Origin of the sequence: Pseudomonas sp. Irchel s3h17, assembly GCF_900187505.1 — a bacterium.
Classification (GTDB): domain Bacteria; phylum Pseudomonadota; class Gammaproteobacteria; order Pseudomonadales; family Pseudomonadaceae; genus Aquipseudomonas.
In genome coordinates this window covers 73,060-113,820 of record NZ_FYDL01000017.1, presented here as the reverse complement: position 1 = coordinate 113,820, position 40,761 = coordinate 73,060, and the positions used below count along the sequence as shown (strand labels likewise).

Sequence of the window (40,761 nt, the reverse complement as noted above, 5' to 3'; positions counted from 1 at the left end):
CAAGGCCTTTGGGAGTGACCATAGGATCGAAGGCAGCACGTTCGATCCCGGTCTCACTGTCAGGTATCAAGGCCGTCACCTTGTGGGTCATGTAGCCGGAGGTGATACGAGGTTGATAGGCAACCCAACGCTTGGAGCCTTTGCGGCGAAAGATCCAACGATGCTGCTCAAGCCAGGAGAACAATTTGGCCGGTGGGATGTGCAGTTGCTTCGCGGTGTCAGTGATACAGATCGCCCCGCCAGACGCAGCCAAGCGTTTGATGGCCGCAATTTTTGGCGCCTGATCGAGAATGACCAAGCGCAGTGATTGGTTGTCCTTGGCCTGATCGGCAGCAGCCTGTAATGCCTCGGCGTAAGTCGCTGGAATCTGGAACTGCCCTGCCTGGGCCTCTAGTTCCTGCCAGCGGTCAATGATCCGCGCGCGCAGCTCGACGCTGTAACCCGAGACCACCACCAGGGTGTCGCGCTGAGACAACAGGAACTCGCGATAGACCTGACCGTTTTGTGGGTGGACATAGGGGGTGTCGTTTGAAGAAACGACACCCTTCGCAACCAGCACCCGGACGGTTTTCAGACCGGCGAGCAGACAGGCCCGAAAGCCTGCCCACGACAGGAACAACCTGGACGGCTGCTCGATGGTGAAACGCCAGAACCGCGTGAATTATCCGGCAAGCAATGCGCCCCGCTCCTCCAGCGGCAATAGGACAGACAGCATCACTGCTGCACCTTGGCGACAGGGTGCATCGGGATGTAACCACCCTGAGGAAACACCATGTTCGGAATGAAAAAGCTCTTCGGTAAACAAGTCGGCAACGCTCAGGCCGAAATGAAGAAAGTCGTTAACCGCGACTTGATGCAGGCCATTGTCGGTGGCGGCTTACTGGTCGCCGCGGCTGATGGTGAGATTGAAGCCAGTGAGGTTTCCAAGCTGGACGAGCTGATTTGCTCCAACCCAAATTTGACGCACTTCGGCAGCGAGATCACCGAGACCATCAATCGCTTCACCGGTCAGTTGAACGCCAACTTCCAGGTAGGTCGGCTGGCGATCAAGCGCGAACTGGCCGACATCAAAAACGTTCCGGCCGACGCGGAGGAAGCCTTCGTTAACATTCTGGCCGTAGCTCAGGCCGACGGAGAGATCGAGGCCGCAGAGATGGTGGTGCTGAAAGAAATAGGCATGCACTTCGGTCTGCGCCTAGCTGACTACGGTATCGAGGCGTGAAGTACGCAACAAAGGTTCTGCTGATCCTGCTTGTACTGATCGTGGGCGGCATGCTGCTAAGCAGTCTCGCTTCACGGGCCACTTGCTCCTACTACGGCTTCCAGACTGACCGAGAGACCCGCTACGCCGCCTTTGTCGGCTGCATGGTCAAGGTTGACGGCGCGTGGTTCCCGCGCAATGAAATCCGCGTAATGCAATGACGTTTCACTGATGCCGCTTCTTGCAAGGCGGCATTGGGAAACCAACTAACGCAAGGAAATGGACAATGCTGATTTTGACTCGCAAAGAAGGCGAAAGCATCAACATAGGTAACGACATCACGATCACTGTGCTGGGTGTGAGTGGCAAACAGGTACGCATCGGAACAAGCGCACCCAAGGATGTCCCGGTGCATCGAGACGAGATCACGCAGCGTATTCAGGCGGGCTTGTCGAAGCCCCAATAACGAATCAACCATCGCCAAAACGACAGCCTGTCGCTAACTGCCCGAGCACCTGGTCCTCCCCAGCACCAGGCTGTATCGGAGTGTGATCTGTCTGCATGGCCTCAGTTCGGCGAGGCGTGAAGATGGGAGGGGAAGCCCAGTAATCCGGGCAGCCCAGACCGGACGGCAGATCACACCCCAATGCGGACGAACACCCGGCCCGGCGCCGGCCACCTGCATCGCTCAACCCAAACGGCAAGGAGGATTTGCGATGAAATAGCCCACTTAGAAGCCCGCCCAATGGCGGACCAGCGCTCACATAGGGAGGTCTGTGTGACGTACCACAAAAGCCCGGGATCCCTCGGGCTTTTTTATGTCTACCTTTATCCGTCATGCGCCCAATGGCAGCCAGCAGGCCGCCAGATTGCTAGCGAATACACGCAACCAACATTGAGGACTTTCCATGCATCCATCATTCCAAGAGCGCTTCGATGAACTCTGTGCGCTACTGCAAAAAACAAAAGCGGCGCAAACCGGACTCTTCGGGCGCACTGATCGGCAAGAGCCACCCAAACCTGTGCGCTTCCAAGTCAACGTGAAAGGCATCGGCCTGCTCCAGATCGTCGACCGGACAAGCGGCAAGGCCCACGCCTTCCGCCAGGACTACAAGGCCGCCCATGACTTGGCCATGCAGTACGAAGAAAAGGTCAACCGTCTTACCGGAGGTGCGCAGTGATCGACACTCCGATGGCCCAGCCGCATGACGCGATCATTCTCGCCGATCACTCATGAGACTAATCAAGAAACCGGTGCGCCAGCGCCTTCGCCAGTCGCAATTCAACCTTCCCCCAGAGGCCTGTTGGCCATCAACAACTGCGCCGATCTGGGCGATGCCGAAGACAGCACAGTTGAACGAGGTCGCCACCTGACACTACGGTTCTGCCCGCCAGCGCCTTCCCCTCTTATACGATGAGCGTCAGGCCTGACGACTAAACGCTTCTAAGCCCCCAAGCGTAACCATTACTTACCAACACCATGGCTCTAGTTTTAACCCCAGCGGACTTGAGAGGCTCATAAACCAATTGAGTAACATCATCTCGAATCTTCCCAGCAGTTGCGCCTTCAAACTTACCGCAGAAAACCATGTCAGGCAGGGGAAGTTTCTTATCTTTGTCACTCACGACATAAGTATCAAAACCCAATTCGCGAATAATGTTTCTTACCTCTTCCTTTTTAGGAAGATCCAGTTTATCCGCAGACAATATCAACGTGACAAGAGAAATCACAGAGTTTCCTCCTCAGTCGCGCTACCTGCACCATCGCCAGCTGTACCTTTCTGCTTCAGTGGACGGGTGGTTAAAGATTTAGAACCAAATGGGTTAAAGACGATCGCGAGAATAATACCAAAAATCCCTAGCGCTATACCGCCAACCCATTGAATTGTAGATATCTGAGAATCAACAACATCCTTGACAGCATATTTTCCTTGATCACTAATCAAGCTTTTATAATTCCCTTGCAGCTCTTTAAGCTCAAAAAAGGACGAAGGATCTTTGACCACAAAATCTTTCAACCCCTTAACCTCCTCATTCAACTGAACTAATGAGCGAATATCATCAACGTTCAATTTTCCACCCGCCACAGCCACTTCTATTTTTTTGAGGCGCGCATCAACAGACTCAGAAGTAAGTAAAGCCTGTCTTTTTTCCATCCTTCCAATCGCTTCTTCAATGCGAGGAATTCTCTGCAGGCCGTCCAATTGAGCCGACATAATTTCTTCTTTTTTAATTAAAATACCCTTAATCGGCGGTATTACAGAGAAAGCGCAGTAGAACAACAGGCCAATGACCATATTGATCCAAAGCAGCGTATAAGTTCTAGAAACCGAGACATCCCTACTTCCCGACCACCACTTACTCGCCTGGTTTTTTGCTACCGAGTCATCTGTTGCCATTTACAATCCCTGTTTTAATTGCTGGCTTCCATAATTTTCGTTCGATAGCAAACGACAACTTTCTGAAAGCAGAGCCTTCTTGTGAAAAATATTTGACAGAAAATTATGCCTATAAATAACCGGTCATGCAATATCGAAAAGATGATCAGCGCGCCGCGTGAGCGGCTGGGGGTTTTCGTCAGCACCTTATGGATAGTTATGAAGTCCACGACTTCGGCGAATAGTTGTTCCTGCTGTTGAACGTTGACAAGCCCGCCGCGCCCCCCCCCCTAGGGCAATCCGGTAGCGTGGGAGAGACAGCGCTGGGAGAAGCACTATGAGCACAAGGGTGACCATGCAGGCTGGAAATATTCAAGAGACACCGTGGCGCCGGCTGAGCTCGTGGAAAGCGTACTTAAAGCCCGGGACAGTGATGTTGGCAACACCTTCGACAATGGCGTGAATTGGGCAATCGACGAAACGATCAAGCTCAACACCAAATAACTCCTTCCCCTTCAAAGTCAGCCGCCATAGCGGCAAGGACGGCCTATGCCTTTTTTTGCCCTCGCCTACATCGCCTGGCTCATCTACACAGGGCAACGGCGATGACCGCCGCTGCAAGAGTTCTCGACCCCTGCAGCGCCAGCCGAATGATGTGGTTCGACAAGAAAGACCAGCGCGCCTTGTTCGGCGACATCCGTGATGAGCAGCACCTGCTCTGCGACGGACGGGTGCTGAAAGTGGAACCCGACGTCCTCATGGATTTTCGTCAGCTGCCCTTCGATACCGACACCTTTCGCCTCGTGGTGTTCGATCCACCGCATCTTACCCGCGCCGGCATCAACAGCTGGATGCGCGCTAAGTACGGAATGCTCACAGCCGACTGGCGCGAGGACATCCGCCAGGGCTTCGCTGAGTGCTTCCGGGTGCTGGAGCCCGAAGGCATATTGATCTTCAAGTGGAACGAAACACAGGTGCTGGTTAGCGAACTGCTCGCCCTCACTGATGAAAAGCCCCTGTTTGGCCACAAGTCCGGCAAGCGTGAAAAAACGCACTGGATCACGTTCATGAAACGGCAAAAGAGCTCGCCCCACCAGCCACCTCAGGAAGGGGGCTGAATGGCCAGCAACTGGTGAGGCGAGCGCATCAACAGTAGCTCACCCGCAAGACCTGCCTAACTCCCTTTATCAGATTTCGACAAACCACTACCAGCCTGCCGGTGAACGGCCGGCGAGGAATTCTCATGACCAAAGAAAACGTGTACGACGAACAAATCAACCCTCTGGTCCACAAGATCATCGCTATCTGCAGAGAGCATGAGATTGCCTTGCTGCTTTCTGCCCAGCTTGAGGACGAGGATGAGCGAGAGCTGTTCTGCACCACCATCCTGCCTGGCACGGATGAGGTGTCGTGCGAGAGGTTTGTCCAGGCGCTGAATCTCATCCGGCCGCCCAGCCACTCCGTAATGCACATGACCACCACCCATGCCGACGGCAGTAAGACGCTGACCGCCATCATCTGACCCCCCCCCTCCTTCTACCGCCACGCGTGGCATGGAGCATCAAATGAATACTGAAAAAAATGAAGACTTCATCGAGTACATCCGCCTGCCAGAAGTACGCCGCATCTCCGGGCTCAGCACGGCATCCATTTACCGTATGGCGACCAGCGGAAAATTCCCGCGTCAGGCCAAGATTGGTGACAAGGCAGTCGCCTGGATTCGTTCGGAAGTCACGCAATGGGCAGCCAGTCGTGCAGCTGCCCGCGAGCAGAATGGTTACCTCCCCTCTAGCTTGTCCAGATAATCGGCCCAGTCCTGCATCATCCCCCGTCGCTGCTCGACGTATTCCGCGTGGTTGTACGTCTTCCGTACTTTGCTCGAGCTCGCATGCGACAACTGCGCCTCGATCCAGTCCTCGTTGTAACCCATCTCGTTCAAGGCCGTTGAGATTGTGGCGCGGATACCGTGCCCGGTCAGTCTGCCTTCATACCCCATGCGCTTCAGGGCCATATTGACTGTACCGTCGCTGATCGGCTTGCCCGGGTCACTCCGACCCGGGATCAGCAGTTTGTAACGGCCAGTCATCTCATGGACCTGACGTACCTCTTCAGCCGCCTGCCGCGACAGTGGCACCAGATAGGCCGGCACCTTATCCCCCCCTTTTGCCCTGATCACCTTTTGTAGCTGCTTTACGCCTTCGGCCGGAATAGTCCAGAGCGCGTCATCGAGATTGAACTGACTCCAGGTTGCATTGCGCAGTTCACCGGTGCGCACCCCGGTCAGAAGCAGAATACGGATCGCGCTCTTCGTGTAGGCAGCCCCATTGAATTGACGAAGCGCCACAAGGAAGTCTTTCAGCTCTGCCTGTCGAAGCATCGGATTGTGCTTCTCCGGTGGCTCTTTGACCGCAACGATATCCAGGTCGGAGGCAGGATTGGTTTCAATGTAGTCGGAAGCGATGGCGAACCTGAAAATCTCGTTGAGCCATGAACGACACTTTCGTGCCACGTTCAGTGCACCGCGTGCCTCGACTCGACGCATGGCACTTAGTACATCAGCGCGTTTCACATCGGCCACCGGGATTTTGCCAAGCACCGGGATCAGATCCTTGTCCAGATACATGCGCGACTGAGTAGCGCCACCTTTTTTGGCAGTCAGCATGCGTGGCGCCTTGAAGGCGTACCATTCGTTGGCCACAACCTCGAAGGTCTTCACCGCGCCGGTAATGGCTGCACGCTTCTCTTCACGGCGCTGCGAACGAGGGTCAACTCCCTTTGCAATAAGAGCGCGGGCCTGGTCCCGGCGTTCGCGGGCTTCTTTCAGGGATATTTCGGGGTAGGTGCCCAGGGATATGCGCGGCTGCTGTCCATGCCATGAGAATCGGAAGTGCCACGCTTTCGAGCCTTTGACAGCTACAAATAAGGACAATCCAGCGGTATCGCTGACGCTGTAATCCTTCTCTTTGGGCTTTGCTTGCCTGACAGCTGTATCAGTGAGGGGCATTAGTACATAACCATGGCAGTCGAATTCAGATGTGCTGAGCAATGTACTAAAAAAATTGAGAAGACGTGCTAAATGATGGAGGGGAGCAATAACGAAAAAGCCCCGCCAGGCCAATGCCTGCGGGGCTTTTGAGAAGGTCTGGTATAACCTTGGAAGCGTAAATGGTGCCCGAAGCCGGAATCGAACCGGCACGCCCTTACGAGCGGGGGATTTTAAGTCCCATGCGTCTACCAGTTTCGCCATTCGGGCGGTAGCGCGGTGATGCGTTCACGACGATCTGCTGCAAACCCGTCGTTTTTGCCACTGTCGCGGCAGGGGGAGAAATATATACAGCCATCCCCTGCTAAGCAAGTTCGTCGAGGTTAATTTCAAGACAAAACCTTGCAACGCAATCGAAACAAAAAAGCTCTGTAGATCATGGATCTACAGAGCTTTCTACAGGGTCGGCCGAGGTCGCGAACGATCCAGCCATAACGCCCTTAGATTCATTAGGTTAGCACGCGCACTGTTGTCCAAGCCACTGATTTTTAAAGGCCTTCCCCCCTTGGCGTGCAAGGGTCGGGGTTGCCGAACGTGGCTCTTGCCCTCTTCCGGTCAAACCGGAGAAATGGTGGCGAGTGCACCAATCAGGATGGTTAACGCCAGAAATCCACCCAGAAACACGGCCATCTTCAACATGTGGTCTCCACCCTCTTCAGTCTGCGGTCGTGGCGTTATTGTGCGGCGCGGGCGGTGTTCGTTACAGCAGCAGAAAGCAACGAAAAATACGGATCAGAATCACCCCTTGAGCGAGCCGGGCAGGCGCCCTCCTGCCCCGGCCTGGCGCGGGGCATCCGGCGCCAGATCGGGGATCAGTGGGTACAGAAGCCTCCAGGCCGTGGGATTACGTGAGTTCGAAGCGATCGGGGTTCGTCACCTCACCCTTGACCGGAATGAGTGGTATCGGCCCTTCCCGCTAGCGGGGAAAAGGACAAAAATCCCCCTCGGATGCCTGCGAAAGCAGGGGTGATAGATCAATCAACATCATGACTAAAGTCATCACGTTGCTTGCCGAGGGCAGGCAAAATCCTACGCGACAGGAAAAGAAAATAGGCTTTTAGCCCGAGTCGCGACAATGCGAGACCGCCTGTTGATCGTACACCGGTAGATCAACCTCAACAGATGAGCCTATGAAAGACCCCATTCGCTACGCCGACTACATGCACATGATCGGAGCCGGTCGCCGCGAAATACCCATGCGTGAACTGGTATCCGCACCGGTTCGCGATGTCGATGGCCGCTGGCAGGCCGCGCCCCACAAAGCTGCGAAATTGCGCGGAGACGAGATCGCCGCCATCCTCAAGCCCTATATCAATGTCCGGCTGATGGCGCAGCTTCGCGCCGTGGTGCCGCTGGCCCTGTACCTGGTGTTGTTTCAGATCATCATCCTGCGCCAGTTGGTGGAGGACTCGCTGCTTGTCACGGGCGGCCTGTTCGCCGTGATCGTCGGCCTGATGCTGTTCATGGAAGGGCTGAAACTCGGCCTGATGCCATTCGGCGAAATCATCGGCAGCAACCTTCCGCGCAAGTTATCCCTGCCTGTGGTGTTGCTGGTTACCCTGCTGCTGGGCATCGGGGTGACGTTCGCCGAGCCCGCTATCGGCGCGCTGCGCGCCGCTGGGCAGAACGTTTCTGCGCAGCACGCGCCCTACCTCTGGGCGATACTCAATCAGTGGACCAGCGAACTGGTCCTGGTTGTAGGGGCCAGCGTCGGCCTGGCCGCTGTAGCCGGCACGCTCCGCTTCCTCTACGGCTGGAGCCTGAAGCCGTTGATCTATTTATCGCTGGCGCCCGTTCTGCTGCTGACGGTGTATATGAGCAGTGACCCTGAGCTGGCAAAGGTTATTGGCCTGGCCTGGGATGCTGGCGCGGTCACCACCGGGCCGGTCACTGTACCGCTGGTCCTGGCGCTAGGCATCGGCATCGCGGCTGCCGCAGGCAAGGGCGGTTCCGGGCTGTCCGGGTTCGGTATTGTCACCCTGGCCTCGCTGTTTCCCGTCATCGGGGTAATGGCACTGGGCCTGTACGTGGCGGCTATCTCCTCGCCGGCGGAAATCATCGCCGCGGCGCAGGCCGCTACCGACGCCGGACAACAGGCTGCGCACTGGCACAAGGTCAGCCCCGGACTGGAGATTGTTTCGGGGCTACGGGCCATCGTGCCTTTGGTGGTATTCCTACTAATCATACTGAAACTGCTGCTGCGCCAGAGCCTGCCGCGGCGCGGTGAGATCTTCCTCGGTATCGCCCTGACCGTGGTGGGCATGTGCGTGTTCAATCTCGGGCTGACCTACGGTCTGTCGAAGCTGGGAGGGAGTGCCGGTTCGCTGATTCCGACGGCCTTCATGCAGACTCCCGGCTCGGACGACTCCCCGCTCTACAGGTATCAGGTGGGGCTGGTGCTGGCCCTGGCCTTCGCCTGGGTGCTCGGGTACGGCGCGACCGTCGCCGAACCCGCGCTGAATGCGCTCGGAGTCACCGCAGAGACCCTGACCAACGGCTTTATCCGCAAGCGCAGCCTGATACGTGCGGTATCGATAGGCGTCGCCTGCGGTATTGCCGTGGGTGTGGCCAAGCTGGTGTTCGGCCTGCCACTGGTCTGGCTGGTGGTGCCGTCCTATCTATTCGCTGTGGTGCTGACGGTCTTTTCGACCGAAGAGTTTGTCAATGTGGCTTGGGACAGTGCGGGTGTCACCACGGGGCCAATCACCGTGCCGCTCGTTCTGGCCATGGGGCTGGGACTGGGCAATGCCACCAACGCAGTCGAGGGTTTCGGAATTCTGTGTATGGCATCCGTCGGCCCCGTGATCACCGTCATGCTCCTCGGACAGTGGGCGCGTTTCCAGTTGTGGAGACAGGCAAAGGCCGTCACGAAACAGCCTGCGAATCAATTATTGGGCACGGGAGAAGCGGGATGAAAGCTGAAGGAATTACCTACCTTACTGACGTTGCACTGATCACCTGCATTGTCCCCGTCGGGCGCGCAGACCTGGTGATCCGTGCGGCCCAGGGCATGGGCGCGCCAGGCGCCATTGTCTACCACGCCAACGGGCTTGGCCCCCGTGAGCGGCACGGCCTGCTCAGCATCGCCATCGATGCGGAGAAAGAAGTGGTCAGCCTGCTGGTCGCTGCCGACTACCAGGACGCGGTACTCGAGGCCATCTATCACGCGGCCAACCTGGATGTTCCCGGTGCAGGCATGATCTATGCGACACCGGTGGAAAAAGTGGCCACCTACATCCCCCGGGAAATGCTGGAACAGGGGAATGCCTCGTGAGCGTCGCGGTTGCAGGTATACCGGGCGGGGCTGCAAAACTCATTACCTGCGTGTTGCCCGACGATGGCACGGAGCGCAGGCTGTTGCTGCTGTTGCGAGAGGCGCATGGCATTACGCGCGCGGACAGCGTCAGTTGCCGCGGTGTAGCCGTACTGCAGGCCGCCAAGGCGCCCCGCAACGAAGTGCCGGAAGCGGTTCTCTCCCGTGTGGTCAACGTGGTGGTGGATGAAGCCCAGGCCGAAGCGGTGTTCGACTTCATCTGTGCAAACGCCGGGCTGACCGGGCCGGGCAGAGGTTTGGTGTACATGGTTGCGTTGAATTTCGCGACGCCACTGGTGATGCCTGCGGGCGTAACGCAAGAGCCCGGCGCGAAGGTAGAGGGCTTTTGAAAGCACTAGATTACGAAGCGTCCGCTGATAGATTGAGCCAATCTGTTGCGTCGACGCCCGCAAGTCCAATGCACCATTTGACGACACCTTTGCCGGCAAGCCGTTCTTAGAATCGAAGCGGTTATTTCGTATTCAATTTTGCCTACCGTCAAACTTCCAACTACAAATGATACGTGGGATGGAGAGTGTCCAAATACTGACAGTGATTGTCATGGGGCGGGCCATCCGATTGATGGCAAGAGCTTTCGGGATGGTCAGGCACATGACTCAACGCAAGTATCGCTCCGACATTGATGGGCTGCGGGCGGTGGCGGTGATAGCGGTACTTCTGCATCACCTCGACACCCGCCTGCTACCCGGAGGGTTTGTTGGCGTTGACATCTTCTTTGTCATCTCTGGCTTTTTGATCACCTCCCAGGTTTTTTCCGAGGTCAAGCGCAACGCTTTCTCGCTGAAGGGTTTTTATCAGCGACGCATCAATCGCATTGTTCCTGCACTGGTAACGGTACTGCTGGCAACCGTGTTCGTTGGGGCTTTTATCCTATCTCCGGTCGACCTGATCCGGCTCAACGTTAGCGCCCTGCTCTCTCTGTTGGGCGTTTCGAACATCTATATCTGGGTCAAGTACGGCAACTACTTCGCCGCCGACGCCGGTGAAGCCCCCCTGCTGCATACGTGGTCACTGGGTATTGAAGAACAGTTCTACGTTATCTGGCCGCTGTTCATCGTGTTGCTCTATCGCTTGGCGCCGCGTTACGTGCTGCCGGTATTGGCCATTGGCGTGGTAGTCGCGGTTGGCGTTTCAGAATATGCGACCGGCGTCTTTGCGACAGCCGCCTACTATCTACTGCCTACACGTTTTTTCGAGTTGATGCTGGGTGGGCTGCTGGGGATCTACCTGCATCAACCGCGCATCATCGGGAAGCTGACGGCCCATGGCATTGCCATGGTGGGCTACCTGCTGATCGGTTTTTCTCTGTTTGCCTTGAACCCCAACTCGACCTTCCCCGGGATCAACGCCCTAATCCCGGCCCTGGGAGCAGCACTGTTGATCCTGGCCGGCAGCGGCGACATGCGCTCGCGCTTGCTCACCTGCCGGCCCATGGTGTTTATCGGCTTGATCTCCTACTCGCTGTATTTGTGGCATTGGCCGCTGATTGCCTATCTGAATTATCTGGAAATCCCTATCGATTTGCCTGTCGGGGCGATGCTGAGCGCGACTTCGATCATCCTCTCGTGGCTCTCCTGGCGTTATGTCGAGGTGCCCTTTCGGCGCAACGGGGCGACGTTGCACTTTTCCCGGATCTTCGCCCGTCGATTCGCCGTCCCGGCATTGGGACTGGCCGCATTGGCGGTGTTGAGCCTGCAATTCAACGGGTTCCCGCAACGTTTTAGCCCTGAAGTTTCGCTACTTGAAGCGATGACCCAGAAAAAGCCGAGCGAGATTCGTAGCGGATGCCACGTCACCAATGCGCTGTATGGCACCGAACCTAATGACGCGTGTCGTCTGGGGGTCAAAAAAGAACAGTTGGACGGCATCATGATCGGTGATTCGTTTGCCAACCACTTCACCGGCATGGTCGACATACTGGCCAAACCAGACAACCTCTCGATCATGGATTACACCATGGACTCGTGCCCGCCGATCATCGGCTACACCGTCGACATGTCCGAGGTCTATGCCGCCCATTGTGCAAAGCGCAACGAACGGGTGTTCAGCTTGATCGAGCAGAAAAAATTCCACTACGTGGTACTGGCGGCGGTTTGGCCCACAGACGCGATTGCCAAAGACATCGTCGAAGCGAGTATCAAGCGGGTGGTGGAGCATAGCGACGAGGTCATTGTGATCTTGAGGAATCAGAGCATCGCAAAGGCCGCAAGCTGCCCGATTCGCCGCTTGATGTTCGGTATCGACCGCAATTGCTCGGTGCCTCAAAGTACCCTGGCGCCCTATTGGGCGGACGTGCGGGCGAAGTTCCCGAAGGTGCACTTTATCAATCCCAATGACGTGATATGCCCGGCAGGCGTGTGCAGCCCAATCATTCAGGGCCAGTTGCTGTACCTGGATGATTCGCACTTGAATGAAGTGGGCTCGCGTTTTATCGGCCGCACGTTACTCGATCGAGGCTACTCACTGCTGCGCAAACCGGTGGCTACCCCACGTACTGCCGAGGCGAAGTTTGATGCCAGCGCTCACCGATAACCCCCCTGAAAAAAGTACTCGTATCAAAACCACCCTCCCAACGTCGTCGGCTCCCAGTTCAAGATCACCAATTCTCCGCCGACCTCTGCCTTGCCCTGTCGCTGGTTGGTCGTGGGCCATGAAGACTGGACAACGATAGCCAGAATTCATGGCCGCTGGATGCCTTCTGCAGATGTTGGAGCCGGCAACCGCGCCGAGGCGCTGTTTGCCGGAACTGCCAACGTTACGACAACCTCTGCGCTATACCCCGCTATTCAAGTCGAATCGATCAAGGTTCATCACTTTGCTCCAGGCCGCGACAAAGTCACGCACGAACATCGGCTGGGCGTCGCTGCTGGCATAGACTTCGGCGAGTGCCCGGAGTTGGGAGTTGGAGCCGAAGACCAGGTCGACCACCGTGCCCGTCCACTTGAGCGTGCCCGTGGCCCGGTCGCGCCCCTCCAGTACGCCTTCAGCGGTGGCGGATTTCGCCCACTGGGTGTTCATGTCGAGCAGGTTCACAAAGAAATCATTGCTCAGTGTTCCCGGCTGTTGGGTGAACACACCGTGGTGGGACTGCCCGAAGTTGGCGTTGAGCGCACGCAGGCCGCCAATGAGCACCGTCATCTCGGGTGCGGTAAGCGTCAGCAACTGTGCCTTGTCCACCAGCACCTCGGCGGCACAGTCCTCCAGTCCCTTGCTGGCGTAGTTGCGGAAACCATCTGCAATCGGCTCCAGGACAGCGAACGAGTCCACGTCGGTCTGGTCCTGCAACGCGTCCATGCGCCCTGGCGAGAACGGTACCTTCACGTCGTGACCGGCTTTTTTCGCGGCGGCCTCGATGGCGGCGCAACCGCCCAGCACGATCAGGTCGGCGAGCGACACCTTCTTGCCGCCGGACTGCGCGTTGTTGAAGTCGTTCTGGACCGCCTCCAGTTGCCCCAGGACTTTGACCAGCTCAGCCGGTTCGTTGACCGCCCAGTCCTTCTGCGGCGCCAGGCGAATACGTGCGCCATTGGCACCACCGCGCTTGTCGCTGCCGCGGAACGTGACCGCGGACGCCCAGGCCGTGGTGACCAACCGGGGTGCGGACAAGCCGCAAGAAAGAAGCCTGGCCTTGAGGGCGGCGATGTCCTGCTCGTCGATCAAGGGGTGGTCCACGGCGGGAATCGGGTCTTGCCACAGCAACTGCTCGGCCGGCACCAGCGAGCCAAGGTAGCGGGCAATCGGCCCCATGTCGCGGTGGGTGAGTTTGTACCAGGCCCGCGCGAAGGCGTCCGCCAACTGATCCGGGTGGTCGTGGAAACGCCGGGCAATCTTTTCGTAGGCTGGGTCGAACCGCAACGACAGATCGGTGGTCAGCATCGACGGTGCGTGTCGTTTCGAGGGGTCGTGGGCGTCCGGTACGGTACCGTCACCGGCGCCATTCTTGGGCTTCCACTGGTGCGCCCCGGCCGGGCTCTGGGTCAGTTCCCATTCGTAGCCGAACAGGTTGGACAGGAAATTGTTGCTCCACGACGTTGGGGTGCTGGTCCAGGTGACTTCCAGGCCGCTGGTGATCGCATCTCCCGCGATCCCGGTACCAAAGGCGCTCTTCCAGCCCAGGCCTTGCTGCGCGATGTCGGCCGCCTCCGGGTCGGGCCCCACCAGTTGGGCATCGCCAGCACCGTGGGTTTTACCGAAGCTGTGGCCGCCGGCGATCAGCGCAACCGTTTCCTCGTCGTTCATGGCCATGCGGGCGAAGGTTTCACGGATATCCCGCGCTGCCGCAATCGGGTCCGGGTTAGCGTTCGGGCCTTGCGGGTTGACGTAGATCAGCCCCATCTGCACGGCCCCCAGGGGGTTTTCCAGGTCCCGGTCGCCGGTGTAGCGGTTGTCGCCCAGCCAGGTGGTCTCGGACCCCCAATAGATGTCGTCTTCCGGCTCCCAGATGTCCGCGCGCCCGCCAGCAAAGCCGAAGGTCTTGAAGCCCATCGACTCCAGTGCAACGTTACCGGTCAGGATCATCAGGTCGGCCCAGGAGAGGTTGCGGCCGTATTTTTGCTTGATCGGCCACAGCAGCCTGCGTGCCTTGTCGAGGTTGGCGTTGTCTGGCCAGCTGTTGAGCGGGGCAAACCGTTGGTTGCCGGTCCCGCCGCCGCCGCGACCATCCGCGATGCGGTACGTGCCGGCACTGTGCCAGGCCATACGGATGAACAAGGGGCCGTAGTGCCCGAAGTCCGCTGGCCACCAGTCCTGCGAATCGGTCATCAAGGCATGCAGGTCCTTGATCACGGCATCCAGATCCAGTTGCTTGAAGGCCTCGGCGTAATTGAATTCCTCCCCCATGGGGTCGGACTTGGAAGAGTGCTGGTGCAGGATGCTCAGTTTCAGTTGATCTGGCCACCAGTCGGCATTCGACGGGGCTTGTGCTACCACATGTTTACGAGCGTCACCCGCGAACGGGCACTTCGATTCGGTTGACATGGCTAACTCCAACTGTTGTTTTCAGACTAATCCACTGTGCAGTGTGGAACGCGGTTCCCACCCCATCCAATAGGTTTTGGGAATGGTATTGATAGCCTCTATGGATGTGCCCCCTTGTCGCCGCTGGGTCATCGCCCATGAAGGACCTGCGCAGACCACCAGGCTCGGCTCAAGGCATTCACAAACCTTTCGCCCATGATCCACAATCAGACGTTTACAGAACCACAAGTGTGGACCCGTCCATGGATCTCGCCACCCTCACCCTCTTTCTCCCCGCCTGCTTCGCCCTGAACATGGCGCCCGGGCCCAACAACCTGCTGTCGGTCAGCAATGCAACCCGCTACGGCTATCGCACCTCCTGCCTGGCCGGTGTCGGGCGTTTGCTGGCGTTGGCCCGGCAGGAGTTTCTGGTGGCGGCGGACAAGCCTGCCAATGCCCAATATACATCTAGGTGACAGGCAACTATCGGCCAAGAGCAGGCCTTACTCGTGCCTATAACCGAGGTTCCATTCACTGAGGTGGTCGTACCCGAAAAATGAATCGCATGCACCCACGCCCGCTCAACCGGCCTATGTACGCGGCGCGTGACGCCCCTGTTTGGGACGGTTCTGACGTAACAAAGTACCAGAATGCCGTACGCAGTTCAGTTCACACCGTCCCGAGAAACTCGCCTAACCAGCCTGCGGATGTAACGAATTAATTCACGGATATTTACCTATAGAGCAGATCCTTATACGATGAGCCGCATCGACTGCTCTCAATCAGGCCTGAGTAAAACATGATTATTCAGCGCATAACAAAACGACTTGATAAATTACGCTTTATAATCAACAAAAACTTCGCACGGACAAATAAGCAAAACCGGACACAGATTCAATTATCTCTACATCTACACACAATAATATTGAGTGCCTGAACGATGAACAACACTAGCGTTCCGACTGAAAACTCTAAAACCTTCAGCATAGCCATAGTAAATTACAAGACACCAGAAATCACCAAGATATGTTTAGATTTATTGCGCCAGCACGTGGACATCAACAACACTCCAATATGGGTAGTTGACAACTATTCCGCCGATGAAAGCACTAAATACTTGCGTACGCTTGACTGGATCAATTTAATCGAGCGTTCTGTTTCTGAACCAGAGCCGGGGCACATCGCGCATGGCAAAGCACTTGACCTGGTTTTAGAGCGAATTGACACTGATTATTTATTCCTGATGCACACAGACACATTTGTTTTCGATAAGAATGTTTTCCAGATGATGCTGAATAAATGCATTAAAAACCAAAAAGTCGTAGCCGTCGGTTGTGTAGAGCAAATAAATCGCGGCACCGTCAGAACGCTTTGGCGCTTTAGCTCACGGCTATTCAAACATCATTTCAGACGCCTGAAAATCTCCGTTGGACTACGCTCCAGAGAACCAAAACCGTACAGAGAAATCTACCTGAAGAGCTTCTGTACATTGTGGAACTGCAAACTTATCAAACAGCACGGCATGCATTTTTCAATGGATGATCGCGTTCCTGGCTATACCCTCCAAGACCGCATGACCGAGTTTGGCTATGTCATTGAAATGTTATCACCGCGTAAAATCTTCAGTTACCTGGATCATATCCAGTCCGGCACTGTCGCAGCGGCTGGCGGCTATGAAAAGACTCATAGACGAACCAAAATGTACAACGACATCCTTAAGCGTCTGAACAAGGTCGACAGCAAAAATTAAGCGACGAAAACACACAGCGAGCAGTGCGTTCGACTCTATTTGAAGTCACCCACAGGTCTTTATATTAAGTTATTGGAGCGGCAATGGCACCCATCACTCAAGTACTACCTATCACTCTGTCCCCGGAGCTTGATTTCGACCAGAACGCCGCCAACGCTTTTGGTTGCTCATTGGCCAGTCACTATATTCAGGCTACGCCATTTCCGCACATCGTCATCGACAACTTCTTAAACGAAGACCTGATTGCGAGTATCTGCTCACACTTCCCAGTCGAGCCAACCAACAACGAAATGCTCTACGAGCGCGGCTATAAAGGTCAACGAAAACGTCAAATTAGCCCGAACGAATGCGCCCCGCATTTGAAGACTGTTTTCAACGCCTTCAACTCGGCGCCCATGCTGCAGTTTCTTGAAAAGCTCACAGGCATCGAGGGTTTGATACCCGACCCCTACTTTTCCGGTGGCGGGCTGCATGAAACGAAAAGTGGTGGTTTCCTGGGGGTGCACTCAGACTTCAGGCTCAACAAAAAGCTTAATGTCGAGCGCAGACTGAATGTCATCATTTATCTGAATCCAGACTGGCAAGAGGAATACGGCGGCAACCTGGAACTTTGGGATGTCGACATGAAGACCTGCCTTAAAAAAGTCCTGCCCATTTACAATCGCTGCGTCATTTTCAACACAGACAAAGACAGCAATCATGGGCACCCAGAGCCTTTAACGACTCCAGAGCACATCACGCGCAGGTCTATAGCGCTTTATTACTACACTGCAGGAACCATGGCGATCGATCCCGCACAACGAAACAAAACCCACTACAAGCCAAGGCCCAAAGATCGTTTAAGCCTCAAGTACTACATGAGCAAACTCATCAAGAAGAAAAACTAAACCATATAGCCAGGCGATCGAGCTCGTGCATTTCAAGCGTTAGCTTGCACATCCGGATGCGCCCCCACGCTCGGTCGCAGCTCTAAAATAGTTTTTTGATCTCTTCACCCTTTCCAGAGTCGCGGCACTACCGACTGTCGGTTTTGGGTTGTGGATTCAACCGATCGATGCAACACCTCGTTCAGCCCAGGCACCCCCAAGGCGATCCTGATTTTCACCGGCTTCCTGCCGCGGTTTCAGGAGTGGATTGCCATCGCGGCGTACGCCTACATGGGCCTGCACATGCGTCGATGGTTTGCCCGGCCCCAGGGCAAGGAGATGTTCAATCGCTGCTGCGCCGGATTGTTGTCCGCGGCGACCGTACTGTTGATGGCGCGCCGCGCCTGAGGCGAACCAGAAAAATGACTGAAGCCTTTGCAAGGATTGCGTTGGGGCCCCTTCTGCTGATTCAGGGCCTGTACACCCGCTGGATTACTCCAAAGTTGCCGGAAGCCGAGGGCGAGCGCCAGGGCGTGGCCGGTCGTGGCGTGGCGCTGCGCCTGTTGATTCTGGGCGACTCCGCAGCCGCTGGTGTCGGCGCAGCGACCCAGGACGAAGCCATCACCGGGAAACTGGTCGCACGGCTGGCCAACGACTATCGGATTACCTGGACACTCTGGGCGCAATCGGGCCTGGATTCCCGGGCGCTGTTGAACGTGCTCGAACGCAATTCGCCGGAACCCTTTGATGTGGTGCTGCTGTGCGTAGGCGTGAACGATGTCACCAGCCGCATCACCGCTGATCAATGGCTGGCTCAACAGGACCGCTTGATGGAGTTGTTGAGCGGCAAATACGCCGTGAAGCAGATTGTGGTGTCCCCGCTGCCGCCCATGCACCTGTTCCCGGCGCTGCCGCAACCGCTACGCTGGTACCTGGGCAGCCGGGCCAGTCGTTTCAACCACCGGCTGGCCGGCCTGGCCGAGCGCAAGGACCACTGCACATTACTGACCATCAGCCTGGCCCCGGTGGCCGGCCTGATGGCGGCGGACGGGTTCCATCCGGGCCCGGCGATCTACAGCCTTTGGGCAGACCATGCGGCCCGGGCAATCCAGCAACGTTTCCAGCCCAACAAAAACACAGGAAGTTGACTATGTCCGCGCTGAAACTGCATCCCAACGCCGCAGCATCGCTGCAACAGTGGCACGCCATGCTCCGCAGCCATGACTTGCGGGCGCTGCCCGACTTGCTGGCCCCTCAAGCAGTGTTCCGCTCGCCAATGGCCCACTCGCCTTACCCGGGGGCGCCCGCGGTATCGATGATCCTCAATACGGTGATCGACGTACTTGAGGAATTTACCTATTACCGTGAGCTGGCGACCGCCGACGGACTGAACGTTGTCCTCGAATTCAGCGCCAAGGTCGGCGACAAGACGCTCAAAGGCATCGACATGATCCGCTTCGACGAACAGGGAAAAATCGTCGAGTTTGAAGTGATGGTCCGTCCCATGAGCGGTTTGCAGGCGCTGGCCGAAGAAATGGGACGCCGCCTGGGCGCCTACCTGGCCGCCAGCAAGGCCTGATGGCGCAGCCACGACGAATGTGGCCGCAAGACTCCGGGTGCGGCACTCTGGACGCAGGGCTAATCTGTCCAGGGTGTGCCCCACTGCTTATCCGGATCCGCCATGCCCTATGACCACGCCAGCCAGTTCCTGTCCGCCCTCGACGCTGACTGGGCGCGCCTGGTCGCCACCGTTGGCCCTTGCCTGCACGAGCCCAAGCCGACTCGCGATCCGTATGAAGCGCTGGTGCGGGCTATCGCCTATCAACAACTGCATGTGCGCGCCGGCGATGCGATTGTCGGCCGGTTGCTCGCGTTGTTCCCCGACCAGTCATTTCCCAGTGCCGAACAACTGGCGGCCAGTGAAGTTGCCCTGCTGCGCGGTTGCGGCTTTTCGGCCAGTAAGGTCGCGACCATCCAGGGGATCGCCCAAGCGACCCTGAATGGCGTGGTGCCCGACTACGCGACCGCACTGGCCCTGGACGACGAAACCCTGATCGAGCGCCTGACCCCGCTGCGTGGCATTGGTCGCTGGACCGTGGAGATGCTGCTGATCTACACCCTCGAACGCCCGGACATCCTGCCCGCCGACGACTTCGGGGTACGGGATGGCTATCGACGTCTCAAAGGCCTGGCGACCACGCCGAGCCGCAAGCAGATGATCGACCTTGGCCAATCCTTGCGCCCTTACCGCACAGTGGCGTCGTGGTACCTGTGGCGAGTGCCGAAGGCATGAAAACCTACAGCTTGCTGAACGCCCGCCGCGAGACGGTGCCAAGCACGGAACCGGGGCTGCTGGGTGGCCATCGTCGCTCAAGGATCTATGGCCGCCTGGATTGCCCCGGCGCCTTGCGCGCCATCGCACGAGGCGGCTACGTCAAGCATCGGGTGTTCTTTGCCGACGAAGCCACCGCCCGCGCCGCCGGTTACCGCCCGTGCGCGGTGTGCATGCCCCAGGCGTATGCACAGTGGAAAGAAGCGGCTGGGCGTTCAGGTTAAACAGCCTGAAACACTTAATCCCCTGACCGCCCGCAGGCACGCCCCGGCACCCTGATGCGCTCTATCGTTGGCCTGCAGCCCAGCCGCCCGGCCAGTGCCAGGCGCGTTCCGTGCCCCAACCCGCCTGGCCGGGCGATCCCACAGCCAATATCCCGGTCATTCCTGGCATCACTTGGTACCATTGCGCACACTTATGTGAAGAATTCGTGTCTGGAAGTATTTTTTGTGAATCTTTTTCGCCATTGGTTACAGCACCCCCACGCCAGCCTCAGTGCCCTCATCACCCTGGTGCTGATCGTCCCCCTGTGCCTGCGCACCGCACTGGGCTGGTTCAATCCACTCGGCTACCTGTCCGACCTCGCCATCGGCAGCCTGCTGGTGGTGCTCCTGCATCGCCGTGCCTGGTGGCTGGCGCTCCCGGTGTTGCTGGTCTGGGGCCTGATGTCCGTGGCCACCGCCGAACTGGTCAGCGCCGTCGGGCGACTGCCCAATGCCGGCGATCTCAACTACCTGATCGATCCGCAGTTCGTGGAAAAGTCCACCAGTGGCAGTTTCGCCCAACCCTGGCTGGCCGCGGCCCTCGGGCTCGGTCTGCTGGCTTGGCTGATCACCCAGTGGGCCGGCCGCTCGACGCCCCGGCCAGCGCTACCGCGAAAGGCCTGGGCAGTACCATTGCTGCTGTTGCTCGGGCACTGGGGCGCACAGAACCTGGCACCGTCCGATGCCGATCAATGGCGCCTGTTCAACCTGCCCCACCAGTTGCTGGCCGCCGGCGTCGGCGAGGTGCAGATGCGCACGGAAGAATGGCTTGAGGGCGACGTGGTCGAGACGGCTCCGCAGATGGCCGGGCTCACCCAACTGGACTTGAACGGGCAGAAGATCCTTGCCGAACCCGGCCGCGCGCGCAACGTCTTGATCATCGCGCTGGAAGGCATTCCCGGTGCCTATATCCAAGCCAACCGCCAGGCCCTGCACAGCAGCTATCAAGAAAACCTCATGCCCAACCTCAGCCGCTGGGCCGAGCGCGGCATGAACACGCCGGACTACGTGCTGCACAGCCACCAGACCATCCGTGGCCTGTACGCCATGCTCTGTGGCGATTACGACAAGCTGGACAACGGCACGCCCAAGGGCGTCGAGATGCTGACCCAGAGCGAGCGTAACCAGGCATGCCTGCCGGCCCAGCTACGCAAGCACGGCTTTGCCACCCACTACCTCCAGGGTGCCGGCCTGCGCTTCATGGCCAAAGACAAGATCATGCCGCACATCGGCTTCGACACCACCCTGGGCCTGGACTGGTTCACCAATGCGTCGTACCTGGACTTCCCCTGGGGCAAGGATGACAAGGCCTTCTTCGAAGGGGCGCTGGACTATGTCGGCCAGCTCAAGACGCAGCAGCAACCCTGGATGCTCACCCTGCTGACCGTCGGCACACACCAGCCCTACTCGGCGCCCGAAGACTACCTGCAGCGCTACGACACGCCCAAGCAGGCGGCCGTTGCCTATCTGGACGATGCCTTGGGCAACTTCCTCAGTGGCCTGGAGCAACAAGGCATTCTGCAGGACACCCTGGTGATGATCACCTCCGACGAGTCCCACGGCATTGACGGCGTGCGCCTGGCCTCCTCCTGGGGCTTCAACCTGACCCTGGCACCCGAGCAGGCGCAACTGCCCCGCATCCATCCCGGGGTCTACGGCCATGTCGACCTGAGCACCTCGGTCCTCGACTACTTCGCCCTGCCGGTACCGCCGAGCCTGAGCGGTCGTTCGCTGTTTCGAGACTATGAAACCGGTCGCGAGATCATGTCGTACACCAACGGCAACCTGCGCTATCACGATGGCCAGGGCACGTTCACCGAGTGCGACTTCCAGCAGCGTTGCCGCTATTACGCCAGCGAGGGCTTCATTGCCGATCGCGCGGTGTATGGCGGGCAATATGGCGGCCAGCGGGCACGGCAAATCACCGCCCGGGCCGAGGCCCTGGATCGCACCCTGCTGCGCACGCCCCTGAACCAGCACTACCAGTTCGGCAGCCCGGCGATCATCCCGCTGCAGGCGCAAATCAAGGACGACTGGGCGGACAACCTGATCGGCGCGCAATACCTGGAAATGCCCAAGGGCTCACAGACCCGCGTGCGCCTGACCGTGCGCGCAGTCGACCCGCAGCAGACGGCGTACATCCTGCTCAAGGCCAAGGAACTGGAACAGGATGTGCCACTGGGCTTGCCGGAAGAAATGATGGTCACCGCCGACCAGCCGCTGGAGATGGATTTCAGCTTCGATAACCCGGAGTCGCGCAAGGCGTTCTCCTTCCACCTGCTGGGCTATGGGCTGGGCGCGGTCGAGGTCAGTGACTTCACGGTGATCACCGAAGAGCCGGGGCAAGCACAACCGCAGGATGAGGCGGTGGACGAAGAAATCGCCCACTCCAGCTAGCGCGCCGACCCGCTCAGGAACGCCCTTCGTCCACTGCCTTGTCGGTGGCGACGGGCGGCTCGATGCCCCAGTCGCCATGCAGGTACCAATCGTCGCCGATCATCTCGGCCGGATGCATCGTCCGGTCGGCACCATTGCCGCACGCCAGGGCACTGGCGGCACAGTAGCGGTCGCACCCCCAGCAAATACGCTCAGGATGTTTGGGACTGATGGGAAAGGTCTTGGCCATGTCGATCCCCGGATGATCGATGGGTAGGCGTCCAACCTACCGTGCCGGGACGACAATGCCCTTGATGCAGGTCAATTCCGGCATCCCTGCTTGCATGACACGCCTGGACAGGCGCACCGGCGTCCCCGGTTGATCGCTGCGAAAATTGACCATAATCATTATTATTCTCAGTAATGCTTCCTAGACTTGGGCTCCTACTCGTCAGCCCCCAGGAAGCCATCATGCGTACTCCCCTCTCGCTGTCACTCGCCCTGCTGCTGTTTGCGCCACTGGTACACGCCAAGGAATACCCGATCGGAGAGCCCCAGTTGTGCCCGGGCCTGGAGGTCGGCGCGGTGTACTTGCAACCGATCGAGATGGCGCCTGCGGGCATGATGCGCGCCACGGCCGACTCCGACATCCACCTGGAAGCCGATGTCCGCGCCACGGCGGACAATCGCCAGGGCTTTCAGGAAGGCAGTTTCGTGCCCTACCTGAACGTTGCCTTCAGCCTGCAGAAATCCGGCAGCGAGCCACCGGTCAAAGGGATTTTTCACGCCATGGTCGCCAACGACGGCCCTCATTACGGCGACAACGTGAAGCTGCAGGGTCCCGGCAAATACCAGCTGACCTTCACCCTCCTGCCGCCCGGCGGCCATGGCTCCCTGGGCCGCCATACCGACAAGGAAACCGGTGTCGAACCCTGGTTCGAACAGTGCGAGCTGCGCTACGAGTTCATCTATGCCGGGATCGGCAAAAAAGGCGGCTACTAAAATGCCCCCCCTGCCACCCGAGCCACCGGCACCGGGACGCCTGGCCCCGGTTCACCGACGCCTCGCCTGGCTGATACTGGCCTGGGCGGTCATACCCCAGATGGCCCACGCCCAATTGCCCAGCTTCGAGCTGAGCCTGCGCGACGGCCATTTCACCCCCGCCCTGCTGGAAGTCCCGGCCGGGCAGCGCTTCAAGATCATCCTGAAGAACGTCGGCGAGGGGCCGGCGGAATTCGAAAGCACCCCGTTGCGGGTCGAGAAGGTGCTGTCACCAGGGGTCACGACCTTCGTCGTGATTCACCCCCTGCGGCCCGGCCACTACCCGTTCTTCGACGAGCTCAACCCGCAGTTGCCCGAGGGCGCCATCCTCGCGAAATAACCGGCTCAACCACGCAATGCTGTCCAGTCAGGGATAGGGTTGCCAAATACACACTCCGTGGCGAGAGAGCTTGCTCGCGCTGGGTTGCGCAGCAGTCCCAAAAGCGGTCGCCGAGTGGTTATGAAAGACCGCAGTAACTGTTTTGGGGGGCGTATCGCCCCCCAGCGCGAGCACGCTCCCTCGCCACGGGACTCACACTCGCCTCAAGCTTTTCTTGAATGAACAGCATTGCGGCTAATGCACGGAGTTTCCATGAATCAATCAATGTTCATCGTCTGGCGCGAAAGCGTCGAGGCGCTGCTGGTGATCGGCATTCTCCAGGCCTGGGCCAGCCAGCAAAGCCAGGCGGCTCGGCTGGTCAATTACCTATGGGCGGGCGTGGTCCTGGGGTTGATGCTCTCGGGCCTGCTGGCGCTGCTGATTCTGTTCGCCGGTGACGCCATGAGCGGTTCCGCCAACGAATGGTTCCAGGCTTCCCTGGCGCTGGTGGCCAGCTTGCTGATGGTGCAGATGGTCGGCTGGATGCACCGCAACGCACGCAGCCTCAAGACTGATTTGCAACGCCAGGCCGACAGCCAGCTGGCTCGCCAGGGCGGCGTTGGCCTGATGCTCCTGGCCATGCTCGCGGTCAGCCGCGAAGGCAGCGAAACCGTAGTCTTTCTGTATGGCGCCGGGGCCCGCCTGCAAGGTCCGGCACTGGGCCTGTTTGCCGTCGGCGCAGGTGCGGGGCTGGTACTGTCGGGGTTGACCATCGGCTTGCTGCACAGCACCCGTCGACTCATTTCATGGCAGCGCTTCTTTGCCGCCAGCGAAGTCATTCTGCTGCTGCTCGGCGCGGCGCTACTGGTCAGTGGCACCGAACGAATCAGCGGCCAACTGCTTGCCCTGGACTTGCCGGACTGGGCCTATGGCCTGATCGGCGAAGCGCTGTGGGACAGCCGTGCCGTACTCAATGACAGCCATGGCCCGGGCGGTTTCCTGGCGAGTATGACCGGTTACCGGGCGGCGCCCAGCGGCTTGACCCTGCTGGTGCTGAGCGGTTACTGGCTGACGGTCGGCGGCTGGTTGCGCCAGCGCACCCCGAGGGCTGTCCCATGCCCGGGCTGAGTCGGCACAACCGCTGGTTGCAGCGCCTGGGCGACGGCATGCGCCGCCACGCGACGGCGATTCGCGTGGTGCAGTGGCTGGTCGTACTGTTCTATGGCGGGCTGCTGGTGCTGCCGGCCCTGTTGCCGCTGCCGGACAGCCAGGCCCGGATACTCGATAACCTGACCCTGCTCGCGCAGTTTCTGTTCTGGGGTATCTGGTGGCCGTTCGTGCTGCTGTCGATGCTGCTGTTCGGCCGACTCTGGTGCGGTGTGCTGTGCCCGGAAGGCTCACTCAGCGAGTGGGCCAGCCAGTACGGCAAAGGCCTCGGCGTGCCACGCTGGGTGCGCTGGGGCGGCTGGCCGACCCTGGCGTTCTGCCTGACCACCCTCTACGGGCAGTTGATCAGCGTGTATGACTACGCCCAGGCCGCCCTGCTGATTCTGGGCGGTTCCACGGTCGTGGCGGTCGGCGTCGGCCTGCTGTTCGCCAGGGGCAAGCGCGTCTGGTGTCGTTACCTGTGCCCGGTCAGCGGGGTCTTTTCCCTGCTCGCGCGCCTGGCCCCGGTGCACTTCCAGGTCGACGAACAGCGCTGGAAAGACAATGCTGGCCCCCGCTTGCCCCCGCCCAATTGCGCGCCCTTGCTGGACATTCGTCGCCTGCGGGGCGCCAGCGACTGCCATGCCTGCGGGCGTTGCAGCGGGCAACGTGGCGCAGTGCAACTGATCGCCCGTTCCAGCAACCAGGAGATCCTCCACGCGACAGAAGATAACCTGTCGCCGTGGGACGCCCGCTTGTTGCTGTTTGGCGTGATTGGCCTGGCCATGGGCGCGTTTCAATGGACGGTCAGCCCCTGGTTCATTGCCCTCAAGCAGTCCCTCGCGCAATGGCTGGTCGGGCACGAGGTGTTCTGGCCCTTGCAGGACAACGCGCCCTGGTGGCTGCTGACTCACTACCCCGCACTCAACGACAGTTTCAGCTGGCTCGACGGTTTGAGCATCGTCCTGTACCTGACGGCCAGCGCCCTGCTGCTGGGTGGCGGCTTGCTGATCCTGCTGCGCGCGGCGGCGCGACTGGCCGGTGACCCTGCGCTGTACGTGCCCCTGAGCCTGACACTCACCCCCCTGGGCGCCGCCGGACTGTTTCTCGGGCTGTCGGCGACCACCGTGAAGTTGCTGCGCTATGAAGGGCTGTTGCTGGAATGGGTACAACCGGCCCGGGCCTGGCTGTTGCTGGGCGCCATCGTCTGGAGCCTGTTGCTGGGCTGGAAACGGATGGCCTTCCAGGGCATTCCCCTGCCCCGGCGCAGCGCCGCGGGTGTTTGCCTGTTACTGGCCAACGCACTGGTGGGGTATGGCTGGTGGTTGCAATTCTGGGGGTGGAACTGAGGCGCAAGGCAGCGCCATTCACCTCACCCTATCTGTTGTCAGGCGCGAGGATGCACATACCTCGTGGCGAGCGAGCTTGCTCGCGCTGGGGCGCGAAGCGGCCCCAACCAGTCGATTGCAGTCTTTCAGATAAAACCGGGCGACCCGTTTTGGGGCTGCTGCGCAACCCAGCGCGAGCAAGCTCGCTCGCCACGGAGGGGCAACCGTCGTCACCGGCCACTGGTCCGCGCAATCGCGAGCAAGTTCGCCCCTACATCTGGCCCTACCCACGCAACACGAACTCTGGAAACAGCTCACGCAGGGCCGCCCACAGTTCAACCTGGTCAAACTGCAATGAGACACTCGACAAGTGCGGATCGAGCATCCGTTCGGTCCTGACCAGTTGCACGGCAAAACGCTTGACCCCGCGCTCGCTCAAACGTCGGGCGAGGGTCAATAGCCGGGCAGGATCGAGCAGGTGCCAATGCACCGTGGTGCGACACTCATAGTCGACGCCGCTGGCCAGCAGATGCTCCAGACTCTGCCAGTTGGCCACGCCACTGCCCCGGACACCGGTGATCGCCTGGCAATCCTCGGCCAACGCCTTGACGTCGAAGCCGACCCAATCGGCACCGGCCACGGCCCTGGCAAAGGCGTCCGGTTTGATCCCGGCGCTGTGCAAGCCGATACGAAAACCCATCGCGCGCACTTCATCCATGGCCGCCAGCAAGCTGTCCTGCAAGGTCGGCTCACCGCCGCTGAACACCACGGCATCGAGCAAGTCCTCACGGCGTTGCAGGAACGCCAGCACCCGGCACCAGTCCACCTCTTCACTGCCGCGAGGCGGGATCAACTGCGGGTTATGGCAGTAACGACAACGCCAGGCACACCCCTGGCAGAACAGCACGCAGGCCAGCATGCCTGGATAGTCGAGTGTGGTCAGGGGCACCATGCCCCCGACCCTGAGCGTTCGACTCATTGGCGCCCGGCCGATGCCGCGCATTCAGTGAAATGGACCCGCTCGCGGTGCTCGGACTGTTTACCCGGGTTGAATGCCGAGACCGGGCGGTGATAGCCCATCACCCGGGTCCAGACTTCGCAACGTTGACGCTTGGCCTGGGGCAATGTGTGCAGTGCATTCATGGTGTAGCTCCTTGCGGTTGAGTAAAACGAAATCAATGGGCCGTGCCCGGGTGCTGCTCGCGCAACAAGGCCTCGTCGCATTTGGGGCAGAACTCGTGTTCGCCATCGAGGTAGCCGTGGACCGGGCAGATGGAAAAGGTCGGGGTCACGGTCAGGTACGGCAGACGGAAGCGCCCGAGCGCCTTGCGCACCAGTTGCTTGCAGGCCCGGGTCGAGGAAATCCGCTCGGCCATGTACAGGTGCAGCACCGTGCCGCCGGTGTATTTGCATTGCAGCTCGTCCTGCAACTCCAGGGCTTCGAAGGGGTCGTCGGTAAAGCCTGCCGGCAGTTGCGAGGAGTTGGTGTAGTACGGCGCCTCGCGGCTGCCGGCCTGGAGAATGTCGGGATAACGCTTGAGGTCTTCCTTGGCAAAGCGGTAAGTGGTGCCCTCGGCCGGGGTCGCTTCGAGGTTGTAGAGATGGCCGGTTTCTTCCTGGAACCGCACCAGGGTGGCGCGCACATGGTCCAGCAACTGCAGGGCAAACGTACGTCCCTGTTCAGTGTGCATGCCCTGCTCGTCACCACTGAAGTTACGCAGCATTTCGTGCAGGCCATTAAGGCCGATGGTTGAAAAATGATTGCGCAGGGTGCCCAGGTACCGTTTGGTGTAAGGGTACAAACCGGCGTCCATATGGTGCTGGATCACCTTGCGCTTGACCTCCAGGCTCTCCATCGCCAGCTCCATCAAGGCGTCCAGCCGCTGCAGCAGGCCGCTGGCGTTGCCTTTGAACAGGTAACCCAGGCGCGCGCAATTGAGGGTCACCACGCCCAGCGATCCGGTCTGCTCGGCCGAGCCGAACAGGCCGCCCCCGCGCTTGAGCAACTCGCGGACATCCAGTTGCAACCGACAACACATCGAACGCACCTGGTTGGGCTGCATGTCCGAATTGAGGAAGTTCTGGAAATACGGCAACCCGTAACGGGCGGTCATCTCGAACAATCGGTCAGCGTTCTCGCTGTCCCAGGGAAAATCGTGGGTGATGTTGTAGGTCGGGATCGGAAAGGTGAACACCCGCCCCTTGGCATCGCCGGCCTGCATCACCTCGATGTAGGCACGGTTGAGCAGGTCCATTTCCACCTGCAGATCACCGTAGGCAAAGGGCATTTCCTCGCCGCCGATCACCGGGATCTGCTCGCGCAGATCCTCCGGGCACACCCAGTCGAAGGTCAGGTTGGTAAAGGGCGTCTGGGTGCCCCAGCGCGATGGCACGTTGAGGTTGTAGATGAACTCCTGGATCGCCTGGCGCACCTGCTGAAAACTCAACTGGTCCTGGCGCACGTAGGGCGCCAGGTAGGTGTCGAACGAACTGAATGCCTGGGCCCCGGCCCATTCGTTCTGCAGGGTGCCGAGAAAGTTCACCATCTGCCCCAGGGCACTGCTCAGGTGTTTCGGCGGGCCGGCCTCGACCCGGCCGGGCACGCCATTGAGCCCTTCGTGCAACAGCGTACGCAACGACCAGCCCGCACAGTAGCCGGCCAGCATGTCGAGGTCGTGCACGTGCAGATCCGCCTCGCGATGGGCCCGGCCGATAGCCTCGCTGTACACCTCGTCCAGCCAATAGTTGGCGGTGACCTTGCCCGATACGTTGAGCACCAGCCCGCCCAGGGAATAGCCCTGGTTGGCATTGGCCTGCACCCGCCAGTCTTCTCGGTCCAGGTACTCGTTCATCGACGCCGCCACCTCGACCATGGTCTTGCGGTCGCGGCGCAAGCGTCCGTGCTGCTCGCGATAGACGATGTAGGCGCGCATGGCGAAGAAAAACCCGGCGTCCATCAATACCCGTTCGACCCGGTCCTGGATCTGCTCGACATGCAGTCGCGCGTGTCCTTCGAGCTGGGCCAGAACCGCCTCGAGCAACCCTTCGACCTCGACCTCGGTGTACTCGCCGGTGGCCTTGCCCGCAGCGATCAACGCTTGGCGAATCTTGTCCGCATCGAAGGCAACCAGACTGCCATCGCGTTTGTGCAGCCGGTTGCGTCCTACACTGATCAGCGTGCTATGCATTTGAGCTCCAGACACTACATATAGGTTTTATTTAACTTGAAACCACAATATGCAGTGCAGGCTACGGACAAAGGACGCGCCTGCAATTGACCAACATCAAGATTTACCAGCAAAAAAATCGCCCGGAGGCGATCGAAAAAGACCATTGGATCGCCGATGACAACCCTGTGACGAGGCCTCCGTACGCCCCCCACTCCTTGACTGCATACCCTCTCCGTGGCGAGGGAGCTTGCTCCCGCTGGGTTGCGCAGCGACCCTGACCGAACCATTGCGGTCTTTCAGGTACAACCCGGTGACTGGTTTTGGGGCTGCGGTGCAGCCCAGCGCGAGCAAGCTCGCTCGCCACGAGGCCTGCGTACGACAACCCACTCCTTGACTGCATACCCTCTCCGTGGCGAGGGAGCTTGCTCCCGCTGGGTTGCGTAGCGACCCTGAGCAGACCATCGCAGTCTTTCAGGTACAACCCGGTGACTGGCCTTGGGGCTGCGGTGCAGCCCAGCGCGAGCAAGCTCGCTCGCCACGAGGCCTGCGCACGACACCCCACTCCTTGACTGCACACCCTCTCCGTGGCGAGGGAGCTTGCTCCCGCTGGGTTGCGCAGCGACCCTGACCGAACCATTGCGGTCTTTCAGGTACAACCCGGTGACTGGTTTTGGGGCTGCGGTGCAGCCCAGCGCGAGCAAGCTCGCTCGCCACTAGGCCTGCGTACGACACCCCACTCCTTGACTGCATACCCTCTCCGTGGCGAGGGAGCTTGCTCCCGCTGGGTTGCGCAGCGACCCTGACCAGACCATTCGTTTCTTGACGGTTCGGTTCACCCCCCACTCATGTTCATGAATCGCACCAACTGCACGGTCCCTTCGGGATTGAAGTCGTGGCGCAACGGCTTGTGGCGCAATGCCTGTTGCACGGCGTTGATCAGCGGCTGGTCGTCCAGCGGGTAACGCCGCAGCAAGCCACGCAGGTCCAGGGCATCCTCCTGTCCCAGGCAGAGCAGCAGCCGCCCTTCAACGGTCATTCGCACCCGGTTGCAGCTGCCACAGAAGTTATGGCTATTGGGCGAAATGAAACCGATCCGGGTCTCGGGATGCTGCGCCAGGCGCACATAGCGTGCGGGGCCACCGCTGTTTTCGGTGCTGTCGAGCAACGGATGGCGACTGGCGATCAGCGCCCGGACCTCGTCGCTGGAACAGAACGACTCGCCCCGGGCACGGCCGACATCGCCCAAGGGCATTTCCTCGATGAAACTGATATCGATGCGCTGGTCGATGGCGTATTGCACCAGCGCCAGCACTTCATCGAAGTTGCGCCCTTTCATCACCACGCAGTTGAGCTTGATCCGCTCGAACCCCGCCCCCCGCGCCGCTTCGATGCCGCCCAGGACCTGATCGAGATTACCGTTGCGGGTGATCGCGAGAAACTTCTCTGGGTCCAGGCTATCGAGGCTGATGTTCATCCGCTTGACCCCGGCCTCTACCAGCGGCCGGGCCAGGCGTTGCAGTTGTGAGCCATTGCTGGTCATCACCAGCTCGCGCAAGCCCGGCAAGGCAGCGATGTGACGACAGAGGTCGACAATGCCGGGGCGAATCAATGGCTCGCCCCCCGTCAGGCGGATCTTGCGCACACCCAGGCCGACGAACAGCGTCGCCAGGCGCTGCAACTCCTCCAGGGTGAGCACCTGCTGGCGCGGCAGAAACGTCATGTTCTTGGCCATGCAGTACACACAGCGAAAATCACAACGGTCCGTCACCGACATCCGCAGGTAGTCGATCTGCCGTCCATATCCATCCTGCATCAGCGTGCTCATCACATTCCCCTTGGCCTCGTGGTTACTGCACCAGCGGTGAGTCGGCGCCCTGTAGATGGATGCCGCGAACATCCGCGGCGCCAATCAGGGTTTGCAGGTACTGCACCAGCGCCTTTTGCCAGACACCCTGTTGCAACTGGGTGCGGATCGCCGTCGAGACCACCTCATAGGGCAACGCCTTGCCTTCGATCCGCTGGTCGACACTGACCACATGCCAGCCAAACCGGCTTTCCAGTGGCTTGCTCGCCAACCCCGGCGCCAGGGTGAACAACTGCCGCTCCAGCTCCGGCACGGTCTGGCCTTTGCTGATCTGCCCCAGCGATCCGCCCTGGGCCTTCGACGGGCAGGCCGAGTACTTTTGCGCGAGCTCGGCGAAGCTGCCGGGGAATTCCTCCAGGCGCTGCACCAGGATCTCGGCCTGAATGTGCGCCAGGCTGCGCGCCTCGGCATCGTCCGGGGCACATTCGAGCAGAATGTGTCGCACCGCCAGCAACGGCGCACTGTGGAAGCGCGCGCGGTTGCTGTCGTAGTAACGCTCACAGGTGGCCTCGTCACACTCGGGCACCTGCACCTCGCGTTCGAGCAGCAAACGCGTGGCGGCCTCCTCTTCGTTTTCGCCGGCGCCCAGTTGCAGCGACAGGCCAAGCTCGGCGATGCGCTGCTGCAACAGTTCGCGGATCACCAGCGCCCTGGCTGCCTGGTACACCGCCTCCTCACGGCTGGGCGCCGGGTGATATTGCAGCTCCCGGGCCATCGCTTCCGGGGTGATCGGCACCTGATTGACGCTGATGATCGGCCACTCCTGCTCACTGCTGGCGATCAGTTGTGCGGGGGCTTGCTCAGCCGCCGCCGGTTCAGGGTGCGGCGGTTCAAATGCCACCGCCCCGCCCGCTACGCTTTCGGTCGCCAGTGGCTGCGGGGCACTGGAAGCCCCACAACCACCGCTGCCGCCTTTACCGCCGCCACATCCACATCCACCTGACATGATTGCCTCCTCAGATTTTCTGCCGAACGATTTGATAGCGCCGTCCCAGATACCAGACCGGTGCGCTGACGATGTGCACCAGACGGGTGAACGGGAACAGCACGAACAGGGTCAAGCCGAGCAACACGTGCAACTTGTAGATCAGGCCGACCGGCGCCATCGCCGCCGCTGCCTCCACCGGCCGCAGGAGCACGGTGTTCTGCGCCCAGTCGGCGAGCAGCACCATCACCGAGCCGTCCATGTGTTCGGTGGACGCCACAATCGTCAGCAGACCGAGCACCAACTGCGCCAGCAGCACCAGCAGCACCAGGATGTCCGATGTGCTGGAAGTGGCGCGCACACGCGGGTCGCTCAGGCGCCGGTTCACCAGCATCAGCAGGCCGATCAGGCACAACAGGCCGAAAAAGCCCCCCGAGACCATCGCCAGCAATTGCTTGTGCTCGGTGCTGATCACATGGTGATAGACCGACGCCGGGGTCAGCAGGCCGACGAAGTGGCCGGCCAGCACGAACAGCACGCCGACATGGAACAGATTGCTCGCCACGCGCATCCCGCGATTGTTGAGCATCTGGCTGGAGCCAGCCTTCCAGGTGTACTGCGAGAGATCGAAGCGGGCCCAACTGCCCAGCAGACAGATCGCCAGCGCGATATAGGGATACACCCCGAACAACAACAGGTTCCACTTAGACATTGCCCACCTCCCCGGCGGGCACGCTGGCCACGCCTTCATGCTGAAAATCGACCCAGTGCAGCGGTACCGCGCTTTCTTCCCGGGCCTTGCCCGGCGCACTCGGCTGCGCGCCACAACGGTCCTGCTGCTCGGCCTGGAGGAAGTCCACCGCCTCTTCTTCCCAGACCTTGTCCAGGGCCTCCAGCGAGTCGTCCCTGGATTCGGCGGCGACCTGCGCGCGCAATTGCGCCACCGCCTCCTGCGGCTCGGCACCGGCAATCTGCAACAGCGCCCGGAAGCAGCTGGCGTAGGCGCTCTCGCGCTCCTCCAGACGTGCCGCCAACAAGGCCAGCAAGTGCGAAACATCGGCCAGCCCTTCGCGGGCCTCGAGGTCTTCGCGGGTGGACAGGAACTCCAGGTACAGCGGGATATAGTCCGGCAGCTCCTTGACGCCGATGGCGAAACCGGCGGCCTCGTACTGCGCCATCATGTCGACCATCGCCTGGCCACGGTCACGGGACTCACCGTGTACATGCTCGAACAACAGCAGCGACAGCGAGCGACCGCGACCGAACAAGGCACCGTAGTGCTCCTGCCCATCCATCAGGTCGTTACCGCAGATCAGTTCCAGCAACTCGAACAGCGCCCCCCGTTGCCGGGGGCTGATTTCCCGGGAGTGGATGATTGCCTGCTCCAGTTCGTCTCGAGCCGCTATCAGGGTGTCGGTCGGGTAATCGAGCAACAGTGAAATCACTTTGAGAATGCGCATGCTCAGTCCTCCCACAACTGCACGGTTTTCAGGATGTCGCGGCGGTTGGCCTTCTTCGCCCCGAACATATTGGTGTCGGAGCTGCCGCTGCAGCCGCTGCCAAAACTGAAACCGCAGCCGGAACGCTCGGCGAACGCGTCGCTCATGGCCTCCTCACGGTGTGCGCTGGGCACCACGAAACGGTCTTCATAGTTGGCGATCGCCAGGTAGCGGTACATCTCCTCGACCTGGCTCACGCTCAGTCCGACATCCTTGAGCACTTGCAGGTCCTGGACTCCGTCCACCTGTTCGGAACGCTTGTAGGCGCGCATCGCCAGCAGGCGCTTGAGGGCACGCTTGACCGGTTTCTCGTCGCCGGCGGTCAGCAGGTTGGCCAGGTAACGCAGGGGAATGCGCAGGCTGTCGACATCCGGGATGACCCCGTTCATGCCCACGGTGCCGGCGGCGGCCGCGTTCTGGATCGGCGACAGCGGCGGTACGTACCAGACCATCGGCAGGGTGCGGTATTCCGGGTGCAGCGGCAGCGCGAGCTTCCAGTCCACGGCCATCTTGTAGACCGGCGAGCGTTGTGCCGAGTCGATCACCGACTGCGGTACACCGTCTTCCAGCGCCTGGCGAATCACCGCCGGATCGTTGGGATCGAGGAAGATCTCAAGCTGCTTCTCGTACAGGTCCTGCTCATTGGCGGTGCTCGCCACTTCGCTGATCCGGTCGGCGTCATACAGCAGCACACCGAGGTAGCGAATGCGCCCGACGCAGGTTTCGGCACACACCGTCGGCATCCCGGCTTCGATACGCGGGTAGCAGAAAATGCACTTCTCGGACTTGCCGCTCTTCCAGTTGAAATAGATTTTCTTGTACGGGCAGCCACTGATGCACATCCGCCAGCCGCGGCACTTCTCCTGGTCGATCAGGACAATCCCGTCTTCCTCACGCTTGTAGATCGCCCCGCTCGGGCAGGACGCCGCGCACGCCGGGTTCAGGCAGTGCTCGCACAGGCGCGGCAAATACATCATGAAGGTGTTTTCGTACTCGCCGTAAATGTCCGCCTGGATCTTGTCGAAGTTCTTGTCCTTGCGCCGCTTGGCAAACTCGGTACCGAGGATTTCCTCCCAGTTCGGGCCCCATTCGATTTTCTCCATGCGCTTGCCGGAGACCAGCGAACGCGGGCGCGCAGTGGGCTGGTGCTCGCCCAGCGGCGCGGTGTGCAGGTGCTGATAATCGAAGTCAAAGGGTTCGTAGTAGTCGTCGAGGCTCGGCAGGTCCGGGTTGGCGAAAATGTTCGCCAACACCCGGAACTTGCCGCCGATGCGCGGGTTGATCGAACCGTTGGCGTGGCGAACCCAGCCGCCCTTCCACTTGTCCTGGTTTTCCCACTCTTTCGGGTAACCGATCCCGGGTTTGCTTTCGACGTTGTTGAACCAGGCGTATTCCATGCCTTCGCGGCTGGTCCAGACGTTTTTGCAGGTGATCGAACAGGTGTGGCACCCGATGCACTTGTCCAGGTTCAGCACCATGCCGATTTGTGAACGAATCTTCATGACAACTCCTCAATCCATCTCGGTCGGCAGGGGGCGCGGCAGGTCATCGCCCGTCGAACCATCGAGCCAATCGACCTTGGCCATCTTGCGCACCACGACGAACTCGTCGCGGTTGCAACCGACCGTGCCGTAATAGTTGAAACCGTAGGCTTGCTGGGCATAGCCACCGATCATGTGGGTCGGCTTGAGCACCACCCGGGTGACCGAGTTGTGATGGCCGCCACGGGTCTTGGTGGTTTCGGCGCCTGGCACGTTCACGATCCGTTCCTGGGCGTGGTACATCATCACCATGCCTTCCTTGACCCGCTGGCTGACCACCGCCCGCGCCGTCAGGGCACCGTTGACGTTGAAGCATTCGATCCAGTCGTTGTCCTCGATACCGGCACGCTTGGCGTCGATTTCCGAGAGCCAGACAATCGGTCCGCCACGGCTCAGCGTGAGCATCAGCAGGTTGTCGCTGTAGGTACTGTGGATGCCCCATTTCTGGTGCGGAGTGATCCAGTTCAGGACGATTTCGGTTTCGCCGTTGCTGCGCTTGCCCTTCACCCCTTCGATGGTCCGGGTGTTGACTGGCGGCCGGTAACTCATCAGCTGCTCGCCAAAGGCCTGCATCCACGGGTGATCCTGGTAGAACTGCTGGCGACCGGTGATGGTGCGCCATGGAATCGCTTCATGAACGTTGGTGTAGCCGGCGTTATAGCTGACGTGATCGTCTTCCAGGCCTGACCAGGTCGGGCTGGAAATGATCTTGCGCGGCTGCGCCTGGATATCGCGGAAACGAATCGCCTCGTGAGCCTTGGACAGGGCCAGGTGGCTGTGGTCGATACCGGTGAACTCCGACAACGCGGCCCAGGCCTTGACGGCAACATGGCCGTTGGTTTCCGGGGCCAAGGACAGAATCACCTCGGCGGCATCGATGGCCGTGTCGATCTTCGGCCGCCCCTGGCTGATCCCCGCCTCGCTTTCGCGGTAATTGAGCTCGCCAAGGAATTTCACTTCCTCCTCGGTGTTCCAGTTGATGCCCTTGCCGCCGTTGCCATGCTTCTCCAGCAACGGCCCCAGGGAGGTGAACTGCTTGTAGATGTTCGGGTAGTCGCGCTCCACCACCTGCAGGTTCGGTGCGTTCTTGCCCGGTTGCGGCGCCACGCCGGCGCTTTTCCAGTCGGTGCCGCCAAAGGGCTGGGCCAGTTCGCCGACGCTGTCATGCATCAACGGCACGGTGACCAGGTCCTGCTCAACGCCCAGGTGACCGACCGCCATGCTGGAAAACGCCTTGGCGATGCCCTTGTAGATTTCCCAGTCGGAACGCGATTCCCAGGCCGGGTCGATGGCCGCCGATAACGGGTGAATGAAGGGGTGCATGTCCGAGGTGTTCATGTCGTCTTTTTCGTACCAGGTGGCCGTCGGCAACACGATGTCGGAATAGACGCAGGTCGAGGACATGCGGAAGTCCAGGGTGGTGACCAGGTCGAGCTTGCCGATGGCGCCCTCGTCCACCCACTCGGCTTCGGTAGGCTTGCAGTCGCCGACCTGGCCGATGTCCTCGTTCATCACCCCGTTCTTGGTGCCCAGCAGGTACTTGAGCATGTACTCGTGGCCCTTGCCGGAAGAGCCCAGCAGGTTGGAGCGCCAGATGAACATGTTGCGCGGGAAGTTGACCGGGCTGTCCGGCTGTTCGCAGGCAAAGCGCAGCGAGCCTTCATGCAGCGACTTGACCACATAGTCCTTGGGCGCCATGCCGGCTGCGGCGGCGTCACGGCAGATGTGCAGCGGGTTGGTGTTCAGTTGTGGCGCGCTGGGCAGCCAGCCGGCGCGTTCGGCGCGGATGTTGTAGTCCAGTGCGTGTTCGGGAAACTGGCTCTTGTCCGCCAGCGGCGAGAGCACGTCGTGCATGCTCATCTTCTCGTGGCGCCACTGGGAACTGTGGGCATAGAAGAAGCTGGTGCCGTTCATCTGCCGTGGCGGACGGCTCCAGTCCAGGCCGAATGCCAGGGGCAGCCAGCCGCATTGCGGACGGAGTTTTTCCTGGCCCACGTAGTGCGCCCAGCCACCACCGGTCTGGCCGACGCAACCGCAGAGCATGAGCATGTTGATCAGCCCGCGGTAGTTCATGTCCATGTGGTACCAGTGGTTCATCGCCGCGCCGACGATGATCATCGAGCGCCCACGGGTCTTGTCGGCGTTGTCGGCAAACTCACGGGCGATCTGGATCGCCTTCTCGCGGCTGACGCCGGTGATCTGCTCCTGCCAGGCCGGGGTGCCGGGCACAGTGGCGTCGTTGTAGTCCTTGGCCACGTTGGCACCGCCCAGGCCACGATCGATGGCCAGGTTGGCCGCCGACAGGTCGAACACGGTGGCGACCTTGGCCTGGCTGCCATCGGCCAGGGTCAGGCTGCGCACCGGCACACGGCGATACTGCACGGCATCGCCGGCGACGTGCTGGAAGTACTCCTGGGATTCACCGGCGAAATACGGGAATGCCACTTCCGTGACCTCGCCGCCGATCAGGCTCAGGGTCAGGTCGATCTCGCGGCCCTCGCCGCCTTCGCGAGCCTGGATGTTCCACTTGCCCTGCTCACCCCAGCGATAACCGATCGAGCCTAGCGGCGAGACCAGTTCGCCGCTCGCGTCGAGGGCGATGGTTTTCCATTCCGGGTTATTTTCCTGGCCGAGGTTGTCGGTCAGGTCCGAGGCCCGCAGGAAGCGATCCGGCTGATAACCGGCGCCCGGCGCCACGCCGAGCATCGGCTTGAGCAGCACCAGCACCGGCAGGTCGGTGAAGCGTTTGGCGTAGTCGGTGAAATAGGCGCTCGGCTTGTCCAGGTGGAACTCTTTGAAGATCACATGGTTGAACGCCTGGGCCAGCGCCGCGTCGGTGCCCTGCTTGGGGTTGAGCCACAGGTCGGTGAGCTTGGCCACTTCCGAGTAGTCGGGGGTGATGGCCACGGTCTTGGTGCCCTTGTAGCGGACTTCGGTGAAGAAGTGCGCGTCGGGGGTACGGGTCTGCGGAACGTTGGAGCCCCAGGCAATGATGTAGTTGGAGTTGTACCAGTCGGCCGATTCCGGCACGTCGGTCTGCTCGCCCCAGACCATCGGCGAGGCCGGCGGCAAGTCGCAGTACCAGTCGTAGAAGCTCAGGCAGGCGCCGCCGATCAGCGACAGGTAACGGGCCCCCGCGGCATAGCTGACCATCGACATGGCCGGAATCGGCGAGAAGCCCACCACCCGGTCAGGCCCGTATTGCTTGACGGTGTAGACGTTGGCCGCGGCAATGATCTCGTTGACTTCCTCCCAGTTGGAACGGATGAAGCCGCCCATGCCGCGCTTGCTCTTGTAGGAGTCGGCCTTGGCCTTGTTCTCGACAATGCTGGCCCAGGCTTCGACTGGCGCCAGGGTCTGGCGCGCCTCGCGCCACAACTTGAGCAATGGCTTGCGGATTTTCGGGTACTTGAGCCGGTTGGCGCTGTAGATGTACCAGCTGTAACTGGCTCCCCGTGGACAGCCGCGCGGCTCATGGTTGGGCAGGTCGTTGCGGGTGCGCGGGTAATCGGTCTGCTGGGTTTCCCAGGTGATCAGGCCGTTCTTCACGTAGATCTTCCACGAGCAGGAACCGGTGCAGTTCACCCCGTGGGTGGAGCGCACGATCTTGTCGTACTGCCAGCGCGAGCGGTAGACATTCTCCCAGTCGCGGGACTCCTTGCGGGTCTCCCCGTGGCCATCGGAGAACTCGCCTTGCTTGCGATTGAAATACCGCAGTTGATCCAGCAAATGACTCATGGTGCTTTCCTCTCAGGCTTGCTGCGGGGTTCTATGCCCCGCCCATGCAAGGTTTGGATTCGGTTCATGTCAGCAGGGCGTCGCGGCACCTTTACGGGCGTACCACCACCAGGTCACCACAATGCAACTCAGGTAGAAGCCGACGAACATGTAGAAGGCCATCTCCGGGCCACCGGTCTGGGCCATCGACGTGCCAAAGGATTTGGGAATGAAGAACGCGCCGAAGGCGCCCATGGCCGAGCTGAACCCCAGGACGGCGGCCGACTCCTTGCCGGCATTTTTCAAGGCTTGTTCGCGGACCGCCGGCGCCTTGCCGGCCGCGGCTTTCTCATGCAGGGTGCGGAAGATCACCGGGATCATGCGGAACGTGGAGCCGTTGCCCACGCCCGTGGTGATGAACAGCAGCATGAACATGCCGAGGAACCCGTAGAAGTTGCCGCCCGTGCCGTTCTGCGGCAGGAAATGAAGGACCCCGAACACCATCACGATCATCAGCACGAAGTTCCACAACGTGACCCTGGCACCGCCGAGCCGGTCCGCCAGCCAGCCGCCCAATGGCCGCACCAGGGCACCCACCAGCGGGCCGAGGAAGGCAAATTTCAGGGCGACGACCTCGGGAAAGGCGGTCTTGATCAGCAGCGGAAAGGCCGCGGAAAAACCGATGAACGAACCGAAGGTGGCCAGGTACAACCAGCACATCAGCCAGTTGTGCTTGCGCTTGAAGATCACCGCCTGCTCGCTGAACGAGGCCCTGGCGCTGGACAGGTCATTCATGCAGAACCAGGCCAGCACGGTCACGACAACGATGAAGGGCACCCAGATGAACCCGGCGTTCTGCAACCACAGTTGGCTGCCGTCTTCGAGTGTCTGCGGTTGGCCGCCGAGGAAGCCGAACACGCCGAAGGTGATCACCAGCGGCACACAGAACTGCATGACCGAGACCCCCAGGTTACCCAGGCCGGCGTTCAGGCCCAGGGCCGTGCCTTGCTGGGACTTGGGGTAGAAAAAGCTGATGTTGGACATGCTCGAGGCGAAGTTGCCGCCGCCGAAACCACACAGCAGGGCAATCCACACAAACACGCTGTAGGACGTGCTCGGGTCCTGCACGGCGAAGCCCATCCACAACGCCGGCAACAGCAGCGAAGCGGTGCTCAGGGCGGTCCAGCGGCGGCCGCCGAAGATCGGCACCATGAACGAATAGAAGACCCGCAAGGTCGCACCGGACAGCCCCGGCAACGCCGCCAGCCAGAACAGTTGGTCGGTGGTGAAACTGAAGCCGATGGCGTTCAGGCGCACGATCACCGTGCTCCAGACCATCCACACGGCAAACGCCAGCAGCAGCGCCGGGATGGAAATCCACAGGTTGCGCGTCGCCGTCTGTTTACCGCTACGCCCCCAGAACTCGGGGTCTTCCGGGCGCCAGTCATGAATGACCGGCCCCTTGTCAGGCTTTTGCAGAACGGACATGGTTGTCTCCTTGGGCAATGCTGGAAATCCGGGGCGCGGCCGCCAGTGCTGGCTTGCCGAGCAGTGGGCGTTGGCGTATTTCGCTGAGGTACATCCAGGCCAGGGACACCCAGACCACGCCGTACAACAACATGAAGCAGGAGGAGCGCACGCCGGTCAGGTCCACCAGCGCACCGAACAGAATCGGCAGGACGAAGCCGCCCAGGCCACCGGCCAGGCCGACA

At 60.3% G+C, this 40,761-nt stretch carries 40 protein-coding genes, 1 tRNA gene and 3 pseudogenes (1 of these 44 only partly in view); 24 read left to right on the top strand and 20 right to left on the bottom strand.

Annotated features, from left to right (window positions below; genetic code table 11):
- The coding region (locus CKW25_RS22160; RefSeq protein WP_095082560.1) for a phage antirepressor KilAC domain-containing protein at positions 1–619 on the bottom strand (619 nt) is incomplete at its 3' end.
- A 153-nt stretch (positions 620–772) separates the two neighbouring features.
- Here CKW25_RS22160 and CKW25_RS22155 point away from each other — a divergent pair.
- From CKW25_RS22155 to CKW25_RS22140, 4 genes are all read left to right on the top strand, one after another.
- A complete protein-coding gene (locus tag CKW25_RS22155) occupies positions 773–1,222 on the top strand; it encodes a tellurite resistance TerB family protein (RefSeq protein ID WP_095082558.1) in 450 nt (149 codons plus the stop codon).
- Entirely contained in the window at positions 1,219–1,422 is a 204-nt protein-coding gene (locus CKW25_RS22150) for a hypothetical protein (RefSeq protein ID WP_095082556.1), read from the top strand. Before CKW25_RS22155 ends, CKW25_RS22150 begins: the two co-directional genes overlap by 4 nt.
- 65 nt (positions 1,423–1,487) lie before the next feature.
- Positions 1,488–1,667 carry a carbon storage regulator CsrA gene (gene csrA, locus CKW25_RS22145; RefSeq protein ID WP_095082554.1) on the top strand — a complete coding sequence of 60 codons (180 nt, stop codon included), beginning with the start codon at positions 1,488–1,490 and terminating at the stop codon, positions 1,665–1,667.
- 442 nt (positions 1,668–2,109) lie between these two features.
- Complete coding sequence (locus CKW25_RS22140) at positions 2,110–2,382, top strand: hypothetical protein (RefSeq protein ID WP_095082553.1); 273 nt, start codon at positions 2,110–2,112, stop codon at positions 2,380–2,382.
- Positions 2,383–2,635: 253 nt separating this feature from the next.
- Here the strand turns inward: CKW25_RS22140 and CKW25_RS22135 are convergent, their stop codons facing one another.
- A complete protein-coding gene (locus tag CKW25_RS22135) occupies positions 2,636–2,932 on the bottom strand; it encodes a hypothetical protein (RefSeq protein WP_095082551.1) in 297 nt (98 codons plus the stop codon).
- A complete protein-coding gene (locus CKW25_RS22130) occupies positions 2,929–3,600 on the bottom strand; it encodes a hypothetical protein (protein WP_095082549.1) in 672 nt (223 codons plus the stop codon). Before CKW25_RS22130 ends, CKW25_RS22135 begins: the two co-directional genes overlap by 4 nt.
- A 584-nt stretch (positions 3,601–4,184) precedes the next feature.
- Between CKW25_RS22130 and CKW25_RS22125 the strand changes: the two genes are divergently transcribed.
- The 3 genes from CKW25_RS22125 (at position 4,185) to CKW25_RS22115 (ending at position 5,384) form a co-directional block, all read left to right on the top strand.
- Complete coding sequence (locus CKW25_RS22125; RefSeq protein ID WP_095082547.1) at positions 4,185–4,697, top strand: class I SAM-dependent methyltransferase; 513 nt, start codon at positions 4,185–4,187, stop codon at positions 4,695–4,697.
- Positions 4,698–4,822: 125 nt separating this feature from the next.
- Positions 4,823–5,101: a hypothetical protein gene (locus tag CKW25_RS22120; protein WP_095082545.1), complete on the top strand. Its 279-nt coding sequence runs from the start codon at positions 4,823–4,825 to the stop codon at positions 5,099–5,101.
- A gap of 43 nt (positions 5,102–5,144) precedes the next feature.
- Positions 5,145–5,384: an AlpA family transcriptional regulator gene (locus CKW25_RS22115; protein ID WP_095082543.1), complete on the top strand. Its 240-nt coding sequence runs from the start codon at positions 5,145–5,147 to the stop codon at positions 5,382–5,384.
- Here CKW25_RS22115 and CKW25_RS22110 read toward each other — a convergent pair.
- Positions 5,357–6,583 carry an integrase arm-type DNA-binding domain-containing protein gene (locus CKW25_RS22110; protein ID WP_095082541.1) on the bottom strand — a complete coding sequence of 409 codons (1,227 nt, stop codon included), beginning with the start codon at positions 6,581–6,583 and terminating at the stop codon, positions 5,357–5,359. The two genes, CKW25_RS22115 and CKW25_RS22110, sit on opposite strands and share 28 nt — an antisense overlap.
- A 162-nt stretch (positions 6,584–6,745) precedes the next feature.
- Positions 6,746–6,832 (bottom strand) — tRNA-Leu (locus tag CKW25_RS22105).
- 920 nt (positions 6,833–7,752) lie between these two features.
- On the opposite strand from CKW25_RS22105, the gene CKW25_RS22100 reads away from it, so the two are divergent.
- From CKW25_RS22100 to CKW25_RS22085, 4 genes are all read left to right on the top strand, one after another.
- Entirely contained in the window at positions 7,753–9,537 is a 1,785-nt protein-coding gene (locus tag CKW25_RS22100; protein ID WP_095082539.1) for a DUF1538 domain-containing protein, read from the top strand.
- Complete coding sequence (locus CKW25_RS22095) at positions 9,534–9,896, top strand: P-II family nitrogen regulator (RefSeq protein WP_095082537.1); 363 nt, start codon at positions 9,534–9,536, stop codon at positions 9,894–9,896. Before CKW25_RS22100 ends, CKW25_RS22095 begins: the two co-directional genes overlap by 4 nt.
- The gene (locus CKW25_RS22090; protein ID WP_095082535.1) at positions 9,893–10,285 is read left to right on the top strand and encodes a hypothetical protein; all 393 of its coding nucleotides are present in this window, start codon (positions 9,893–9,895) and stop codon (positions 10,283–10,285) included. Before CKW25_RS22095 ends, CKW25_RS22090 begins: the two co-directional genes overlap by 4 nt.
- A 262-nt stretch (positions 10,286–10,547) precedes the next feature.
- Positions 10,548–12,488: an acyltransferase family protein gene (locus CKW25_RS22085; protein WP_095082570.1), complete on the top strand. Its 1,941-nt coding sequence runs from the start codon at positions 10,548–10,550 to the stop codon at positions 12,486–12,488.
- Positions 12,489–12,511: 23 nt separating this feature from the next.
- Here the strand turns inward: CKW25_RS22085 and CKW25_RS27150 are convergent.
- Together CKW25_RS27150 and katG are read right to left on the bottom strand one after the other, a co-directional pair.
- Positions 12,512–12,607: pseudogene (locus CKW25_RS27150) on the bottom strand (DNA adenine methylase); the annotation flags it as partial.
- A 121-nt stretch (positions 12,608–12,728) separates the two neighbouring features.
- Complete coding sequence (gene katG / locus CKW25_RS22075; protein WP_095082533.1) at positions 12,729–14,933, bottom strand: catalase/peroxidase HPI; 2,205 nt, start codon at positions 14,931–14,933, stop codon at positions 12,729–12,731.
- Positions 14,934–15,175: 242 nt separating this feature from the next.
- Here katG and CKW25_RS22070 point away from each other — a divergent pair.
- The 9 genes and pseudogenes from CKW25_RS22070 to CKW25_RS22030 form a co-directional block, all read left to right on the top strand.
- A pseudogene (locus CKW25_RS22070) lies at positions 15,176–15,352 on the top strand (LysE family translocator); the annotation flags it as partial.
- Positions 15,353–15,852: 500 nt separating this feature from the next.
- Positions 15,853–16,662, top strand: a complete 810-nt coding sequence (locus CKW25_RS22065; protein WP_095082531.1) for a glycosyltransferase family 2 protein — start codon at positions 15,853–15,855, stop codon at positions 16,660–16,662.
- 83 nt (positions 16,663–16,745) lie between these two features.
- Entirely contained in the window at positions 16,746–17,549 is an 804-nt protein-coding gene (locus CKW25_RS22060) for a 2OG-Fe(II) oxygenase (protein ID WP_095082530.1), read from the top strand.
- A gap of 189 nt (positions 17,550–17,738) precedes the next feature.
- Positions 17,739–17,936, top strand: a pseudogene (locus CKW25_RS22055) (LysE family translocator); the annotation flags it as partial.
- A 14-nt stretch (positions 17,937–17,950) separates the two neighbouring features.
- Positions 17,951–18,676 carry an SGNH/GDSL hydrolase family protein gene (locus tag CKW25_RS22050; RefSeq protein ID WP_095082529.1) on the top strand — a complete coding sequence of 242 codons (726 nt, stop codon included), beginning with the start codon at positions 17,951–17,953 and terminating at the stop codon, positions 18,674–18,676.
- Between the two features lie 2 nt (positions 18,677–18,678).
- Positions 18,679–19,107, top strand: a complete 429-nt coding sequence (locus CKW25_RS22045) for a nuclear transport factor 2 family protein (RefSeq protein WP_095082527.1) — start codon at positions 18,679–18,681, stop codon at positions 19,105–19,107.
- 102 nt (positions 19,108–19,209) lie between these two features.
- Complete coding sequence (locus tag CKW25_RS22040; RefSeq protein WP_095082525.1) at positions 19,210–19,821, top strand: DNA-3-methyladenine glycosylase; 612 nt, start codon at positions 19,210–19,212, stop codon at positions 19,819–19,821.
- The gene (locus CKW25_RS22035) at positions 19,818–20,084 is read left to right on the top strand and encodes an Ada metal-binding domain-containing protein (protein WP_095082523.1); all 267 of its coding nucleotides are present in this window, start codon (positions 19,818–19,820) and stop codon (positions 20,082–20,084) included. The genes CKW25_RS22040 and CKW25_RS22035 overlap by 4 nt, the downstream gene beginning before the upstream one ends.
- Before the next feature lie 225 nt (positions 20,085–20,309).
- Positions 20,310–22,520, top strand: a complete 2,211-nt coding sequence (locus CKW25_RS22030) for an LTA synthase family protein (RefSeq protein ID WP_095082521.1) — start codon at positions 20,310–20,312, stop codon at positions 22,518–22,520.
- Positions 22,521–22,533: 13 nt separating this feature from the next.
- On the opposite strand, the gene CKW25_RS22025 is transcribed toward CKW25_RS22030, so the two are convergent.
- Positions 22,534–22,749: a DUF3079 domain-containing protein gene (locus tag CKW25_RS22025; protein WP_095082519.1), complete on the bottom strand. Its 216-nt coding sequence runs from the start codon at positions 22,747–22,749 to the stop codon at positions 22,534–22,536.
- 36 nt (positions 22,750–22,785) lie between these two features.
- Complete coding sequence (locus CKW25_RS27145) at positions 22,786–22,908, bottom strand: hypothetical protein (protein WP_256578006.1); 123 nt, start codon at positions 22,906–22,908, stop codon at positions 22,786–22,788.
- Positions 22,909–22,970: 62 nt separating this feature from the next.
- Here CKW25_RS27145 and CKW25_RS22020 point away from each other — a divergent pair, with 62 nt between their 5' ends.
- The 4 genes from CKW25_RS22020 to CKW25_RS22005 all read left to right on the top strand — a co-directional run bounded on the left by CKW25_RS22020 (position 22,971) and on the right by CKW25_RS22005 (position 26,354).
- The gene (locus tag CKW25_RS22020; RefSeq protein ID WP_095082517.1) at positions 22,971–23,501 is read left to right on the top strand and encodes an iron transporter; all 531 of its coding nucleotides are present in this window, start codon (positions 22,971–22,973) and stop codon (positions 23,499–23,501) included.
- Position 23,502: 1 nt separating this feature from the next.
- Positions 23,503–23,880, top strand: coding sequence for a cupredoxin domain-containing protein (locus tag CKW25_RS22015; protein ID WP_095082515.1), 378 nt, complete (start codon positions 23,503–23,505; stop codon positions 23,878–23,880).
- Positions 23,881–24,132: 252 nt separating this feature from the next.
- Positions 24,133–24,987, top strand: coding sequence for an FTR1 family protein (locus CKW25_RS22010; RefSeq protein WP_095082513.1), 855 nt, complete (start codon positions 24,133–24,135; stop codon positions 24,985–24,987).
- Complete coding sequence (locus CKW25_RS22005; RefSeq protein WP_095082511.1) at positions 24,975–26,354, top strand: 4Fe-4S binding protein; 1,380 nt, start codon at positions 24,975–24,977, stop codon at positions 26,352–26,354. The genes CKW25_RS22010 and CKW25_RS22005 overlap by 13 nt, the downstream gene beginning before the upstream one ends.
- Positions 26,355–26,616: 262 nt before the next feature.
- Here CKW25_RS22005 and CKW25_RS22000 read toward each other — a convergent pair whose 3' ends face one another.
- The 11 genes from CKW25_RS22000 to CKW25_RS21950 all read right to left on the bottom strand — a co-directional run.
- On the bottom strand, positions 26,617–27,312 hold the full coding sequence (locus CKW25_RS22000; RefSeq protein ID WP_305883202.1) for an anaerobic ribonucleoside-triphosphate reductase activating protein: 696 nt from the start codon (positions 27,310–27,312) through the stop codon (positions 26,617–26,619).
- On the bottom strand, positions 27,309–27,476 hold the full coding sequence (nrdD, locus tag CKW25_RS21995; protein WP_095082507.1) for an anaerobic ribonucleoside-triphosphate reductase: 168 nt from the start codon (positions 27,474–27,476) through the stop codon (positions 27,309–27,311). The genes CKW25_RS22000 and nrdD overlap by 4 nt, the downstream gene beginning before the upstream one ends.
- Positions 27,477–27,508: 32 nt before the next feature.
- Complete coding sequence (locus CKW25_RS21990) at positions 27,509–29,521, bottom strand: ribonucleoside triphosphate reductase (protein ID WP_095082505.1); 2,013 nt, start codon at positions 29,519–29,521, stop codon at positions 27,509–27,511.
- 814 nt (positions 29,522–30,335) lie between these two features.
- On the bottom strand, positions 30,336–31,328 hold the full coding sequence (gene moaA / locus CKW25_RS21985; RefSeq protein ID WP_095082503.1) for a GTP 3',8-cyclase MoaA: 993 nt from the start codon (positions 31,326–31,328) through the stop codon (positions 30,336–30,338).
- Between the two features lie 22 nt (positions 31,329–31,350).
- Complete coding sequence (locus CKW25_RS21980; protein ID WP_095082501.1) at positions 31,351–32,313, bottom strand: peptidylprolyl isomerase; 963 nt, start codon at positions 32,311–32,313, stop codon at positions 31,351–31,353.
- A gap of 10 nt (positions 32,314–32,323) precedes the next feature.
- Entirely contained in the window at positions 32,324–33,004 is a 681-nt protein-coding gene (gene narI, locus CKW25_RS21975; RefSeq protein ID WP_095082499.1) for a respiratory nitrate reductase subunit gamma, read from the bottom strand.
- A complete protein-coding gene (narJ, locus tag CKW25_RS21970; RefSeq protein WP_095082497.1) occupies positions 32,997–33,752 on the bottom strand; it encodes a nitrate reductase molybdenum cofactor assembly chaperone in 756 nt (251 codons plus the stop codon). Before narJ ends, narI begins: the two co-directional genes overlap by 8 nt.
- Positions 33,753–33,754: 2 nt before the next feature.
- On the bottom strand, positions 33,755–35,293 hold the full coding sequence (gene narH / locus CKW25_RS21965; protein ID WP_095082495.1) for a nitrate reductase subunit beta: 1,539 nt from the start codon (positions 35,291–35,293) through the stop codon (positions 33,755–33,757).
- A gap of 9 nt (positions 35,294–35,302) precedes the next feature.
- Positions 35,303–39,070 carry a nitrate reductase subunit alpha gene (locus CKW25_RS21960; RefSeq protein ID WP_095082493.1) on the bottom strand — a complete coding sequence of 1,256 codons (3,768 nt, stop codon included), beginning with the start codon at positions 39,068–39,070 and terminating at the stop codon, positions 35,303–35,305.
- A gap of 69 nt (positions 39,071–39,139) precedes the next feature.
- Complete coding sequence (locus CKW25_RS21955; protein ID WP_095082491.1) at positions 39,140–40,537, bottom strand: NarK family nitrate/nitrite MFS transporter; 1,398 nt, start codon at positions 40,535–40,537, stop codon at positions 39,140–39,142.
- Positions 40,515–40,761, bottom strand: the 3' end of a protein-coding gene (locus tag CKW25_RS21950) for a nitrate/nitrite transporter (protein WP_095082489.1). It continues 1,058 nt past the right edge of the window; 247 of the gene's 1,305 nt are visible here — the last part of the coding sequence; its start codon lies off the right edge, out of view; it ends in the stop codon at positions 40,515–40,517. The genes CKW25_RS21955 and CKW25_RS21950 overlap by 23 nt, the downstream gene beginning before the upstream one ends.

Bases quoted from the DNA above. Each gene is read 5' to 3' on its own strand.
- CKW25_RS22155 (WP_095082558.1), top strand. From the start codon at position 773: ATGTTCGGAATGAAAAAGCTCTTCGGTAAACAAGTCGGCAACGCTCAG.
- csrA (WP_095082554.1), top strand. From the start codon at position 1,488: ATGCTGATTTTGACTCGCAAAGAAGGCGAAAGCATCAACATAGGTAAC.
- CKW25_RS22140 (WP_095082553.1), top strand. From the start codon at position 2,110: ATGCATCCATCATTCCAAGAGCGCTTCGATGAACTCTGTGCGCTACTG.
- CKW25_RS22130 (WP_095082549.1), bottom strand. From the start codon at position 3,600: ATGGCAACAGATGACTCGGTAGCAAAAAACCAGGCGAGTAAGTGGTGG.
- CKW25_RS22125 (WP_095082547.1), top strand. From the start codon at position 4,185: ATGACCGCCGCTGCAAGAGTTCTCGACCCCTGCAGCGCCAGCCGAATG.
- CKW25_RS22120 (WP_095082545.1), top strand. From the start codon at position 4,823: ATGACCAAAGAAAACGTGTACGACGAACAAATCAACCCTCTGGTCCAC.
- CKW25_RS22115 (WP_095082543.1), top strand. From the start codon at position 5,145: ATGAATACTGAAAAAAATGAAGACTTCATCGAGTACATCCGCCTGCCA.
- CKW25_RS22110 (WP_095082541.1), bottom strand. From the start codon at position 6,583: ATGCCCCTCACTGATACAGCTGTCAGGCAAGCAAAGCCCAAAGAGAAG.
- CKW25_RS22100 (WP_095082539.1), top strand. From the start codon at position 7,753: ATGAAAGACCCCATTCGCTACGCCGACTACATGCACATGATCGGAGCC.
- CKW25_RS22095 (WP_095082537.1), top strand. From the start codon at position 9,534: ATGAAAGCTGAAGGAATTACCTACCTTACTGACGTTGCACTGATCACC.
- CKW25_RS22085 (WP_095082570.1), top strand. From the start codon at position 10,548: ATGACTCAACGCAAGTATCGCTCCGACATTGATGGGCTGCGGGCGGTG.
- katG (WP_095082533.1), bottom strand. From the start codon at position 14,933: ATGTCAACCGAATCGAAGTGCCCGTTCGCGGGTGACGCTCGTAAACAT.
- CKW25_RS22065 (WP_095082531.1), top strand. From the start codon at position 15,853: ATGAACAACACTAGCGTTCCGACTGAAAACTCTAAAACCTTCAGCATA.
- CKW25_RS22060 (WP_095082530.1), top strand. From the start codon at position 16,746: ATGGCACCCATCACTCAAGTACTACCTATCACTCTGTCCCCGGAGCTT.
- CKW25_RS22050 (WP_095082529.1), top strand. From the start codon at position 17,951: ATGACTGAAGCCTTTGCAAGGATTGCGTTGGGGCCCCTTCTGCTGATT.
- CKW25_RS22045 (WP_095082527.1), top strand. From the start codon at position 18,679: ATGTCCGCGCTGAAACTGCATCCCAACGCCGCAGCATCGCTGCAACAG.
- CKW25_RS22040 (WP_095082525.1), top strand. From the start codon at position 19,210: ATGCCCTATGACCACGCCAGCCAGTTCCTGTCCGCCCTCGACGCTGAC.
- CKW25_RS22035 (WP_095082523.1), top strand. From the start codon at position 19,818: ATGAAAACCTACAGCTTGCTGAACGCCCGCCGCGAGACGGTGCCAAGC.
- CKW25_RS22025 (WP_095082519.1), bottom strand. From the start codon at position 22,749: ATGGCCAAGACCTTTCCCATCAGTCCCAAACATCCTGAGCGTATTTGC.
- CKW25_RS27145 (WP_256578006.1), bottom strand. From the start codon at position 22,908: ATGATTATGGTCAATTTTCGCAGCGATCAACCGGGGACGCCGGTGCGC.
- CKW25_RS22020 (WP_095082517.1), top strand. From the start codon at position 22,971: ATGCGTACTCCCCTCTCGCTGTCACTCGCCCTGCTGCTGTTTGCGCCA.
- CKW25_RS22015 (WP_095082515.1), top strand. From the start codon at position 23,503: ATGCCCCCCCTGCCACCCGAGCCACCGGCACCGGGACGCCTGGCCCCG.
- CKW25_RS22010 (WP_095082513.1), top strand. From the start codon at position 24,133: ATGAATCAATCAATGTTCATCGTCTGGCGCGAAAGCGTCGAGGCGCTG.
- CKW25_RS22005 (WP_095082511.1), top strand. From the start codon at position 24,975: ATGCCCGGGCTGAGTCGGCACAACCGCTGGTTGCAGCGCCTGGGCGAC.
- CKW25_RS22000 (WP_305883202.1), bottom strand. From the start codon at position 27,312: ATGAGTCGAACGCTCAGGGTCGGGGGCATGGTGCCCCTGACCACACTC.
- nrdD (WP_095082507.1), bottom strand. From the start codon at position 27,476: ATGAATGCACTGCACACATTGCCCCAGGCCAAGCGTCAACGTTGCGAA.
- CKW25_RS21990 (WP_095082505.1), bottom strand. From the start codon at position 29,521: ATGCATAGCACGCTGATCAGTGTAGGACGCAACCGGCTGCACAAACGC.
- moaA (WP_095082503.1), bottom strand. From the start codon at position 31,328: ATGAGCACGCTGATGCAGGATGGATATGGACGGCAGATCGACTACCTG.
- CKW25_RS21980 (WP_095082501.1), bottom strand. From the start codon at position 32,313: ATGTCAGGTGGATGTGGATGTGGCGGCGGTAAAGGCGGCAGCGGTGGT.
- narI (WP_095082499.1), bottom strand. From the start codon at position 33,004: ATGTCTAAGTGGAACCTGTTGTTGTTCGGGGTGTATCCCTATATCGCG.
- narJ (WP_095082497.1), bottom strand. From the start codon at position 33,752: ATGCGCATTCTCAAAGTGATTTCACTGTTGCTCGATTACCCGACCGAC.
- narH (WP_095082495.1), bottom strand. From the start codon at position 35,293: ATGAAGATTCGTTCACAAATCGGCATGGTGCTGAACCTGGACAAGTGC.
- CKW25_RS21960 (WP_095082493.1), bottom strand. From the start codon at position 39,070: ATGAGTCATTTGCTGGATCAACTGCGGTATTTCAATCGCAAGCAAGGC.
- CKW25_RS21955 (WP_095082491.1), bottom strand. From the start codon at position 40,537: ATGTCCGTTCTGCAAAAGCCTGACAAGGGGCCGGTCATTCATGACTGG.